Below are 56,351 nucleotides of genomic sequence, written 5' to 3' on the forward strand. Positions count from 1 at the left end.
CAAGCAGCCGAAGAACAAGCCGCAGGAACAGCGGCGCGTGCAGTCGCTCGGGTCCGGCTTCGTGATCGACGCCGAAGGCATCATCATCACCAACAACCACGTGATCGACGGCGCCGACGAGATCACCGCCAACTTCAACGACGGCACCAAGCTCAAGGCCGAGCTGATCGGCAAGGACCAGAAGACCGACCTCGCGGTGCTGCGCGTCAAGCCGGCCAAGCCGCTGAAGGCGGTCAAGTTCGCCGATTCGGACCGGTCGCGCGTGGGCGACTGGGTGATGGCGATCGGCAACCCGTTCGGGCTCGGCGGCACGGTGACGGTCGGGATCATCTCGGCGCGCAACCGCGACATCAATTCCGGGCCCTACGACAACTTTATCCAGACCGACGCGGCGATCAACCGCGGCAATTCGGGCGGGCCGCTGTTCAACATGGACGGCGACGTGGTCGGCATCAACACGGCCATCATCTCGCCGACCGGCGGCTCGATCGGCATCGGCTTCGCGATTCCTGCCAACACGGCCAACGCGGTCGTCGACCAGATCCGCAACTTCGGCGAGACGCGGCGCGGCTGGCTCGGCGTGCGCATCCAGGGGGTGACGGACGACATCGCCGAGAGCCTGGGCCTCAAGGAGCCGAAGGGCGCGCTGGTGGCCGGCGTGACCGAGAAGGGGCCGGCCGACTCGGCCGGCATCCAGGCGGGCGACGTGATCCTGCGCTTCGACGGCAAGGTGGTGCCGGGCGTCCGCGAGTTGCCCCGCATGGTGGCCGACTCGCCGATCACCAAGGAGGTCGACGTCGTCGTGCTCCGGAAGGGCAAGGAGGAGACCATCAAGGTCAAGCTCGGCCGTCTGGAGGAGGGCGAGAAGCTCGCCGAAAAGGAGAAGGCGACGACGCGCGGCAGCCAGCCGCAGGCCCAGCCGGTCATCACCAAGGCGCTCGGCCTCAGCCTCGCCGACCTCGATCCGACCACCAAGGAGAAGTTCAAGCTCGGCGACAAGGTCACCAAGGGCGTGGTCGTCACCGACGTTGAGGCGAACAGCGCGGCGGGCGAGAAGCGGATCGTCGCCGGTGACGTCATCCTGGAGGTCGGCCAGGAGGAGGTGAAGTCCGCCGAGGACGTGGTCAAGCGCATCGAGGCGCTGAAGAAGGACGGCCGCAAGCGGGCCCTGTTCCTGCTCTCCAATCCCGACGGCGAGATGCGCTACGTGGCCGTTTCGGTGGAGTGAGGCGGCCGTTCGAATGTCCGGCACGGGGGCCCCGCCGCCCCCGTTTCGTTTGCGGCATGGGGCGAGCGGCGCACCGGTCGAGAGGGTGGACCCCGTAGTTCGCGCAGGCGGAACTTGCCCTGATGTCCACGACCCGGTCCCCTCGTCACGGAGTCGTCGGTTCCGCGCAGGACCACACCTCCTTCCTGCCCGGACCTTCCCTCAGGTGTCATCCCGGCCATCGCGCCGGGATCCATTGGCCTTCCAGCCAGCAGGCCGATGCGCCTCTCGGGTTGTCCGTGCCGCGGGGGATGGCCAATGGGCCCCGGCGCGATGGCCGGGGTGACACGCGTGGGGAGGCTTTCCCGTTACGGCACGGCGGTGCGTTCGGCGAGTGCGCTCGTGCGGGACGGCGGGGTGCCGCCATCCGGAGGCTCGACCTCTGCGAAGCTCAGGCCGGGAATTCCGGCGAAGACCGGTCTTCGTGCTTCGACGCTCGATCGGGCCCGGAGCATCAGTAACGCGTCCTTTGGGGGCGTCCCGACTTCACGGCCCGGCGAAATCCTCCCTGCGGTAGCCCTGCAGGTACAGCAGCGCCGTGAGGTCGGCGTGCTCGATGCGGGCGGCGGCGCGGGCGGCGACCTTCGGCTTGGCGCGGTAGGCGACGCCGAGGCCGGCGGCCTCGAGCATGGGCAGGTCGTTGGCGCCGTCGCCGACCGCCAGGGTTTCGGCCGGCGGGATCGCGCGGGCGGCGGCGAGTTCGCGCAGCGTGGCGAGCTTGGCGTCGGCGCCGAGGATCGGTTCCTCGACGCGGCCGAGCAGGCGGCCGCCCTCGGCCAGGAGGATGTTGGCGCGGTTCTCGTCGAAGCCGATCATCGCCGCGACGGGGCCGGTGAAGACCGTGAAGCCGCCGGAGACCAGGGCCGTGTAGGCGCCGGCGGCCCGCATGGTCATGACCAGGGTGCGGCCGCCCGGGGTCAGCGTGATGCGCTCGGCGATCAGGCGGTCGATGACGGCGGCGTCGAGGCCCGCGAGGAGGCCGACGCGCTCGCGCAGCGCGGGCTCGAAGGCGATCTCGCCGCGCATCGCCCGCTCCGTGATGGCGGCGATCCGGTCCTTCAGCCCGACCTCGGCGGCGAGCTCGTCGATGCATTCCTGGCCGATCATGGTGGAATCCATGTCGGCGAGGAAAAGCCGCTTGCGGCGGTGGGCGAGCGGCTGGACCACCACGTCAACGGGACGGTCCGCCAACGCGGCGCGCGCCGCCTCGGCGAGGGCGCGCGGGTCGGCCTCCGGGGCGGGGGCGAGCGGCAGGTCGACGGCGACCTCGGGATCGAGGACCACGGGCTCGCCCGGCGCGGCGCCGGCGAGGGCGGCGCGGACGGCCGCCACCGCGTCGGGGGTGACGGCGCGCTGCGCTTCGGTCGAGATCAGGGTTGCAACGTGCGTCATGGTCCGGAAAAAGGGGCGTGAGGGCGGTGGTGCGGCGGTCGACCGGCGCCATGGGCCGGCGAAGCGGGTGGCGATGACGAGGATCGAGGGGCGTCCGCGCGCGGTGCTTATCGCAGGCGCGACCGCGAGCGGCAAGTCGGCGCTGGCGCTGCGGCTCGCCGGAGAGCTCGGCGGGGCGGTCGTCAACGCGGACTCCATGCAAGTCTACCGGGAGCTCGAGATCCTGACGGCCCGGCCGGGGCCGGGCGAGACCGCGCAAATCCCACACCGGCTCTACGGGCACGTCCCGGCGGCGACCGCCTACTCGGTGGCGGCCTGGCGGGCGGACGTCGCGCGGGAACTGGAGGCGCTCGACGCCGCCGGGCTGGTGCCCGTCCTGACGGGCGGGACGGGGCTCTATTTGCGGAGTCTCCTCCAAGGCCTGTCGGCCGTTCCTTCCATTCCGGACGAGGTTCGCAGCGCCTGGCGCGGGCGGCTCGCGGCGGAGGGGGCGCCGGCGCTGCACCGGGTGCTCGCGGAGCGGGACCCGGCCGCGGCCGCCCGGCTGGAGCCCGGCGACGGGCAGCGGATCGTGCGGGCGCTGGAGATCGTCGAGGCGACGGGACGGACGCTCGGGGATTTCGCGCGCGAGCCGGGGCTTCCGCCGCTCCTGTCCGGGCCCGACGTGGAGCGGATCGTGCTCGCTGTGCCCCGGGCGGCGCTGCATGCCCGCATCGACCGGCGGTTCCGGCAGATGGTCGAGGCCGGGGCGCTCGCGGAGGCCGAGCGGTTCGATGCGCTCGGGCTCGACCCCGCGCTCCCCGCGTCGCGGGCGATCGGGCTCCGGCCGCTCGCCGCGGCGGCCCGGGGCGAGATCGACCTCGAGGCGGCGATCCGGCAGGGGCAGGCCGAGACGCGGCAATACGCCAAGCGGCAGGAGACCTGGTTCCGCAACCAGATGGCCGACTGGACGCGTTGGCCGGCCTGAACCTTTCACCCGCCTGACGTGCGTGATTACTCGTACAATTGCCGTTGACCGGATCCGCGGAGCCGGCCACAGTCTGCCGGTCCGGCCGTCGAGCCGGGCCGTCCGGCCGTTGGGAGGCGGTCCGGCGGACAACGTTTCTGGGAGGAAACACCATGAAGTCCATCGTCGGCGCGGCCGCCCTGGTCGCGGGCGTCGCATTCGTCTCGGCTCCGGCCTTCGCCCAGCAGGGCGTGCTCAGCAAGGCCGTCGGCGGCTACACCTTCGAGGAGGCCGCCAAGGAGGGTCCGAACACCAAGAACTTCAACTCGAAGGACGGCAAGCTCACCTTCGCGATCATCACCCACACGGCCGGCAACGGCTTCTTCGACCCGACCTACGTGGGCGCCAAGGTGGCGGCCGACGCGTTCGGGATCAACCTCGTCATGCTCGGCTCCGAGGCGCCGGTCGACGACATTCCGCGCCAGATCCAGATCATCAACCAGATCATCAACGACCCGACCATCGACGGCGTCATCATGACCACGCCGCAGTCGGGCGCCTACGACGACTTCGTCCGCAAGCTCACCGAGAAGGGCATTCCGATCGCGACGACGAACTCGTTCGACGGCAAGATCCTCAACCGCTCGGGCATCTCGCACACCGGCCAGGACGCCTCCGCGGCGGGGATCGGCGGCGAGGCGCTCGCCAACTGCCTGATCAAGAACAACGTCAAGGGCGGCTCGATCGTCTTCCCGAACACCACCACGCTCGGCAACGTGGAGGTCAACAACCGCATCAAGGCCGCCTTCGAGGCGACCGTCAGGACGCTCAACACGGCCGGCAAGCTCAAGGACTTCAAGATCGACGCGGGCCCGCAGAACATCGGCATCGACGTCGACGCCAACAACATCGTCGGCTCCGTCCGTACCCTGATCGAGAGCCGCAAGGACGTGGTCGGCGCCTTCGCGGCGAACGGCTTCGTCACCCCGGCGCTCGGCGATGCGATCAGCCAGATGGGCCAGCAGGGCAAGATCTGCGCCTTCGGCTTCGACCTCGGCCCGAAGCAGCAGGAGCACATCCGCACCGGCGCGCTCACCGGTTCGCTCGGCCAGCAGCCGTTCCTGCAGGGCTTCTGGCCCGTCATGCAGCTCTACCTGACCATCGACCGCGGCATCTCGGCCGCCAACCTCGACACGCGCGCCCAGCTCGTGACGAAAGAGAGCGTCGACAAGGTCGGCAAGCGCTTCGAGAACTGACCGGAACGGGCGGCCGGCCGCCGGCCTCGGGGCGGTCCTCCGCCGCCGGGCGGGCTGCGGGCCGTCCGCTCCTTCCCCGCTTCCCGGCGTCGGGGAGCGGGGAGCCGCGCGCGCCCCACGTCCGCCTCCGAGGTCGGAACCCGCCATGAGCCTCGCCGCCGCCTCCACGCCGACACGGCTCGCCTCTCCGCCCGCGGAGCTCGCGGGGCGGTGGGAACTGGGCCTCCTGGTGTTCATGGGGCTCCTCTACCTGGCGGGCGTGTGGATCAACCCGGCCTTCTTCGGCTCCACGGACGCGCTCGCGGCGACGCTGCGCGACGCGGCCCGGTTCGGCGTCATGGCGGTCGGGATGACCTTCGTGATCGTCAACCGGGAGCTCGACCTGTCGGTCGGCTCGACAGTCGGGCTGGTCGCCACGGTCTTCTCGATCGCCTACGCGCCCTCCCATTTCGACCTCGGGATCGGGTGGGCGGTCGGGGCGGCGGTCGTGGCGGGGCTCGCGGTCGGGCTCGTCAACGGCTTCCTGGTGACGACCCTGAAGGTCCCCGCCTTCATCGCCACGCTGACCATGCTCTTCATCGGGCGCGGGCTGGTGCTCGGACTGACCGGCGGCAAGACGATCGCGTACGAACAGAAGGGCGGCGGCGACCCGGGGTTCTTCGCGCTCGGCGGCACCAACGCCTGGGGCTTCGACAACCAGATCGTCGTCTTCGTGCTGGTCGCGCTCGTCGGCATGGTGCTGCTCGGCAAGACGCGGATCGGCTACGAGACCTATGCGGTCGGCGGCAACGAGCAGGCCGCGCGCTACGCCGGGATCGCCTCGAACGCGGTGCGGCGGCGGGCCTACCTGCTGTCGGCCTTCTGCGCCACGCTCGCCGGCCTGATGAACGTCGCCCAGGACAAGGGCATCACCTCGCAGAACGGGCAGGGGGCGGAGCTCATCGTCATCGCGGCCGTGATCGTCGGCGGCGCGGCGATCGCGGGCGGTCGCGGGCGGGTGCTCGGCGCCTGCCTCGGCGCGGTGCTGGTCGTGCTGATCGACAAGGTGCTGCGGGAGGGGGTGCCGACCACGCGCACGATCGACGTCGGCGGCGTGCCCATGGAGGTGCAGGCGGTGGCGCAATTGCCGCCCGGCGCGGTGCCGGCCTTCCTGGGGCTGCTCCTGCTGATCGCCGTCCTGATCGAGCCCTGGCTCATGCGCAACGGCGGGCCGCAGCGGCTTTGGGCGCGGCTGACCGGCCGGCCCGCCCCGCCGCCGCCGGCCGCGGGCGACGTGGCGATCGCGAGCGTGCAGACGCGCGGCCATGCGGTCGACACCCATGCGGCCGCCAAGGGGGCGCTCGCCCGCTTCCTCGCGCGGCGCGACGCGGCGGCGATCCTGCTCGCCGCGGCGGTCTGGGTCGCCGGGCTAGCGCTCAGGCCGGACTACTGGGCCTCGCTCGACAACACCTTCGCGCTGGCGCTCGCCTTCTCGGAGATCGCCATCCTGGCGGTCGGCCTCGCCTTCGTGATCGGCAACGGGGACATCGACCTGTCGGTCGGCTCGGTGCTGGCGCTCTCCGCCTCGGTCGCCGCCTTCTCGATGAAGGAGCTGGAGCTCGGGCCCGGCGCGGCGGTCGGGCTGGCCATGCTGGCGGGGCTCCTCGCCGGCATGGTCAACGGCTGGCTGACGGTGCGGGCGGGTCTGCCCTCCTTCGTGGCGACGCTCGGCATGTTCTACATGGCACGCGGGCTCGCGGCCTGGTTCACGGCCGGGCGGCAGCTTTCGGGCTTTCCGGAGAGCTTCAACCTGCTCGGCCGCCCCCTGTCCGACCTCCTGGCGGCGGCGGGCGTGACGCTCGAGCGGGGCACGTTCCTGTTCGACTTCTCCCGGGCGATCTCGGTGCAGACGATCTTCGTCGTCGCGGTGGCGATCGTGGCGGGCGTGGTGCTCGGGCGGACGCACTGGGGCCAGATGGTCTACGCGGTCGGCGGCAACGAGCGGGCGGCGCGCTATGCGGGCATCGACACGAGGGCGGTGCGCTTCTGGTCGCTCGTCTTCTCCGCGCTGTGCGCGGCGGCGGCGGGCGTCATCTACGCGGCCTACCTGCGCTCCTTCAACCCGGCGGCGGGGCTCCTGCGCGAGCTCGACGGCATCGCGGCGGTGATCATCGGGGGCGGCTCGATCTTCGGGGGCTACGGCACCATCGTCGGGGCGCTCGCGGGCGCCCTGGTGATCACGCTCATCCGGGCGATCCTGTCGCTGCAGATCCTGCTGCCGGGCGGCGGGTCCTTCGTCATGCCGCAGCACTGGATGAACGTCTTCATAGGCCTGATCCTCATCTCGGCGGTGGTCGCCGACATCTGGATCCGGCAGGAACACATCCTCTCGCGCTTTCGGAAGCCGTCCGGAGACCCGTCATGACAACCCCGATCGTCGAGATGCGCGGCATCGAGAAGTCCTTCGGCGCCGTCCACGCGCTCCGGAACGTGCATTTCCGGCTGGATCCGGGCGAGGTCGTCGGGCTCGTCGGCGACAACTCGGCCGGCAAGTCGACGCTCATGAAGATCATGACAGGGGCCTACCAGCGCGACGCCGGGGACGTCCTGGTGGCGGGCGAGCCGACCCACTTCCGCAGCCCGCAGGACAGCCGCGACCGGGGGATCGAGATGATCTACCAGGACTTCGCGCTGTGCGGGAACATGGACGTCGGGCAGAACATCTTCCTCGGCCGCTGGCCGCGCCGCTTCGGCCTGTTCGTCGACCGCGAGCGCATGTACCGGGAGGCGGACGCGGTCCTGAAGAAGCTGAAGGTCGACGTCAACTCGGTCTACGCCAAGGTCGAGAGCCTGTCGGGGGGGCGCCAGCAGTCGGTGGCGATCGCGCGCGCCATCTCGTTCGAGCCGCGTGTCATCGTCTTCGACGAGCCGACCGCCAACCTCTCGGTGATGGCCACCAACCGGCTCCTCGAAACCATGAGCGAGCTCAAGGCGCACGGCGTCGCGCAGATCATCATCTCGCACCGGCTGACCGACATCTTCGAAGTCGGCGACCGGGTCGTCGTCCTGAAGCGCGGCCAGAACGTCGGCGAGCGCCGGATCCGCGAGACCAGCGAGCGGGAGGTCCTGGAGCTGATCGTGTCGGGCGTGCCGGAGACGGCGGCGGCTTGATGGGCCCACCAAGCACCCGCTTGACCCGGCGCCGCGAGGCGCGTAGGGTCCGCGCCGACGAAATCCATGAGGATCAGGCGCGATGTCGCTCAACTCGATCATCGTACTTAGGCGGCGCGCGAGCGAGGTGGGTGTCTAGCCCGCCGAGAAGCGATCGCGCGCTGACAGGGGCCCCTCGACGGCCCCTTTTTTAATGCCCTCACGACAGCGGAACGGATGGCCGGAGCGGCCGGGACGAAGCGGAGACGACCGATGACACGGGAAATGACCGGGGCGGAAATGGTGGTGCAGGCCCTGATCGACCAGGGCGTCGAGCACATCTTCGGCTATCCGGGCGGCGCGGTCCTTCCGATCTACGACGAGCTGTTCCAGCAGGACAAGGTCCAGCACATCCTGGTCCGGCACGAGCAGGGCGCCGGGCACGCCGCCGAGGGTTACGCGCGCTCGACCGGCAAGGTCGGGGTGGCGCTGGTGACCTCCGGGCCGGGGGCGACCAACATGGTGACGCCGCTGACCGACGCGCTGATGGATTCCATCCCGCTCGTCTGCATCACCGGCCAGGTGCCCACGCATCTCATCGGCAACGATGCTTTCCAGGAGTGCGACACGGTCGGCATCACGCGGCCCTGCACCAAGCACAACTGGCTCGTGAAACGGATCGAGGACCTGCCTCGCATCCTGCATGAGGCGTTCCGGATCGCGCGGACCGGACGGCCGGGGCCGGTGGTCGTCGACATCCCGAAGGACATCCAGTTCAAGTCCGGGATCTACGAGAACTTCAAGGACGCGCGGCAGACCCAGTACCAGCCTCGGGTGGAGGGCGACGACCGGGCGATCCGCGAGGCCGTCCGCCTGATGGCCGGCGCCAAGCGGCCGATCCTCTACACGGGCGGCGGCGTCGTGAACTCCGGACCGGAGGCGACGCGGCTCCTGCGCGAGCTCGTCGCCATGACGGGCTTCCCGATCACCTCGACCCTGATGGGCCTCGGCGCCTATCCGGCCTCGGGGCCGAACTGGCTCGGCATGCTGGGCATGCACGGGACCTACGAGGCGAACCTCGCCATGCACGACTGCGACGTCATGGTCTGCATCGGCGCGCGCTTCGACGACCGCATCACCGGCCGCACGGACGCCTTCTCGCCGGGCTCGAAGAAGATCCACATCGACATCGATCCGTCCTCGATCAACAAGAACATCCGCGTCGACGTGCCGATCATCGGGGACGTGGCGCATGTGTTGCGCCGCATGATCGAGATGTGGAAGGACGCCGCGCCGGTCCAGGATAAGGACGCGCACAAGGTCTGGTGGAAGCAGATCGAGCTGTGGAAGGGCAAGCGCTGCCTGGCCTACCGCAAGAACCGCGACGTGATCATGCCGCAGTTCGCGATCGAGCGGCTGTATGCGCTGACGCGGAACCGCAAGACCTACATCACGACCGAGGTCGGCCAGCACCAGATGTGGGCCGCGCAGTATTACGGCTTCGAGGAGCCGAACCGGTGGCTGACGTCGGGCGGCCTCGGCACCATGGGCTACGGCCTGCCGGCGGCGCTCGGGGTGCAGATCGCGCATCCGGACGCGCTCGTCATCGACATCGCGGGCGATGCCTCGGTGCAGATGACGATCCAGGAGATGTCGTCGGCGGTGCAGTACGAGGCGCCGATCAAGATCTTCATCCTCAACAACCAGTACATGGGCATGGTCCGGCAGTGGCAGCAGCTGCTGCACGGCAACCGGCTGTCGCATTCCTACACGGAGGCGATGCCGGACTTCGTCAAGCTCGCCCAGGCCTACGGGTGCGTCGGCATCCGGGCGGAGCGGCCGGAGGAGCTGGACGACAAGATCGAGGAGATGATCGCGGTCCGTAAGCCGGTGCTGTTCGACTGCCGCGTCGCCAACCTCGCCAACTGCTTCCCGATGATCCCCTCGGGCAAGGCGCACAACGAGATGCTGCTCGGCGAGGACGTCTCCGACGAGGAGATCGGCTCGGCGATCGGCGCCGAGGGCAAGATGCTGGTCTGAAGTCCCGGCGGGGGGCTGCCCTCGGGGCGGCCCATCGGCTACAAAGACAGGGAAGAGCGACGGACATGAACGCCATGACGATGCCGGGACAGGCCCAGTCGGCCTATTTTCTCGAGGAAGCCCCGAACACCATCGAGCGCCACACCCTGTCGGTGCTGGTCGACAACGAGCCGGGCGTGCTCGCCCGGGTGATCGGCCTCTTCTCGGGGCGGGGCTACAACATCGACAGCCTCACGGTCTCCGAGACCGAGCACGAAAAGCACCTCAGCCGCATCACGATCGTGACCACCGGCACGCCGATGGTCATCACCCAGATCCGGCACCAGCTCGCCCGCATGGTGCCGGTGCACAAGGTCGTCGACCTGACCGTCGAGGGCCCCGCGCTGGAGCGCGAGCTGGCGCTCATCAAGGTGCGCGGCACGGGCGACCACCGGGTCGAGGCGCTCCGGCTCGCGGAGGCGTTCAACGCGCGGGTGATGGACGCCACGACCGAGAGCTTCATCTTCGAGATCACCGGCAAGGGCGACAAGATCGACCAGTTCATCTCGATCATGGTCCCGCTCGGCCTCGTCGAGGTCAGCCGCACCGGCGTGGCGGCGATCCGGCGCGGGCAGGAGGGGATGTAGGCCAGCCTCCGCCCCACCCCCTCGGGTGCGGGTCCCGCCGCGCCGCGATGGCCGTGCCGCCCCGGGCCGATCAGTCGTCGCCCGGTCGCGGCTGATGTTGGGGCCGACCGGGCTCGCTATCCCGCGCGAAGACCTGGATCCGACCAGCTGAAACGCTGCCTTGCACGCGGCGATGGACTGGGCTGCGCCTCACGCAGAGGTATCACGTTTCGGCCACAGGCCGGTCAGATCGCCGTCAGGTGAACTTCTGTATAGATGAGTGCGAATCGAGAGTTCCTCTCGATTGCTCCAAGACAGGTTCATCCAGGTCAATGTCCATCGCGCTGGCCGCTCGCATCGAGCGGCTCGTGTTCGGGGTGCGGCGCGCGGGCGTCAACCTCGGCATCGTCTTCGCCTGCCTCTGTGCGGTCTCGGTCGTCCCGGTCTTCCTGGTCCGGGTGGCGCCGCTGTCCGACACGGTCAACCATCTGGCCCGGATGTACCGGATCGCGGTGGGGGACGGCGACCAGTATCTCTCCGCCTTCTACGCGATCGAGTGGCAGATCCTGCCCAACCTCGCGATGGACCTGATCATGCCGCCGCTGGCGCGTCTCTTCGACGTGTACCGGGCCGGGCAGATCTTCATGGCCGGGACGCTGATCCTGCTCGCCAGCGGACCGATGGCGATCCAGTACGCGCTGCGACGGCGCCTGGGCGTGTGGCCGCTCACCGTCTTCCTCATCCTGTACAACCAAGTCTTCCTGGTCGGGCTCGCCAACTACTTCGTCGGCGTCGGGGTGGCGATGTGGGGGCTCGCGGCCTGGATCATGCTCGCCGAGCGCAACGCCCTCTTGCGCCTGGCGGTCTCGGCCGTCTTCGTGGCGGCGATTTTCCTCTGCCATCTCTCGGCGCTCGGCCTCTACGGGCTCGCTATCGGCAGCTTCTCCCTGCAGCGCTGGCATGCGGAGGGCCGGCGGCTCGACTGGCGCATCCTGCGCGAGGTCGCGATCCTGGCCGTGCCGACGCTGCCGGTGGTGCCGCTTCTCCTCGGCACGTCCACCTGGGGGCTGGCGCAGGAGCTCGAGTGGAGCCCGCAGGGCAAGCTCGACGCCCTCCTGATGATCTTCCGCACCTACGCGGACGGGCCGGATCTGGCCATCCTGGTGCTCTCCGGCGCGGCGCTCGCATGGGCGGTCCGCCGCGGCCTCGTCTCCTTCCATCCGGCGGCCCTGGTGCTCGCCGTCGTGGGCGGGCTCGCCTTCATGGCCATGCCGACCATCCTGTTCGGCTCCTACATGGCGGACCAGCGGATCCCGGTAGCCCTCCTGATGATGCTGATCGGCTTCGGCAGCCTCGACGAACGCGATCCGGCCATCCGGTACGGATTCCTGGCGCTCGTGCTCGGCTTCTCGGCGATCCGGGTCGGCGGCGTCTCGGTGCACTGGATGCACCTCGCGCGATCTCACGAGGAGATCCGGGCGGCCGTGCAGCATGTCGAGCGCGGCGCCAAGATCCTGGTCGCCTACGCGGACGAGCCGATCGGCGACACGGTCGAGCAGGACTCGCTCGCCCACGCGCCCTGCGTCGCCGTGATCGAGCGTTCGGCGCTGGTGTCGACGCTCTTCTCCGTGCCCGGCAAGCAGATCCTTCGGGTCCGCGAAGCCTATCGCGACCGGGTCGACACCGAGGACGGCACGCCGCCCAACGTCAGCGCCCTGGTCGCCGAGGCGACCGTGGACGGCCTGCGCACCGGCCACTACTGGGACGGCTGGGAGGACAAGCACGACTACGTCATGGTCCTGCATGCCGCAGCCGACGCTCCGAACCCGGATCCGGAACTGCTTTCGCTGGTCGCCGAGGGGCAGGGCTTCCAGCTCTATGCGATCCAGCGCTGAGCGGAGCCTGGGTCCGTCCTGCGCATGCTTTCGCGGCATGGCAGGTCCACGCAGCATCCTTTCGGCCGGGCGGCTCCCGTCTTTGCGAAAATGATCGGCCCGCCCCCGTTGCCCTTCCGCGCGGGGGCGGCTAAACCGCTCCCCGATTTCCGTGCCTGCCGGCCCCGGCCGGGCGGGCCGGAGCCGCTTCATCGACCAACAACACTCGAGCCGGGGAAACTCCCATGCGCGTCTATTACGATCGTGATGCCGACATCAACCTGATCAAGGGCAAGAAGGTGGCCATCGTCGGCTACGGCAGCCAGGGCCGTGCCCACGCGCTCAACCTCAAGGACACCGGCGTCAAGGACGTGGCGATCGCGCTGAAGCCGACCTCGGCGACGGCCAAGAAGGTCGAGGCCGACGGGCTGACGGTCATGTCGGTGGCGGATGCGGCAAAGTGGGCCGACCTCATCATGATGTGTGCGCCCGACGAGTTGCAGGCCGACATCTACAACGGCGAGATCGCCGGCAACATCCGCGACGGCGCCGCCATTGCCTTCGCGCACGGCCTCAACGTGCACTTCAACCTGATCGAGGCGAAGAAGACGGTCGACGTCATCATGATCGCCCCGAAGGGCCCGGGCCACACCGTGCGCGGCGAATACGAGAAGGGCGGCGGCGTGCCCTGTCTGATCGCGATCCATCAGGACGCCTCCGGGAACGCCCACGACATCGCGCTCTCCTACGCCTGCGGCGTCGGCGGCGGCCGCTCGGGCGTCATCGAGACGACCTTCAAGGAGGAGTGCGAGACCGACCTCTTCGGCGAGCAGGTCGTGCTCTGCGGCGGCCTCGTGGAGCTGATCCGCGCCGGCTTCGAGACGCTCGTGGAGGCCGGCTATGCCCCCGAGATGGCCTATTTCGAGTGCCTGCACGAGGTGAAACTGATCGTCGACCTCATCTACGAGGGCGGCATCGCCAACATGAACTACTCGATCTCGAACACGGCCGAGTTCGGCGAGTACGTCACCGGCCCGCGCATCATCACGGACGAGACCCGCGCCGAGATGCGGAAGGTGCTCAAGGACATCCAGTCCGGCGCCTTCACGTCGGAGTGGATCCGGGAGTGCAAGGCCGGCCAGCCGAAGTTCAAGGCGACCCGCCGCATGAACGACGCCCATCCGATCGAGGAGGTCGGCCTCAAGCTCCGCGGCATGATGCCCTGGATCAAGCAGAAGGCGCTGGTCGACAAGTCGCGCAACTGAGCGGCCCGACGCCGTCCGCAGCCGATCCGAGGCCGGTCCGCGAGGGCCGGCCTCGTCCGTCTCACGGGACCCCGTGAGCGAGATCAAGGCCGGCCGTCGCCGGTCGGCGCAGGGTGCGGGCTCCGATCGAGGATGGCGCCGCCCCATGTCCGAACCGAACGCCCACCGCGACGACGATCATTTCTGGCGCGACGGACCCGAGGCGGCGCTGGCCGCGATCGGGTCGACCCGGGACGGCCTGACCTCGGCCGAGGCGGAGGCGCGGCTCGCCCGCGTCGGGCCGAACGAGGTCGCGGCCGAGGTGCGGGCCTCGCTCGCAACCAAGGTCCTGAGGCGGCTGGCGGAGCCGCTGGTCGCGATCCTGCTCGTCGCGGCAGCCGTGTCCGGGGCGACCGGCGAGTGGCCGAGCTTCGTGATCATTCTCGGGATCGTGGCGATCTCGGTGGCGCTCGACGTGTTCCAGGAGCACCGGGCGGAGACGGCGGCCGAGGCGCTGCGCCGGTCCGTGGCGGTGAAGGCCGACGTGTTGCGCGACGGCGCGCTGGTGCGCCTGCCGGTCGACCGGATCGTGCCCGGCGACGTCGTCCGGCTAGAGGTCGGCGACCTCGTGCCCGCCGACGGGATCGTGCTCGCCGCCAAGGGGGCGCGGGCCGACGAGGCGCTCCTGACGGGCGAGCCGCTGCCGGTCGACAAGCGGCCGGGCCCGAGCGGGGCGACCGACCCGGCGGACGCGACGGACGCGCTCTTCGGCGGCACCGGTATCGTCAGCGGTTCGGCGACCCTCCTCGTCCTGCGCACAGGCGCGGCGACGCGGTTCGGCGGCATCGCGGCGGCGCTCTCGGGGGCCGAGGCGCCGACCGCCTTCGAGATCGGGCTGCACCGCCTGGGCGTCCTGATCGTCAGGCTCACGGTCCTCCTGGTGCTGACCGTGCTGCTCGCGCATCTCGCCTCGCACCGGCCGGTGATCGAATCCTTCCTCTTCGCGATCGCGCTCGCGGTCGGGCTGACGCCCGAGCTGCTGCCGATGATCGTCACCGTGTCGCTGTCGCGCGGCGCGCTGCGCATGGCCGAGCGCAAGGTCGTGGTGAAGCGGCTCGCCGCCATCCACGACCTCGGCTCCATGGACATCCTGGCGACCGACAAGACCGGGACGCTGACGGAGGCCCGGATCGCATTGACGGCGGCCGCGGGCGCCGATGGGAACGTCTCGGCGCGGGTCCTCGCGCTCGCGGCCGCCAATGCGAGCCTGACCACCGGGATCCGGAGCCCGCTCGACCAGGCGATCCTGGCCGCGGCCCCCGCGGAGGCGGCCACCGCCTTTCGGCCCGTCGCCGACCTGCCGTTCGACTTCGAGCGCCGGCGCGTCTCGGTGCTGGCGGACGGGACGGAGGGCCGGCGGCTCATCGTCAAGGGCGCGCCCGAAGAGGTCCGGGCGCTTTGCGGGCACCTCGAACTGGCGGACGGGCGCGTGGTCCCGATGGACGAGGCCGCGGCCGCCGGCCTGGCGGCCTACGAAGCCGCGCGGGCCGAGGAGGGCCTGCGCCTTCTCGGCGTCGGCTGGCGGGAGGCGGAGGGCCTGGAGGCCGTCTCCGAGGCGGACGAAAGCGGGCTCGTGTTCGTCGGCTGGTGTGTCTTCGTCGACCCGCCGAAGCCCTCGGCGGCGGCGGCGGTGCACCGGCTCAAGGCGCAGGGCGTCCATGTCAAGGTCATCTCGGGGGACGCGGCGCCGGTCGTCCGGCATCTGGTGGCCACCCTCGGCCTGCCGCACCGCGGCCTCCTCACCGGGCACGAGATCGAGGCCATGACCGACCAGGCGCTCGCCCACAAGGTCGGCTCGGTCGATCTCTTCGCGCGGGTGTCGCCGGACCAGAAGCTCCGGATCATCCGGGCGCTCCGCACGCGCGGCCACACGGTCGGCTTCATCGGCGACGGCATCAACGACGCCCCGGCCATCAAGGCGGCGGACGTCGGGATCTCGGTCGAGGGGGCGACCGACGTGGCGCGCGGGGCCGCCGACATGATCCTGCTCGCGGCCGACCTCGGCGTCCTGGCGGACGGCATCGACGAGGGGCGGCGGACCTACGCGAACATCATGAAATACGTCCGCATGGGGACGGCCTCCAACTTCGGCAACATGCTCTCCATGGCGATCGCATCGCTGGCGATCCCCTTCCTGCCGCTCCTCCCCATCCAGGTCCTGCTCAACAACCTGCTCTACGACCTGAGCGAGGTCGGCATCCCGTTCGACCGGGCCGACGCGGAGGACCTGCGGCGGCCGCACGGGTGGGACATGGGTGAGATCCTGCGCTTCACGCTCGTCTTCGGGCCGCTCTCCTCGGTCTTCGATCTCGCCACCTTCGCGATCCTGGTCTACGGCTTCGAGGCGGCGCCGGAGCTCTTCCGCTCGGCGTGGTTCCTGGAATCGATGACGACCCAGATCCTGGTCATCTTCGTCATCCGCACGGCCGCGCCGGCCTGGAAGAGCCCGCCGCACCGCATCCTCGCGGCCACCTCGCTCGGCGCCCTGGCGGTGGCCATCGCGCTCGCGCTGACGCCGGCTGGCCGGACGTTCGGCTTCGTCGGTCTTCCGGCGCCGCTGCTCGCCGCACTCGCGGGCCTCGTGGTCGTCTATCTGGCGCTGGCCGAGGCGCTCAAGCGGCGGGCGATGGCGCGCCCGACCCGACCGCGGAGCGGGGCCTGAGCCTTCACGGGCTTCCGCTGCCGCAGCGCTGCCCGTAAACAGGAGGGAGCAACGGACGAGAGCCATGCCGATCCGCGTCGGGACCTTCAACGTCGAGAACCTCATGCGCCGGACCGTGGCGGAGCGGGACCGCAACACCGGGGCCTGGATCCCGGACCCGGCGGTCGGGCTCTACGAGCACCCGAACGAGCAGGAGGGGCGGCTCATCGAGCGGGCCGTCCAGATCGCCATCTCGGACGACCAGCGGCAGATGACCGCCCAGGCGATCCGCGACGCGGACGCCGACATCCTGTGCCTGCAGGAGGTCGACGACTTGCGGTCGCTCCGCTACTTCCACGACCGCTACCTGCGCCGCGCGGTCGACGAGCCCTATGACGAGTTCGCGCTCCTGCAGGGCAACGACGGGCGGGGCATCGACGTCGCCGTCATGGCCCGGCGCGGCTATCCGATCAAGGTGAAGAGCCACGCGGCGCTGACCTACCGGGACCTCGGCCTCTACAACGACGACCTGAGGCGGTGGGGCGCGCTCGAGGACGACCGCTGCTTCAAGCGCGACTGCCTGGAGGTCGAGGTGGAGGTCGGGGACCGGGTGCTCGACATCTTCATCTGCCATCTGAAGTCCATGTCGGACGACCGCGACCGGACCATGCCGGTCCGGCGGGCGGAGGCGCGGGCGGTGCGACGCATCATCGAGCGCCGCTACGGGCCGAAGGCGCCGCACGCCAACTGGCTGATCTGTGGCGACATGAACGACTACCGGGACAAGATCCTGGTCCGGCGCGGGCCGGACGGCGAGCCGGAGTGGCGGCAGGAGCGGGCGGAGGCGAGCGGCATCGACCCGTTCTTCGCCGACCGCTTCGCCGTCAACCTGGTCGAGCGGCTGCCGTGGGAGGAGCGCTGGACGCACTGGTACGGCGAGGCGAAGGAGCTCAGCCAGCTCGACTACATCTTCGCCTCGCCCGGCCTCGCCGCCGCCAATCCGCGGGCGAAGCCGGAGATCGTCCGGCGCGGGCTGCCCTACCGGGTGCCCTGCCGGCCGCGCAACCCCGACGGGACCCCGTTCGAGCGCTACCCCCGGGTCGGCTTCGACCGCCCCAAGGCCTCGGACCACTGTCCCCTCGTCATCGAACTGGACATCCCGGACGACGGGCGGAGGCCGACTTGAGAGACCTGACGGGGACCGCGGTCCCGTTCGCCGACGTGGACCTGGTGATCCGCCCGGAACGCCTCGACTTCGGCCCCGGCGCGGCGGAGCGCATCGCGGCGCGCTGGGCCGAGAAGGCAGCCGAGAATCCGCATATCTGGAACGGGCCCTTCTTCCTGTTCGACCGGGTCGGCCTCGACCGCGAGGCGGCGGGCGGTACGGTCTTCCGGGCGGAGGGCGGCGAGACGGACTTCGCGAGCTTCCTCGCCTGGCGCGAGGCCTCGCCGCCGCCCGACCCGTTCCGCCACCTCTTCCCCGTGGGCGCCGTGGTCAGCGCCGACGACCGCCTGATGGTCGGCCGCATGGGGCCGCGGACGGCCAATCCGGGGCGTCTCTATCCGCCGTCCGGCTCCTTCGATCCGGACGATCTCGTGAAGGGCTCGGACGGGCTCAGCCGGCTCGACCCCGAGGCCAACATCCTGCGCGAGATCGGGGAGGAGACGGGGCTCGACGGTCGCCGCTTCGCTCCCGAGCCGGGCTGGATCGCGATCGGGTCGGGGCCCTCGCGCTTCGCCCTCGTCAAGGTCTACCGGGCCGTCGAGACCGCGGCCGCGCTCGAGGCCGAGATCGCGGACCACATGGCGCGGGACGCCGACCCGGAGCTCGACGGCGTCCTCTTTGCGCCGGTGGGGCGGCCGCTCGATCCGGTGCTGTCGGTGCCATACGTCAACGTTCTGCTGGCCGAGCTCGCGGCCCGCGGCTGATCATCGCGAAAGTGCTCGCCTCCCCGGGCCGGGATGCCTTAGAGAGGGAGCGCAACCGCAACCGGTTCACGGGAGTCCCGGATGGCTCAGCGCCGCTACGTGGTCCTCGACGTCTTCACGACCCGGCCCCTGGAGGGGAACCCGCTCGCCGTGGTGCTTGATTCCGAGGGCCTGGACACGGCCGCCATGCAGCGGATCGCGGGCGAGTTCAACCTGTCCGAGACGGTGTTCGTGACCCCGGCCGAGAACCCGGCGCACAGCGCAGCGGTGCGGATCTTCACGCCCGGCCGGGAGCTGCCCTTCGCGGGCCACCCGACCGTCGGCACGGCCTGCTGCCTCGCCGCCCGCCGCTTCCCCGACCTCGAGACCGAGATGGACGCCGTCGTCGCCCTCGAGGAGCAGATCGGGCTCGTCCGCTGCGCCGTGAGGCTGGTGCCGGGGGCGGCGGCCTATGCGGAGTTCGACGTGCCGCGCCTGTCCGAGATGGGGGAGGCGAGCTTCGGGCCGAAGTCGGCCATCGCCGACGCGCTCGGCCTGAAGCCGCACGAGATCGGCTTCGAAAACCACGTCTCGACCGTGTGGAGCGCCGGCAACCCCTTCGCCTTCGTGCCCGTCGCCGGGCTCGCCGCCATGCGGCGGATCAAGGTCGCTCCGCAGCACTGGACCGAGGCCTTCGGACCGGCCACGCCCGGCATCTACGTCTACTGCCGGGAGACGCTGTTCCACGATTCGAGCTTCCACGGCCGCATGTTCGCGCCGGGCCTCGGCGTCGGCGAGGATCCGGCCACCGGCTCGGCCATCGCGGCCTTCGCGGGCCTCGTCAACGACTTCGACGACCTTCCCAACGGCACCTTCACGTACCGCATCGAACAGGGCTTCGAAATGGGGCGGCCGAGCCTGATCGACCTCGAGATCGAGGTCGAGGCCGGCGAACTGACCGCGGCCCGGATCGGCGGGCATGCGGTCAAGGTCGCCGAGGGGGTGCTCGAGGTCTGACGCCCACCGTCCGGCAGGCGGCCGACCTTCCGTCTTCGCCCGTCCGCGCCGGCGGCGGACGGGCGCCCTCGGGATCCTCCAGCCATGCTCGTGTCGACCCGCCGCGTCGTCCTCGCGACCCTGATCGCCGCCGCCGCGGCCCTGACCGGTCCCGCCGCCCTGGCGCAGTCCATGAAGGGGATGGGCGTCGTCCTGATCCACGGCAAGGCGGGCGGGCAGGGGCCCCTGCAGCCGCTCGCCGCCGCCTTGCGGGCGGACGGGGCGCTGGTGGCCCTGCCGAACATGTCCTGGACGAGCGGCTACCGGACCTATGACGAGACTCTCGACGAGATCGCCCGGTCGGTCGAGGGCCTGCGCCGGCAGGGGGTGACGCGGATCGTGCTCGCCGGCCACAGCCTCGGGGCGAACGTGGCGCTCGGCTACGCGGCCAGGCGCCGCGGGGTGGCGGCGGTGGTCGCCATGGCGCCGGGCCATCGCCCGCAGAACTTCCTGACCCGCATCGGCGCCGACATCGGGCGGGCGCGGGCCATGGTGGCGGCGGGCCAGGGGCAGCAGACGGCGATCTTCACCGACTTCAACCAGGGCAAGGCCCTGACGGTCCGGACGACGGCGGTCGCCTACCTGAGCTTCTTCGACCCGGCCGGGCCGGGCAACATGGCCAATACGGCCGGCAAGGCCGGCGTGCCGATCCTGTGGGTGATCGGCACCGGCGACGAGGCGGCCCTGCGCGACCCGGTCCCGACCGGCACCGGCACCCGCATCCTCGTCGGCGCGAACCACGGCGACACGCCTTCGGTCGCCGTGGCGGAGATCATGGGATGGCTGCGGGGGCGGTGAGGGGCCCCGCAGCCGCCCCGCCGGCGGATCAGTTCGTCGCCTTGGGCGCCTCGTTGATCGGCTGGAAGGCGAAGGGCATCTCGGCGTTGTCCGGGTCGACCACGACCCGAACCGCGCCGACGATCGTCTCGCCCATGACCTGCAGGCGCGTGACGTTCGGGACGGGCTTCATGTCGGTCGCCCAGAAGGGGGTGACGGTGAAGACGTGGTTGTCGCCGTTGATGACCAGCACCGGCTTGCCGAAGGCCTTGGCGCCCTTCTCGACCGCCTTGATGGTGTCGGTGAATCCCGAGGCGACCGGCACCTCCGGGAAGCTCTGCTTGATGTCCCAGACGTCCGCCTGCCAGGAGAGCACGAGCGCGCTCATGTTCTCCGCCTTGGCCTTGGAGAAGGCGGCCTCGATCCAGGCGACGTTGGCCTTGTTGCGGGCGAAGTACTCGGCGACGGTGTCCATGTCGCGCGGCTCGAAGTTGTTGTTGGAGCCGGGGACGTGGACCTGGGCGAAGAGGACGCCGTTCTTGACGAAGCGGGTGTTCTCGACGAAGGGCTTGCCGTCGGTCGCCTTCAGGTCCGGCATCAGCTCGGCCTGGCGCTCCAGCGGCATGGCGGTCTTGCCGAGGGACTTCGGCTCGGCGAAGAACCACTCGCGCAGCCGCGACAGGCGCTCGGTCGGCTTGAACCTGCCGGCGCGTTCGCGGTGGCAGTCGGTCCACTCGTTGTCGCCGATGGTGTAGACGAGCGGTCCGGCGAAGGAGTTCAGCTGGTCGCGGACCTTCAGGATGTTCTCGTCTGTGCAGGGGGTCGAGCCGGCCTTGATATCGCCGATATGGAGGGTGAACTCCGGCTTCAGGCCGTTCACCCTGGCGATCAGGGCGTCGAAGCGGGCATAGTCGTCGGGCAGCTTGTAGGGCATGTCGCCGAGCGCCACGAAGGCGAAGGCGCGGGGGCCCCCGATCTCGGCGGCTGCGGCGGGCAGGAGGGAGAGGCCGAGAAGGGCGGCGGTCAGGGCGAGGCGCATGGATCCGTCTCCAGTGTCCGGGGATGGCGCGGCGGACGTTACGTCGGGCCATGCGACAGTCCTGTGACGGCAGCGGCAGCGGGCCCCGGCGCGTCTCCGGGGCCGATCGGCTCTTGCAATCCGGCCGGCGCGAGGGTATCGCTCGCAAGAGTGTGCGTCCGACGCACCGCCACGAGGCCCCTCGCCCCATGATCGCGCGCGATCACATCCTGCCGGCGACAGACGCGACCGAACGGTCCGCGGGTGCCGGCGCGCGTTTCGGCCGCGGCCTCCTCCTCTCCTCGCTTCTTCTCCTTACCGGCCCCTGAGCGCCGGCTGGCCCCTCGCGGGCCGGGCACTCAGGGGATCGTCGACACGAGGCACCGAACCCCTTCGGCGCCGGCGGCTTCCGCATCCCACGCGCGACCCGCCCCGAGCGCCCGGAAAGAGCAGAAGGACGAGCATTCCATGACCGCCGACACCGCCTCTCCGATCCAGGCCGTCTCCTCCAAGGACCGCGTCTTCATCTTCGACACGACCCTGCGCGACGGCGAGCAGTCCGCCGGCGCCTCCATGACCTTCGAGGAGAAGCTGCAGGTCGCCGAACTCCTCGACGCCATGGGGGTGGACATCATCGAGGCCGGCTTCCCGATCGCCTCGGTGGGCGACTTCGAGGCCGTCAGCGAGATCGCGCGCAACACCAAGACCGCGGTCGTGGCCGGGCTCGCCCGGGCGATCACCGCCGACATCGCGCGCTGCGGCGAGGCCGTGCGGCACGCCCGGCGACCGCGGATCCACACGTTCGTGTCGACCTCGCCGATCCATCTGAAGTTCCAGATGAACAAGAGCCTCGACCAGGTGATCGAGATCATCCACACGACCGTCACGCAGGCGCGCGGGCTGGTCGAGGACGTGGAATGGTCGGCGATGGACGCGACCCGCACGCCGATCGACGACCTGTGCCGCTGCATCGAGGCGGCGATCCGCTGCGGGGCGACGACCATCAACCTGCCCGACACGGTCGGCTACGCCACGCCGGACGAGTACGAGGCGATGTTCCGGCAGGTCATCGAGCGGGTGCCGGGGGCCGACAGGGTGATCTTCTCGGCGCATTGCCACGACGACCTGGGCCTCGCCACGGCGAACTCGCTGGCGGCCCTGCGCGGGGGCGCGCGGCAGGTGGAGTGCACCGTCAACGGGCTCGGCGAGCGGGCCGGCAACGCGGCGCTCGAGGAGATCGTGATGGCGATCCGGACGCGGGGCGACCGGCTGCCCTACGTGACGGGGGTGAAGACGCCCATGTTGGTGCAGGCCTCACGCCTGGTGTCGTCGGTCTCCGGCTTCGCGGTGCAGTACAACAAGGCGATCGTCGGCAAGAACGCCTTCGCGCACGAGAGCGGCATCCACCAGGACGGCATGCTGAAGAACACCGAGACCTACGAGATCATGCGGCCCGAGGACGTCGGCGTGCGCGCGACGAGCCTGGTCATGGGCAAGCATTCCGGGCGCCACGCCTTCAAGGAGAAGCTGAAGGAACTGGGCTTCGACCTCGGCGACAACGCCATGGAGGACGCGTTCCGGCGCTTCAAGGACTTGGCGGACCGCAAGAAGCACGTCTACGACGAGGACATCGAGGCGCTGGTCGAGGACGAGATGACGTCGGCGGGCGAGAGCGTGAAGGTGGTTGCGCTGACCGTCATCGCCGGCACGGGCGGGCCCCAGAAGGCGATCATCACGATGGACGTCAACGGCACGCACGTGACGAAGGAGGCGAACGGCACGGGCCCGGTGGACGCCACCTTCAACGCCATCAAGCAGATCTGGCCGCACGAGGCGAAGCTGTCGCTCTACCAGGTCCACGCCGTGACGGAGGGCACCGACGCGCAGGCGGAGGTTTCCGTGCGGCTCGAGGAGAACGGGAAGATCGCGAGCGGGCGCGGTTCGGACGTCGACACGCTGGTCGCCTCCGCCAAGGCCTACGTGTCGGCGCTGAACAAGCTCAGCGTCCGCCGCGCGAAGTCCGCGCCCGCCCCGGCCGATGCCGAGCCGGTTCGGGTCGGCGAGCGGATCTGACGGCCCGCCGGGCGCCGCCACCGTACCGATCGCGTGCGGCCGGCCCCGTGGCGACGGGCCGTTAACCCTTCCGAGGCCAAGATCCTCCTCGTCGACAAGGCGAGGGGGGCCCCGATGGACGAGCCGCAGACCATGAGCGTCGAGGACTGGGAAGCGATCTTCCGCACCGTTCCCCGGGACGACCTGCTCCGGCTCAAGGTCATCGTCGACAAGCTCGACCGCGGCGGCACCATCACCCCGGAAGACCGCGGCCACATCATCGCGATGTTCGGCCGGCCCGCGGAGGCGGCGGACGTAGCGTGAGGGGCGCGGGCTAACGTTCGTTTGCGCACTCTTGGGCTCCGATGTTCTGGCCACGTCTCCGCCAACGAGCGGGAGAGTTCGGATTATCGAGCGCCAAGATTGCTCCGCCGCGTGGGCCCGAGCGGACGTCGCTACGTACCCCGCGTCAGCGGCAAGCAATTGCCTGACCGCTCGATGGCCGTGAAGAACGCAGGGGCGCCTGAGACGAGGCCGCAGACGAGGACATGAGGGTACCGGGTACGTCACGAGGCGCAGCGCTCGAAGATCAGGACGCCGCGCTGGCGCTCGGGATAGTACACAGAGTCGGTGTTCGAGAGATCCTCTGCTTGGATCCGGAGGCCTTTAGCATCTTTCAGTCGAGCGGCGACTAAGCTGAACTCCGTGAAGGCCCGATCCGCGTACTTCGGTCGCACCTCGATTGCCAAGTCGATGTCGAGTCGCTCCGGCTTCGGCTTTTCCCGCCTGACGCCCGTTTGCCGCGATCCGTAGACAACAGCGCGAACGATCGACGGCTCTCGACCTATCGCATCGAGCAGCATCCGTACCTCGCAATCTGTAACGAACAACCCGAAAGCGTTCGGGTTCGGATGCTTCGGGAGTTCGTCGAGGGGCTCGGGCGCAGCGGACATGCTGAAAGAGTGTCGCAAGAGGCCGGAGTGCACGATCCGGATCCGGATCAATCCACAGCCGAGTGCGGCTTCATCTTGGCCGCGAGGGGGGGCCGAGAAGCGGTCCTTCGGTACTTATCCGGTACTCGCCGAAACACGAGCACGCCCCGGCCGCGCCCTAGCGGCCTAAGCGCCTGATCTGTAAGGAAAATTTGGTGGGCGCGACAGGGATCGAACCTGTGACCCGCTGATTAAGAGTCAGCTGCTCTACCGACTGAGCTACGCGCCCCGCGGGCCGGCCGGGTGGGGCCGGGCGCGAAGTGGGGTCCGTATAGCGGGAGTGGATCGGGCTTGCAACAGGTTTCGAGCGGGGGCGTGTTGCGGGTTGGCGGAGCGGCCGGAGGGCGCGCGGGATCGGATCGGGAGGGGGAAGGGCTGGATTGTTGGGGGGTTAGGGGTTAGGCAGTAGGGATCAGGGCTTGGGCAGTCGGGCTTGGGGCGTGGGGCTCGGGGCCTCGCTTCGGGCTCGGGGGTCGGGCGGTCCCGCGAGGGGCCCAGAGGGCCGGACGGGGTCGCGCGGCTCGGCGCCGGCCGTGCCGGGGCGAGGCGGGGCGGGGGGCTCCCGATCCGGGGACGTGAGCGGGAGGGGTCATGAATCCGGTCGTCGTCGCCGTCGCCATCACGGGGTCCGTGCCGCGCAAGAAGGACAATCCGGCCGTCCCGGTGCAGCCCGCCGAGCAGGTCGAGAGCACGCACCAGGCCTACGAGGCGGGGGCGACGCTCGTCCACATCCACGTGCGCAACGACGACGAGACGCCCTCGTCGGACCCCGCGCGCTTCGCGGCCGTGCAGGAGGGCGTGCGCCGGCACTGCCCGGGCATGATCGTGCAGTTCTCCACCGGCGGGCGCGGGCGCGACCCGTCGCAGCGCGGCAGCTCGCTCGGGCTGAAGCCCGACATGGCCTCGCTCTCCACCGGGTCGGTCAACTTCCCCACCATCGTCTACGAGAATTCCGCGGCGCTCGTGACCGAGCTCGCCGGCGCCATGAAGGCGAACGGGGTCCGGCCCGAGATCGAGATCTTCGACCTCTCGCACCTGCACGGCGCCAGGCGGCTCGTCGACGAGGGGCTCATGGACGCCCATCCGCACGTGCAGTTCGTCATGGGCGTCAAGAACGCCATGCCGGCGGAGGAGCGGCTGCTCGACGTGATGCTCGCGGAGATGCGGATCGTGCTGCCCGGCGCCACCTGGACGGCCGCGGGCATCGGCCGCTTCCAGCCGATCGTCATGGACTGGGCGCTCGCGCGCGGCGCCGACGGGGTGCGCACCGGGCTCGAGGACAATGTCCGGATCTCGCGCGACCGGCTCGCGGCGTCGAATGCCGAACTGGTCTCGCTCGCGGTCGACCAGATCAGACGGCGCGGCCGGCGGCCCGCCACGCCCGCCGAGGCGCGCGCCCTGCTGCGCCTCGCCCCGGCCTGAGCCGGCCCGTCCGCCGCCCCGCGCAGCGTCCACGCTTTTCTCCGGAGTGAACCGTCCATGTCCCGCGCCCTCTTCGACCTCACCGGCCGCACCGCCCTCGTCACCGGCTCCTCGCGCGGCCTCGGCCGGGCGATCGTGCGCGGCCTCGCGGAGGCGGGGGCGCGCATCGTGGTCAACGGCACGGATCCCGCGCGCACGGAAGCCGCGGCGGCGGAGCTCGCCGGGGAGGGGTTCGAGGCGAGGGCGGCCGCCTTCGACGTGACCGACGAGGCGGCCGTCGCGGCGGCCTTCGCGCGGCTCGACGGGCAGGGCGTGGAGGTCGACGTCCTGGTCAACAACGCGGGCATCCAGTACCGCAAGCCGATGGTCGAGCTCGCGGCGGCGGACTGGCGGCGGGTCCTCGAGACCAACCTCACCTCGGCCTTCCTGGTCGGCCGGGAGGCGGCGCGGCGCATGATCCCGCGCGGGCGGGGCAAGATCATCAACATCACCTCGCTGACGAGCGAGGTGGCGCGGGCGACCATCTCGCCCTACACGGCCGCCAAGGGCGGGCTGAAGATGCTGACCCGCTCCATGACGGCCGAATGGGCCGCGCACGGCATCCAGGCCAATGGGATCGGCCCGGGCTACATGGCGACCGACATGAACGAGGCCCTCCTGAACGACGCCAAGTTCGACGCCTGGGTGAAGGCGCGCACGCCCGCCGGGCGCTGGGGGCGGCCGGAGGAGCTGATCGGGGCGGCGGTGTTCCTGGCCTCGCCGGCCTCGGATTTCGTCAACGGGCAGGTCATCTACGTGGACGGCGGACTGCTGGCGGTCATCTGAGGCGCGGCCGCCGGAACGCGCGGGGCGGGATGGAGGTTTCTCCGACTCGGGCCGGGCTTCCGCGGGGAGCCCGGCGTCCGAGCCAAAGGGAGAGCCGCATGCGCGTTTCCGAAGTGATGACCCGAGACCCCGTCGTGATCCGGCCGTCGGAGACGATCCGCCGGGCCGCTCAGATGATGGACGAGTACAATATCGGGGCGATCCCGGTCTGCGACGGCCAGCGGCTCGTCGGGATGGTCACCGACCGCGACATCACCATCAGGGCGACGGCGGCGGGGCGGAACCCGGACGAGACGCCGGTCAGCGAGGCGATGAGCGGCGACCTGCGCACCTGCTGGCTCGACGACGACGTCGAGGAGGCCGCGCGGGTCATGAGCGAGGTGCAGATCCGGCGCCTGCCGGTCATCGACGGCGATCGCCGGCTCGTCGGCGTCGTGGCGCTCGGCGATCTCGCCACCGACCGGGCGGGCGACGTCGCCGGCGCGCTCGGCGCGATCTCGGAGCCCTCGGCCCCGGATCGGTGATCTTGGCGGCGGCGGCACGAGCCGCGCCGATCCTCGACCCCTCGGGCCCGGAACATGCGGCCGGGCCCGCCGTTTCCCGACCACACCCCCTCGCGGGGGGCCGGCAACGAGGAGACGGACCATGACCGAGGCGACGATGGGCACCGGCGCAGGCCGGGAAGGGGCGCGGTCGATCGTCGCCACCGGGTTGCGCAACGCGCATGCGCTGGAGAAGCAGGCGATCCAGCTGATCGAGCGGCAGCTTCCGCGGCTCGACGACTATCCGGAGGTGCAGGCGCGCATGCGGCAGCACCTGCAGGAGACCCGCGCCCAGGAGGAGCGGCTCGACCGGATGCTCGACCGGCTCGGCAACGACCGCTCGGTCGTCAAAGATATGGCGCTCGAGTTCATGGGGAACATGGCCGCCATGGCGCACATGCCGGCCGACGACGAGATCCTCAAGAATTCCTTCGCCAACCTCGCCTTCGAGTCCTACGAGATCGCCGCCTACACGTCGCTCCTCGCCATGGCGGAGGAGGCGGGGATGGGCGAGTTCCGGCCAATGCTGGAGGCGACCCTCCAAGAAGAGCACGCCATGGCGGACTGGATCGAGACCGGCCTCCCGGCGGTCACCAAGCGCTTCCTGTCGCTCGCCGGCCGGGCCTGAGGAGGCCACGATGACGGGCAAGCGCCAGGATCTCGGCGGCGAGGTGGTCGCCAATTCGTCCGGACGGCCGGGCGACGACGACAGCGTGCGCGGCGCCCCGCCGCGGCCGGAGGAGATCGAGGCGGATCCGGGCGGCGACGGGCTGGGACTCACGCCCGACCGGCCGGATTCCGGCTTCGGGCGGCGCAGCGGGGAGGCCCGGCCGGGCAGCTTCGGGCGGCACGGGCCGGGCAGCGGTACCGAGGACGCGAGCGTCCGCGACCCCGATCCGCGGCGTTCGGCGACCGACGGACCCGATCCTCCCAAGACGCGGGGCTGAGCGGAGGCGCGGCTCTTTTCTGAGGCGCCGCGCGCCGCCATATTGCGGCGGGGCGCCCAGGGACGGAGGGCCGCCGGTGTCGCTCGGCGCCGCATGGCAGGCAGCAGGACGAATGAGGACCATCGTGGCCATGGCCGCAGTGGTCCTGTCGCTATGGGCGAGCGGGCGGGCGATCCTGCCGGCGGCGCTCGAGGCGCGGGCCTGGTGGGCCGCGGCGGACGATCCGGTCGCGCTCGCCCGGCGCGAACTCGCCGAGGCGGCGACGCCGGAGCGCCTGTCCGAGGGGGCGCGGGCGGCGCTCGCGGCGGGCGACCTCGACCTGGCGCGCAGCTTCTCGGCGCTCGCCGCCCAGACGGGCGTGCGGCTCGACCCGGCGGTCGCCTCGGCCCTCGCCGCCTCGGAGGCGAACGAGAGCTGGGACAGCGCGAAGGCCTTCGCGCGCGGGGCGGTGGTCGGGGACGGGGAGGGGCTGGCCGGCCTCGCCGGCGCCTTCGCGGCCGACCTCGTGGGCATCGGCGACTTGCGCGATCTCGGGCGCGAGGGCTGGCGGGCGGCCCGGGGCGAGGCGGTGGACGAGATCGTGGTCGGGCTTTCGGCGGCGGGCCTCGCGGTGACGGGGGCGACCTGGGCCCTGGCGGGATCGCCGGCGCCGGTGCGCGCCGGGCTGACCCTGGTCAAAGGCGCGCGGAAGGCCGGGCGGCTCTCCGCGCCGCTCGCGGCGTCGCTCGGCCGCTCGCTCGGCGAGGCGGTCGACGGTGCTGCGCTGCGCCGTGTCCTGGCTGCGGCGGGATCGCTCGACGTGGCCGCGGCCCGGCGCGCGGCCGCCGAAGCGGTGCGGGCGGACCGGCTCGGGCCCCTGGTGACGCTCGGCGAGGATACGGCGTGGCTCTACCGGCGGGCCGGGGCCGGCGCGGTGCAGGATGCCCTGGTGCTCGTCCGCTCCGCCGACGAGATGGGGCGCGTGGCGCGCCTCGGCGAGGCCTTCGGGGCCGGGACGCGGGCGGTCCTGAAGCTCGTCGGGCGCAGAGCGCTGGTGCTGGCGCGCAGCCTCGCCGTGCTGGCGGGGTGGATGCTGGCGGCGATCGGCTGGGCCTGGTCGGCGGCGGCCGCGGCGGCAGCCTTCGGGCGCTGGCTGGCGCGCGCGACGCCGCCCCGGCCACGGCGCGTCCGGGCAGGGCGCGACATCCGGCTCGAGGCGGTGGCGGGTCCCGCATGACGGCCCGGCTCGTCGTCTGCGTCAGTTGCGACCGCTATGCCGATCCGCCGGCCGTCCCGACCCGTGGCGAGCGGCTCGCCCGCGCGGTGGAGGCGCGCGCGGCGGAGCGGGGCGTGGCCCTGTCGGTGCTGCGGGTCGACTGCCTCGACGGGTGCCGCACGCCCTGCAATGCGGCCCTGCGGGCGCGGGGGCGGCCCTTCCACGCCTTCACGGCCCTCGGCCCGGCGGATGCGGAGGCGCTGATCGACGCCGCACTTCGCTATGCGGCCGGCGAGCCGCCGACGGCGGCCCTGGCCGGGCGGACACGGATGATCCCCGCGCGCCGCGGCTCGTGAGCGGCTCGTCCCCGAGGCGAAGTGACCTGCCTAAAATTTCATCATAGAGAATCGAACGCAATTCCGCGCCGGTCCCGTATTGTCCTTGCGTCCTGCCGTCCTGCGCACATGCATACAGTGCGGAGCCATGGCATACGGCTTGCTAACCGGGGGAGAACCAGGGAGGGGATCCGCGATGGCGGCCGGCGTACCAGCAAGTCTCGACCTCGGCAGTCTCGCGGCGGCCTATGCGGGCGGCCTCGATCCGCGCGATCTCGTCGCCGACCTGGAGGCGCGCATCGCGCGCCACGACGACCCCGCCTTGTTCATCGCACGCCCGTCCGCCGAGGCGATCCGGGACCGGGCGGCTGCGCTGGCGCGGCTCTGTCCGGCGGAGCGCGCCAACTTGCCTCTCTTCGGCGTGCCCTTCGTGGCCAAGGACAACATCGACGTGGCCGGGCTGCCGACCACGGCGGCCTGCCCGGACTTCGCCCGGGTACCGGCGGCGAGCGCGACCGTCGTGGCCCGGCTGGAGGAGGCCGGGGCGATCCTGATCGGCAAGGCCAACCTGGACCAGTTCGCGACCGGGTTGGTCGGCGTCCGGTCACCCTATGGGGTGCCGCGCAATCCTTTCGACCCCGCGCTCATCCCGGGCGGCTCCTCCTCCGGGTCGGCCACCTCGGTGGCGGCGGGCCTGGCGAGCTTCTCGCTCGGGACCGACACGGCGGGGTCGGGGCGGGTGCCGGCCGGGCTCAACAACCTGGTCGGGCTGAAGCCGACCCCCGGGCTGGTCTCGACCGCCGGCGTGCTGCCCGCCTGCCGGACGCTCGACTGCGTCTCCGTCTTCGCGCTGACGATCGACGACGCCTGGAGCGTGCTGGAGGTACTGGCGGGCTTCGACCCCGCCGATCCCTTCTCGCGGCCGATCTCGGCGGGCACGCCCGGGCCACTGCCGGGGGTGGTGCGGCTCGGGGTGCCGGGCGCGAAGGATCGTCACTTTTTCGGGGATACGGCGGGTGAGGCGGCCTTCGCGGCGGCGCTCGACCGGCTCGCCGGCCTCGGCTTCTCCCTGGTGGAGGTCGACTTCGAGCCGTTCCTGGCGGCGGCACGGCTTCTCTATGAAGGGCCGTGGGTGGCGGAGCGCTACGCCGCCATCGCTGGCTTCCTCGAAGCCGGGCCGGAGCGGCTGCACCCGGTGACGCGGGCGATCATCGAGCCGGCGCGCGGGCGGACCGCCGTGGAGGCCTTCGAGGCGACCTACAGGCTGGCGGCGCTGAAGCGGGCGGCGGAGCCGGTCTGGGGCCGCGTCGACGCGCTGGTGGTCCCGACCGTCACCCGGGCCTGGACGGTCGCGGAGGTGCTGGCCGACCCGGTCGCGACCAACTCCGCGCTCGGCACCTACACGAACTTCGTCAACCTCTTCGGGCTGTCGGCTCTCGCGGTGCCCGAGCGGTTCCGCGCCGACGGGCGTCCGTCCGGCGTGACGCTGATCGGCCCGGGCGGCGAGGATGCGCGGCTCGCCTCCATGGCGCTCCGGATCGAGGCGGACGCGGCGCTGCCGCTCGGCGCCACCGGCCTGCCGCGGCCTTGCGCCCGGACGCGCGGCGTGCCGCCGGGCATGGTCCCGATCGCGGTGGTCGGAGCGCATCTCTCTGGCATGCCGCTCAATTGTGACCTGGTGAACCGCGACGCGGTCTTCATACGTCGGAGCAGGACCGAGAACTCCTACCGCTTCTACGCGCTCGCGGGCGGGCCGCCGTTGCGCCCGGGGCTCGTGCGCGTGGGCGAGGGCGCCGGCTATGCCATCGAGGTCGAGATCTGGGCACTGCCGCCGGAGGGCTTCGGCACCTTCGTGGCGGGGATTCCGGCGCCGCTCGGCATCGGCACGGTGCGGCTCGAGGACGGCAGCGCGATCAAGGGCTTCATGTGCGAGCGCGCGGGCCTGGAGGGCGCGCGCGACATCTCCGAGTTCGGCGGCTGGCGCGCCTACATGGCCTCCCGCTGAGCGGGGCGTCAGAGGCCGTCGTGGAACACCATGAAGGACTGGCGGACGGAGTCCAGATGGTTGCGCATGTCGCGGCTCGCCCCGTCTCTGTCGCCGCGCAGGATCGCCTGGACGACGCGGTCGTGCTCCTGGTGGCTGAGCTGGAGACGGCCGAGGGTGCGGAACTGGGCGCGGCGGAAGGCGGAGACGCGGCGGCGGACCGACAGGGCGGTCTCGGCCAGGAACTCGTTGTGGCTGGCGATGTACAGGAATGCGTGGAAGCGGTCGTTGGCGTCCGTGTAGCCGGCGAGGTCGCCGGCGCGCACCAAGGCCTCCGCCTCTTCCTGGATGCCCATCAGTTCGCGGCGCTCGGCAGGGGTCATGACGATGGCGCAGAAGCCCGCCGCCAGGGCCTCAAGCTCGGCCATGACCACGAACATCTCCGTCAGCCGGTCCTCGGTGAGGGCCGTCACCACGGCGCCGCGGTGGGCGCGGTGAACCACGAGGCCGGAGGCGGCGAGTTCCCGCAAGGCCTCGCGGACCGGGGTCCGGGAGACCCCGAAGCGCGCCGCGAGCGTGGTCTCGTCGAGCGCGGTGCCGGGCTGGAGCCGGCCGCAGACGATGTCGTCGGCGAGTTCGGCCCTCAGACGCTCCGCATGGGTGAGTCCCGACTGGCCGGGCTGCCGGACAACATGGCGCGGCGCGGCCGGGGCCGGCCGCCTGTCTTCGGGTCTTTCCAAACTTCTCGTCCTCGCCATGTGAACGCGCTCGCGCTTCCGTTCAGTGTGCCCTTACGGCACCTTACGCAAATCGAGGGCCAACCCGCGAATCCCGGGCGACAGGCTATTCCCGCGGGCACATTGATCAAGCCCGAGGCACCGCTGGTCAAGCATTGGGCGTCCTGCGCGGTTCCGAGCCACCCACCCTCAGGAGTTCTACCATGGGAGACAATCTTCCCGTCATCGACCTGTCCGGCCTGGCCGAAGGGGACGGCCGAGCCCTCCGGCGGGTCGCCGAGGCGGTGGGGGCCGCCTGCCGGAGCATCGGCTTCTTCTACGTGACCGGGCACGGCGTTCCCGGCCGGCTGATCGCGGACACGTTCGCCCAGGCCCACGCCTTCTTCGCGCTCCCCGAGCCGGAGAAGCGCCGGATCGCCATCGATCGCATCGGCAACAACCGCGGCTATGTGCCGTTCAAGGGCGAGTCGCTCGACCCGACGCGCGGGGCGGACCTGAAGGAGGCCTTCAACATCGGCCTCGAGCTTCCGCCGGACCATCCGGACATCCTGGCGGGCAGGCCCTTCCGTGGGCTCAACGGCTGGCCGGCGGATCCGGCCTTCCGGACGACCCTGCTCGCCTACTTCGAGGCCTGCCAGTCCCTCGGGGCGCGGCTGCACCGGGCCTTCGCGACGGACCTCGGCCTCGCGCCCGACTTCTTCGACGCGCGGATCGACCGTCCGCTGTCGACCTTGCGTCTGCTCCACTACCCGCCGCAGCCGGCGTCGGCGGGGCCGGGCGAGATCGGGGCCGGCGAGCACACCGACTACGGCAACATCACGCTCCTCATGACGGACGCGGTGGGCGGCCTGCAGGTGAAGCGGCGCGACGGCGGCTGGATCGATGCGCCGCCCGTTCCCGGTGCCTTCGTGGTCAACATCGGCGACTGCCTGATGCGCTGGACCAACGACGTCTACGTGTCGACCCCGCACCGGGTGGTCAACGCCAGCGGGCGGGAGCGCTACTCGATCGCCTATTTCCTCGACCCCAACCCGGACGCCCTCGTCGCCGCGCTGCCCGGCACGGTCCCGGAGGGCAGCCCGCCGCGCTACGCGCCCGTGACCGCGGCGGCCTATCTGACCGAGCGTCTCGACGCCACCTACGCCTTCCGGCGCGCGGGCGACGGGTCGTGATCGGCGGCCAAAGCACGGGCATATGCCCATTTCGTGAGCGTTTCCTCGAAAGCTGGGCAACCTTGCATACACCTTGCGCGGGCGCCCGCCCGCCCGGTTTTCCAGCCATCCGTCGTGGCGGTATCGCCGCGCGCCCGGGAACCCAATGATTACGCGGGCTTCGCTGGCGACAGCGTGGCGAGGCTGCGACCACCCGGCGTGTGCGGGCCGGCTTGGCACGGGCATTGCGTCTTCCCCTCGCGGAACGGCGCGGGGTTGCATGCAATCCGGAGCGCAGACACCACGAAGGGGAGCATCCATGTCCGATCTCATGATTACCCGCCGCCGCCTCCTGCAGACCGCCGGCGCCGCCGGCACCCTGGCGGGCCTCGGCGTCAACCCGGCCGCCGCGGCCGGCCTGACGATGGGCATCATCTATGTCGGCCCGCGCGACGACTTCGGCTGGAATCAGGCCCACGCGGTCGCCGCCAAGGCGCTGAAGGCGGTGCCGGGCGTCACGGTCGTCGAGGAGGAGAACGTCCCCGAGACGATCGCGGTCCAGAAGACCATGGAGTCGATGATCAAGCTCGATGGGGCGAAGCTGATCTTCGCCACCTCCTTCGGCTATTTCGATCCGCACATGCTGGAGATGGCCAAGAAGTACCCGGACGTGGAGTTCCGGCACGCCATCGGCCTGTGGCAGGCCGACAAGCACCCGAAGAACGCCGGGTCCTACTACGCCTACCTGCACCAGGCGCACTACATCGACGGCATCGCGGCGGGCCTGTCGACCAAGTCGAACAAGCTCGGCTTCATCGCCGCCAAGCCGATCAGCTCCGTGCTGACCAACATCAACGCCTTCGCGATGGGCGCCCGCAAGGTGAACCCGAACGCGACCGTGCAGCTCATCTTCACGGGCGACTGGGCGCTGCCGGTGCGCGAGGCCGAGGCCGCCAACGCGCTCGCGGACGCGGGCTGCGACGTGCTGACCTGCCATGTGGACAGCCCGAAGGTCGTCATCGAGACCGCCGAGAAGCGCGGCATCAAGTGCTGCGGCCACAACGCCTCCCAGGCCTCGCTGGCGCCGAAGGGCTTTATCACGGGCGCCGAGTACAAGTGGGAGACGATCTACAAGAACTTCGCGGACCTGCTCGCCAAGGGCAGCAAGCTGCCGAACTTCGAGCGCGGCGGCTACGACAAGGACTACGTGCAGAACACCGCCTTCGGCGCGGGCGCGACCGAGGAGGCCAAGAAGGCCGCCGCCGCCGCGATCGCCGACCTCAAGGCGAACAAGCCCTACGTGACCGGCGCGCTCAAGGACAACAAGGGCAAGGAGGTCGTTCCGGCTGGCAAGTCGATCGACAACTACGACGGCTTCCTGGAGACGACCAACTACCTCGTGGAAGGCATCATCGGGTCGATCACCTGACGTCGAGATCCCTCACGGGTGCGGCCGGCCCGGCCGCGCCCGTGCTGCCCCCATCCGCCCGGCGGGCCCCTGCCGCATTCCCGGCCGAGGAGACGACGTGACAGAGACCGCCCGATCCCCTTCGCTCTCCGCGCCCTCGGGCCTCGCCGAGTGGCTGGCCGGCGTCCGCCGGTCGGCCGAATACGTCGTCATCCCGCTGTTCGCGCTCGTCGTCTCGGCGGTGCTCTTCTCGCTCTTCCTGCTGGCGCTCGGCAAGTCGCCGCAGACCTTCTTCGAGCTCCTCTGGCGCGGCGGCTTCGGGACGGAGTTCTCCTGGCAGAACACGCTGGTCCGGACCGCCCCACTGATCCTGACGGCGCTCTGCGTGGCGATCCCGGCCCGGCTCGGCCTCGTGGTCATCGGCGGGGAGGGGGCGCTCGTCCTCTCCGGCTTCATGGCGGCGGTCGTGGCGCTGCCGCTGCTCTCCTGGGCGCCGGCCTTCGTGGTCATGCCGGTGATGTTCCTGACCGCCGCGGTCACGGGCGCGCTGTGGATCGGAGCGGTCGGCGCGCTTCGGCACTACCGGGGCATCAACGAGACGATCGCCTCGCTGCTCATGTTCTACATCGCGGTGTCGATCCTGAACTTCTTCGTCGAGGGCGCGCTGCGCGACCCCTCCGACCCGAACAAGCCGTCCACGGCCCCGATCGGGGCGGACAACATGGTCGGCCAGATCCCCGGGCTCGGCGTGCATTGGGGCCTCGTCTTCGGCGTGGCGATCGCGATCGGCCTGCATGTCCTCATGACGCGCACCACCTTCGGCTTCGCGGCGCGGGTCACCGGCGGCAACGTGCGGGCGGCGCGGGCGCAGGGGCTGCCGGTCGGGCGGCTGATGGTGGTCTCGGCCATGATCGCGGGGGCCTGCGCGGGCGTCGCGGGCTATTTCGAGGTGGCCGCGATCCTGGGCAAGGCCAACGGATCGCTGATCGCCGGCTACGGCTTCACCGGCATCCTGGTCTCCTTCCTGGCGCGCCACAATCCGCTCGCCATCCCGCCGGTCGCCGTGCTGTTCGGCGGCCTCGCGGCAGCGGGCGGGCTGATCCAGCGGCGCATGGGCCTGCCGGACGCCACCGTGCTGGTCCTTCAAGGGCTGATCTTCGTGGTGCTGCTCGTCTCCGAGACGCTCTACGGCCGGTTCAGGATCTTCGACCCGGAGGCCCGCGGATGAACGACGCGCTCTTCACCGTCCTCCTGGCGATCGTCGCCGGCGCCATCCGGGTCTCCACCCCGTTCCTGTTCGTCTCGCTCGGCGAATGCCTGACCGAGAAGTCGGGGCGCATCAACCTGGGCCTGGAAGGCACGCTGGTCTTCGGCGCGATGACCGCCTACGCGATCTCGTATCATTCGGGCAGCCCCTGGGTCGGCGTGCTCGCCGCCGGGGTCGCGGGTTCGCTGTTCGGGGCCTTCCACGGCTTCGTCTGCAAGCTGCCGCGGGTCAACGACGTGGCGATCGGCATCGCCATGATGCTGTTCGGCACCGGCCTCGCCTTCTTCTTCGGCAAGCCCTACATCCAGCCGACCGCGCCGCGGCTGCCCTCGGTCGACCTCGGATTCTGGTCGGACGTGCCGCAGGTGAAGGTGGCGCTGCAGATCAACCCCCTGTTCTTTGTCGGCCTCGTCATCGCGATCCTGCTCTGGTGGGCGTTCCGCAACACGCGCTGGGGGCTGATCGTGCGGATGACCGGCGACAGCTCCGCCACCGCGCGGGCGATGGGCTATTCGGTCGACCTCGTGCGCTTCCTGGCGACGACGGCGGGCGGCTTCCTGGCCGGCGTCGGCGGAGCGTTCCTGTCGCTCTACTACCCGGGCTCGTGGAACGAGGGCCTGTCGTCGGGCCAGGGTCTCATGGCGGTGGCGCTGGTCATCTTCGCGCGCTGGAACCCGCTCGCCTGCTTCGCGGCGGCGGTGCTGTTCGGCGGGGCGGGGGCGATCGGGCCGGCGCTGCAGTCGGTCGGCATCAGCCAGGGCTACCACTTCTTCAACGCCGCCCCCTACATCCTGACGCTCCTCATCATGATCGCGTCGATCTCGCCGAAGCGCTCCCTCCGGGGCGCGCCGGGCGAGCTGTCCTTGATGAAGTGACGGGGCCGGGCGGGCGATCTTCGACCTAGGGAGCGGACGGGAGATGGGCATGAACGGTCTCGGCGGTCTCAACAAGTCGCCCAACGGCGTGGTGATCGGGCTCGTGCAGCTCCAGTTGCCCGTGGTGGCGACCCGGGTCGACCTCGCCCGGCAGACGGACCGGATCGTCGCCATGGTGGCGAAGGCGCGGGCGAACCTGCCCGGCATGGACCTGGTGGTGTTCCCCGAATACGCGCTGCACGGGCTGTCGATGGACACGAACCCGGAGATCATGTGTCGCCTGGACGGGCCGGAGGTGGCGGCCTTCAAGGCGGCCTGCGTGGCGCACCGGATCTGGGGCTGCTTCTCCATCATGGAGTACAACCCGAACGGCAACCCGTACAATTCAGGGCTCATCATCGACGACCAGGGCGAGATCCGGCTCTATTACCGCAAGCTCCATCCCTGGATCCCGGTGGAGCCCTGGGAGCCGGGCGACCTCGGGATTCCGGTCATCGAGGGGCCGAAGGGCGCCAGGATCGCGCTCATCATTTGCCACGACGGGATGTTCCCCGAGATGGCGCGGGAATGCGCCTACAAGGGCGCGGAGATCATGATCCGGACGGCCGGCTACACGGCCCCGATCCGGGAGGCCTGGCGCTTCACCAACCAGGCGAACAGCTTCCAGAACCTGATGGTCACCGCCAACGTGTGCATGTGCGGCTCCGACGGCATGTTCGATTCCATGGGGGAGGGCATGATCGTCAACTTCGACGGGACCATCCTGGCGCACGGGACGACGGGCCGGCCGAACGAAATCATCACCGCGGAGGTGAGGCCCGATCTCGTCCGCGAGGCGCGCATCCACTGGGGGGTGGAGAACAACATCTACCAGCTCGGCCATCGCGGCTACGTGGCCGTGAAGGGCGGGGCGCAGGACTGTCCCTACACCTTCATGACCGACATGGTGGCGGGCCGCTATCGCCTGCCCTGGGAGGACCAGGTCGTCCACAAGGACGGCACGAGCTGCGGCTTCCCGGCGCCGACGCGGCTCTACGGGGACAGGCGCGCCGAGGCGGCGGAGTGAAGCCATGACCACGCTCGACGAACGCGTCGCCGCCGCCTTCGTGCCGGACGGCCGGACGATCGCCTCCGACCCCTATCCCTGGCCCTTCGACGGCGACCTCCGTCCGCAGAACACGGCGCTCGTCGTCATCGACATGCAGACCGACTTCTGCGGCGTCGGCGGCTACGTCGATTCCATGGGCTACGACATCACGCTGACGCGGGCGCCGATCGAGCCGATCGCCAACGTGCTCGAGGCCATGCGGGCGGCGGGCTACTGGATCATCCACACGCGCGAGGGACACCGGCCGGACCTCTCGGACCTGCCGGCCAACAAGCGCTGGCGGTCGCAGCGGATCGGGGCGGGGATCGGCGACCAGGGGCCGGCCGGCAGGATCCTGATCCGCGGCGAGCCAGGCTGGGAGATCATCCCGGAGCTGGCGCCGCTGCCGGGCGAGACGATCATCGACAAGCCGGGCAAGGGGTCCTTCTGCGCCACCGACCTGGAGCTCGTGCTGAGAATCCGCGGCATCCGAAACATCGTGCTGACGGGGATCACCACGGACGTCTGCGTGCACACGACCATGCGGGAGGCGAACGACCGCGGCTTCGAGTGCCTGCTGCTGACCGACTGCTGCGGCGCCACCAGGCTCGAGAACCACCTCGCCGCCATCGAGATGATCAAGATGCAGGGCGGCGTCTTCGGGTCGGTGGCGGACAGCCGCAGCTTCCTGGAGGGGCTCCGGTGACCCTTCGCCAGGCCTTCGTGCACCGCCTGTCCGCGGCGGGTCCGGACGACGTGTCGGGCCTCCTCGCCGCGATCGGGGCGGGGCGGATCGACCCGGCCGGGATCGTGGCGGTGATCGGCAAGACCGAAGGCAACGGTTGTGTCAACGACTTCACCCGCGCCTTCGCGGTCAGGGCCTACACGGACGCGCTCGCGCGCTTCCTGCCGCCCGAGGCCCTGTCGAAGCTCTCGCTGGTGATGTCCGGCGGGACGGAGGGCGCGCTGGCGCCGCACGTGCTGGTCCTGGAGCGGCGGCCGGCCGGAGCGGGGGCCGCGTCCGGGCCGGCGCTGGCGATCGGCTCGGCCCACACGGCGCCACTGGCGAGCGAGGACCTCGGTCGCAGGGGGCAGGTCCGCATGGTCGCGGCGGCGGTACGGGCCGCCATGGCGGACGCCGGGCTCGACGGGCCGGAGGACGTCCATTTCGTGCAGGTCAAGTGCCCGCTCCTGACGGCGGACCGGATCGCGGCGGCGGAAGCGCGCGGCGCCACGGTGGCGACGCGCGACACGTTGAAGTCCATGGGACTGTCGCGCGGGGCCGCGGCGCTCGGAGTGGCGGTCGCGCTCCAGGAGGTCGACATTGACAGCGTGTCGGATGCGGGGATTGGGCGGGACGTCCGCCTGTGGTCCGGGCGGGCGAGCACGTCGGGCGGGGTCGAGCTCCTGAACCACGAGATCGTGGTGCTCGGGATGGGGCGCGGCTGGGCGGGGCCGCTCGCCATCGACCACGCCGTCATGGCCGACCAGATCGACGTGGAGCCCGTGCGCGAGGCCATGCTGCGGCTGGGACTGCCGGCGGAGCGCCAGCTCGCCGGAGCGGGGCGGGACCGGCTCGTCGCGCTCCTCGCCAAGGCCGAGGCCGGCAGCGCGAACCGGCTGCGCGGCTACCGGCACACCATGCTCGACGACAGCGACATCTCGTCGACCCGGCACGCCCGCGCCTTCGTGGCCGGCGCGCTCGCGGCGCTCACGGGACATGCGGAGATCTTCGTCTCCGGCGGCGCCGAGCACCAGGGACCCGACGGAGGCTGCCCGGTGGCCGTCATCGCGCAGAGGACGGGAGGTCCGCCATGACCGAGGTGAAGCCGGCCCACGCGGTCGGGGTCGAGACGATCGGCATGACCAAGGTGTTCGGCTCGCTGGTGGCGCTCGAGGACGTGTCGCTGACCGTCCGGCCGGGCACGCTGCACGCCCTTCTCGGCGAGAACGGCGCCGGCAAGTCGACGCTCGTCAAGTGCATGATGGGCTTCTACCAGCCGACCAAGGGCTCGATGATCGTGGACGGTCACGAGGTCACGGTCCGCAACCCGCGCGATGCCATGCAGCTCAAGCTCGGCATGGTCTACCAGCACTTCACCCTCGTGCCGTCCCTGACGGCGGCCGAGAACCTGATCGTCTCGCGTCCCGACTGCCCGGCGGTGATCGACTGGGACCGGGAGATCGACGCGCTCGAGGCGTTCCTGGAGCGGATGCCGTTCAAGGTCCCGCTGCGAACGCCGGCGGCCTCGCTGGCGGCCGGCGAGAAGCAGAAGCTGGAGATCCTGAAGCAGCTCTATCTCGACCGCCGCTTCCTCATCCTCGACGAGCCGACATCGGTGCTGACCCCCGGCGAGGCCGACGAGATGCTGGGTCTGCTGCGCGGGATGGTGGAGGCCGGCGACCTCACCATCCTGATGATCTCCCACAAGTTCCGCGAGGTGACGGCCTATGCGGACGAGGTGACCGTGCTCCGGCGCGGCCGGCGGGTCGGCGGCGGCCGGGTGAGGGACCTGACGCGCGACGACATGGCCCGCATGATGATCGGCGACACGCAGATCCGGGAACGGGCCGAGCGGACCACGACCGCGTCGGCGCCGACGGTGCTGGAACTCGCCGCGCTCTTCGCCTCCGACGACGACGGGCTTCCGGCGATCGAGTCGATCGACCTCAAGGTCAAGTCCGGCGAGATCGTCGGCATCGCCGGGGTGTCGGGCAACGGCCAGTCGGAGCTGGTCGAGGTCCTGTCCGGCCAGCGGGGGCTCGACGACGGGCGGATCCTGATCCACGGCCAGCCCTTCGAGCCGGTCCGGGACTCGATGGCGAAGCTCAAGGTCTTCTCGCTGCAGGAGGAACCGCTGCGGAACGCCGCCGTGCCGCGCATGTCGGTGGCCGAGAACATGGCGCTGCGCTCCTTCGACAAGGCGCCGATCTCGAAGGCCGGCTGGTGGCTTTCGCCGAAGCCCATGAAGGCGATGGCGCGCGAGCTGATCGCGCGCTACCGGGTGAAGACGCCCTCGACCGAGACGCCGATCGAGAACCTTTCGGGCGGCAACGTCCAGCGGGCGGTGCTGGCGCGCGAATTGTCCGGCGACGTGGAGGTGCTGATCGTCGCCAACCCGTGCTTCGGCCTCGATTTCGCGTCCGTGGCGGAGATCCGATCGCAGATCATGGACCAGCGCAACCGCGGGGCGGCGGTGCTGCTCGTCTCCGAGGACCTCGACGAGATCCTCGAACTCGCCGACCGGGTGGCCGTCATGTCGGAGGGCCGGATCACCTATGTGGCGCCGATCGGGGAGACCGACCGGCAGACCATCGGGCACGCCATGGCGGGACATCACTGATGGCCGAGGGTCCCGGCTTTCCCCGGCCTGAAGGAGGGCTTCCCGTGTTCGTCGTGCCGGCCGAGCCGTTCCCGTACGAGCTCCCGCCCGGGCGCACGGCGCTCGTGGTGATCGACATGCAGCGCGACTTCGTCGAGCCCGGCGGCTTCGGGGAGACGCTCGGCAACGACGTCTCGCTGCTCGCCGCGATCGTGCCGACGGTGCGGGCGCTCCTCGATCTCTTCCGCGCCAAGGGCTGGCCGATCATCCATACCCGCGAATCGCATTCCGCCGACCTCGCCGACTGCCCGCCGGCCAAGCGCAACCGCGGTGCGCCGGCGCTCCGGATCGGGGACGAGGGGCCGATGGGGCGCATCCTGGTGCGCGGCGAGCCGGGCAACGACATCCTGGCCGCGCTGGCGCCACTGCCGGGGGAGATCGTGCTCGACAAGCCGGGCAAGGGCGCCTTCTACGCAACCGCGCTCGGCGAGATCCTGCGCCTGAAGGGCATCACGCATCTCGTCTTCGCCGGCGTGACCACCGAGGTCTGCGTGCAGACCACCATGCGCGAGGCGAACGACAGGGGCTACGAGTGCCTGCTGGTCGAGGACGCGACGGAGAGCTACTTTCCGGAGTTCAAGGCGGCCACGCTGGCGATGATCCGGGCGCAGGGGGCGATCGTCGGCTGGACGACCGATTTCAACAGCCTGAAGCAAGCGATCGGGTGAACCCATGAAGGATGCGGCTTTCGACCCCACGGCGCATGTCGCCCACATGGAGACCATGATGGGTCTCACCATCGAGGAGGCGTGGCGGCCGGTCGTCATCGGCCACATGACCGCGATCGCGAAGGCGGCCGAGATGGTCATGGGCTTCGACCTGCCGGACGACATCGAGCCGGCGGGAGTGTTCGAGGCATGAGCCTGCTGTTCGATCCCTCCCTGGGAACCGCAACCGAGATCGCCGACGCCGTCCGCTCCGGCACCGCCAGTGCCTCGGACATCGCCAGGACGGCCCTCGACCGCATCGCGGCCATGAATCCGGTCCTCAACGCCTTCACGGACGTGACCGCCGAACGCGCCCTCGCCAAGGCGGAAGCCGTCGACGCGGCCCGGGCGCGGGGCGAGGCCCTGCCGCCGCTTGCAGGCGTGCCGTTCGCCGTCAAGAATCTCTTCGACATCGAGGGGCTTCCGACGCGTGCCGGCTCGAAGATCAACCGGGAGCGGACGCCGGCCGTTCACGACGCGACCCTGGTCGCCCGGCTCGACGCCGCGGGGGCGGTGTTGCTCGGCGGCTTGAACATGGGCGAATATGCCTATGACTTCACGGGGCAAAATGCTCACGACGGCAATGCCCGCAATCCGCACGACACGCGCCGGATGACGGGCGGGTCGTCGGGCGGATCGGGCGGGGCGGTCGCGTCCGGCATGGTCCCTCTGGCGCTCGGGTCCGACACGAACGGCTCGATCCGAGTGCCTTCGAGCTTCTGCGGCCTTTTCGGCCTGAAGCCGACCTACGGGCGCCTCAGCCGTGCCGGGACCTTCCCGTTCGTGGCGAGCTTCGACCATCTCGGGCCCATGGCGCGGTCCACGGCCGATCTGGCGCTCGCCTTCGACATCTGCCAAGGGCCGGATCCGCTCGATCCGCATCTGGCCCGCCGGCCGGTCACGCCCACGATGCCCGAGCTCGGCAAGGCGCTCGACGGGCTGCGGTTCGGCATCCTGGGCGACCACTTCAAGCGCAACGGACACCCGGAGGCCTTCGCGGCCGTCGACGTTGTCGCCCGTGCGCTCGGCGCCACGCGCGAGGTCGTCCTGCCCGAAGCCGCGCGGGCCCGGGCGGCGGCCTTCGTGATCGCGGCGGCAGAGGGGGCGGCGCTGCATCTCGACCGCGTCCGCTCGCGGCCGCAGGACTTCGATCCCGACACGCGCGACCGCTTCATCGCCGGCGCCATGATCCCGGCCGCCTGGGTCATCAAGGCGCAGAAGGTCCGACGCTGGTTCAAGGACCGGGCCGCCGAGGTCTTCGCCGACCACGACATCCTGATCGCGCCGGCGACGCCCTGTTTCGCCCCGACCCAGGACCAGAAGACCCTCGTGCTCGACGGGGTCGAGATGATGCTCCGGCCCAACATGGGCATCTTCACGCAGCCGCTCTCCTGCATCGGCCTGCCGGTCGCGACCGTGCCGATCTGGCTCGACGGAGCCGCTCTGCCGATCGGGGTGCAGATCGTCGCGGCGCCCTGGCGGGAGGACCTGGCGCTTCGGGTCAGCGCGGCGCTGGAGGGCATGGGCGTGGCGAAGAGCATCGTTGCGGAGGTGATGGCCTGATGGAGGTGAACGATCCCGACGTGATGGCGGAGGTCCAGGCCGCCTTCGACGCCTACGAGACGGCCTTGGTCACCAACGACGTCGAGACCCTCGGGGCTCTGTTCTGGGACGCCCCGCAGACGATCCGCTATGGGGGCGGCGAGAACCTCTACGGGTTCGCCGAGATCGCGGCCTTCCGGGCCGGGCGGTCGCCGGCGGGGCTCGCGCGGACCCTGGAGCGGACGGTCATCACCACCTACGGGCGGGACTTCGCCACCGCGTCGACGCTCTTCCGGCGGGACAGCGCGCCCGGCAAGGTCGGCCGACAGATGCAGACCTGGGTGCGCTTCCCGGAAGGCTGGCGCGTGGTCGCCGCCCATGTCAGCGTCATCGCGGAGTGACCGCCGTGGCGGAGGGTGTCGAGCGCTGGCAGGGGCGCAACGGGGAGAAGGACGCGCTCCGGCGGGAGATCTGGTCGGCGCTGGAGACGATCGGCGCGGGGGTCGGGCCGGTGTGGAGCCGGATCCCGGACTTCGTCGGCGCGGAGGCGGCGGCCGCGCGGCTGGCGGCGACGGCCGAATGGCGGGCGGCGCGGATCGTCAAGTGCAACCCGGATCCGCCGCAGATTCCGGTGCGCCGGCGGGCGCTGGAAGAGGGCAAGCTCCTTTACGCGCCCGTGCCGGAGCTGGTGAAGCCGTTCCCCTTCGTGCTGCTCGACCCGGAGGCGCTGGCCAGGCGCCGCATCCCCTTCGCCGACGCGGCGCGCTCGGAGGTCTTCGTCGAGGAGGGCGAGCCGGTCCGCTTCCAGGACATGCGGCCGATGGACTTCGTGGTGGTCGGCTCCGTGGCGGTCACGCGCGAGGGCGGGCGGACGGGCAAGGGCGGCGGCTTCGCCGACCTGGAACTCGGGATCTTCCGCGAACTCGGCCTGGTCAGGCCATCCACGCCGATCGCCACCACGGTCCATGGGCTGCAGGTGGTGGATCGCGAGCGGCTGATCATGCAGGCGCACGACAGCGCGCTCCACTACGTCGCCACGCCCGACGCGCTGATCGAGACGCGCACGACCCACCGCCAGCCGCTCGGCGTCGACTGGGATCGCGTGCAGCCGGACCAGTATGCCGGCATCCCCTTTCTCCGCGAGCTGCGGGCGGAGATCGAGGGGCGGAGGGCTTAACGTATTCAGATTAATCATGTCAATCGTTCTACTAGTATAATAGAGAGCATGTGCTCGTCTCCGGGTGCAACTCTGATAATATTAAGCAGATTTTGATAACGGAGTCTGGGCATGTCTTACGCTGATCTGGATGGTCATCTACAGGACGAGCGACGCGACGGGTTTCGCCGGCGAACGCTCCTGCGCGCGTTGGCGGTCCTCAACAATGGATATTCGACCTTCGACGCGACGATCCGAAACCTCTCGGTGACGGGCGCCAAGCTGGAGCTGGCCCGTCCGACATTGCTGCCGATCCGGTTCGAACTCCGTTACGACAACATCAAGCGCTGGGTTCGCGTGGTCTGGCGCGACGAAAACCGGTTGGGCGTGGCGTTCGACTGAGTTGCCGCGGGCGCCCGGGGCGGGGCAGAGCGCGGCGCCGCCGTCCGGCTTAACGTTACGGACAGATCGTCCATCTCGATTGGCTGCAGTCACGGGGCGGACGGGGTAAACTGTTCCCTAATGCCAGTCAGTAAAGCCGAGCCTGTCATGGACACCACGTCTCCCGTCACCGCCTCCGACCGCCGCCGGGACCTTCGCCACCGCACTCTCCTCAAGGCGAAGGCCGTGTTCAACAGCGGGCATTCGAGCTTCGAAGGTGTCCTGCGCAATCTTTCGACCTCCGGGGCGCGGATCGAGTTCGGCGGGTTCACGCCGCTGCCGTCGGTGTTCGAGCTGCGCTGCGACGGGACGGTCCAGCGCGCGCGGGTGACATGGCGCAAGCAGGGGTCGGTCGGTGTCGCGTTTCTCTGACGGCCGCGCGCGTTCGCGGGGATTGCGAAGGGGCGCGATCACGAGCCCGTGAGCGCCCGGCGCTCTATACAATTTTAGGGAAATCGTTCGGTCGCGTTTAGCGGATCTGACGCAGCGTCATGTCCGGTACCAGGACGGTGCCTTGGAGACGACGATGACCGAGGTCCAAGAAATGGGCCCGTCGAACAGACGGACCAGTCCCCGCCGCAAGACCTATATTGCCGCCCGCGCCGTCATGAACGGCGGCTTTTCCACCATAGACCTGACCATCCGCAACCTGTCGGAGGGCGGCGCCCTGCTGCAGCTCGACAGGCTGATGCTGATGCCGAGGACCTTCGAGCTGACCTGCAAGCTGTTCAGGCGTCCGGTCCAGGTCGTCTGGCACAGGGAGACCCAGCTCGGCGTGGCCTTCGCGGGGTAGGACCGCGGGGCTGCGCAGCAATGGCCCGCCCGGGGCGGTGGCCCTCACACCGCAATCTTGCGCCTCACCGCCTCGGGGTCGACTTCGGCCTTGGTGCCGGCGATGACGACCTCGCCGCGGTCGAGGACGGCGTAGCGGTCGGCGAGTTCCTTGGCGAAGTCGAAGTACTGTTCGACGAGCAGGATCGCCATCGAGCCCTTGGAGCGGAGATATTCCAGGGCCTTGCCGATGTCCTTGATGATCGAGGGCTGGATGCCCTCGGTCGGTTCGTCGAGGACGAGCAGGCGGGGGCGGGTGACCAGGGCCCGGCCGATGGCGAGCTGCTGCTGCTGGCCGCCGGAGAGGTCGCCGCCGCGGCGGCCGAGCATGTCCTTGAGGACGGGGAAGAGGTCGTAGATCTCGTCCGGGACGTAACGCTCTGATCGGGGCAGGCAGGCGAAGCCGGTCTCGAGATTCTCCCTCACGGTCAGGAGCGGGAAGATCTCGCGGCCCTGGGGCACGAAGGCGATGCCGCGGCGGGCGCGGTCGTAGGGGGCGCTGCGGCCGAGATCCTGGCCCTCCCAGGTGATCGAGCCCCGGGCGATGGGGCGGTGGCCCGTGATGGCGCGAAGCAGGGAGGTCTTGCCGACCCCGTTGCGGCCGAGCACGCAGGTGATCTCGCCTCGGTGGGCTTCGACGGAGACGGAGCGGAGCGCCTGGGCGGCGCCGTAAAAGAGGTCGATGTTGGCGACGGACAGCATGCGGCTCAGCGTCCCAGATAGACTTCGATGACGCGCGGATCCTCGGCGACGTGGTCGATCGACCCTTCCGAGAGCACCGCGCCCTCGTGCAGGACCGTGACCTTGACCCCGAGTTCGCGGACGAAGTGCATGTCGTGCTCGACGACGACGACCGACTTGGTCTCGTTGATTTTCCGCAGCAGGTGCGCGGTCTCCATGGTCTCGGCGTCGGTCATGCCGGCGACCGGCTCGTCGACGAGCAGGAGCTTCGGTTCCTGGGCGAGCAGCATGCCGATCTCGAGCCACTGCTTCTGGCCGTGCGAGAGATTGCGGGCGAGGTCGTGCTGGCGATCCTGGAGCTTGATGGTCTCCAGGAGCTCGTCGAGCCGCGCCGCCTCCTCGCCGCTGGTGCGGTGGAGCAGGGTGCGCCAGGTGCGCCGGTCGCCCTTGAGGGCGAGGACGAGGTTGTCGCGCACGGTCTGGCTCTCGAAGACGGTCGGCTTCTGGAACTTCCGGCCGATGCCGAGCTCGGCGATGGTGGCCTCGTCGAGGAGGGTCAGGTCGGTCGAGCCGCCGAACAGGACCTCGCCCTCGTCGGGGCGGGTCTTGCCGGTGATGACGTCCATCATGGTCGTCTTGCCGGCGCCGTTGGGGCCGATGATGGCGCGCATCTCGCCCGGCGCGATCACGAAGGACAGGCCGCGCAGCGCCTTGTAGCCGTCGAAGGAGACCTTCACGCCGTCGAGGTAGAGGAGGGAGTTGCGGGCGACGTCCATGAGGTCACTCGGCTGGCTTGGGGGCGAGGGCGGCGGGGGTGCTGTCCCGCGGCCTGCGGGCCATGAGATCGGAGAGGGTGCCCACGATGCCCTTGGGCAGGAACAGCGTGACGAGCACGAACAGGAGGCCGAGGGCGAAGAGCCAGTATTCCGGGAAGGCGCCGGTGAACCAGGTCTTGCCCCAGTTGACCGCGACCGCCCCGACGACGGCGCCGACGAGCGTGCCCCGGCCGCCGACCGCGACCCAGATGACCGCCTCGATGGAGTTGGCGGGCGAGAATTCGGACGGGTTGATGATGCCCACCTGGGGGACGTAGAGGGCACCCGCGAGGCCGGCCATGCAGGCGGAGACCACGAAGACGAAGAGCTTGTAGGTCTCGACCCGGTAGCCGATGAAGCGCGTCCGGCTCTCGGCGTCGCGGATGGCGATGAGCACCTTGCCGAGCTTGGAATTGACGATCGCGGAGGAGACCAGCAGGCCGAGGATGACGGCGAGCACGGTGAGGAAGAAGAGCGTGGCCCGGGTCGTGTCGGCCTGGACGTTGAAGCCGAGGATGTCCTTGAAGTCGGTCAGGCCGTTGTTGCCGCCGAAGCCCATGTCGTTGCGGAAGAAGGCGAGCAGCAGGGCGTAGGTCATCGCCTGGGTGATGATCGACAGGTACACGCCGGTGACGCGGGAGCGGAAGGCGAACCAGCCGAACACGAAGGCGAGGAGCCCCGGCACGAGCAGGACCATCAGCATCGCGTAGGGGAAGGACGAGAAGCCGTACCAGGTGACCGGCAGGTCCTTCCAGTTCAGGAAGACCATGAAGTCCGGCAGGATCGGGTGGGCGTAGACGCCGCGGGTGCCGATCTGGCGCATCAGGTACATGCCCATGGCGTAGCCGCCGAGGGCGAAGAAGGCGCCGTGGCCGAGCGAAAGAATGCCGCAGTAGCCCCAGACCAGGTCGAGCGCGATGGCGAGGAGCGCGTAGGCGGCGTACTTGCCCCAGAGCGTGACGAGGTAGGTCGGCACGTGCAGGGGGTGGTCGGCGGGGAGGTAGAGGTTGAAGCAGGGCACCGCGACCGCGATCGCGGCGAGGACCAGGACCGCCAGCGTGACGCGGCGGTCGAAGCCCTTGAGCAGGAACGAGGTGATCATGCTTCCACCGCCCGGCCCTTGAGGGCGAAGAGACCCCGGGGACGCTTCTGGATGAAGAGGATGATGAAGACGAGGACCAGGATCTTGCCGAGCACCGCGCCGGCGTAGGGCTCCAGGAACTTGTTGACGACGCCGAGGGTCAAGGCGCCGACGAGCGTGCCCCAGAGATTGCCGACGCCGCCGAAGACCACGACCATGAAGCTGTCGATGATGTAGCTCTGGCCGAGGTTCGGGCTGACGTTGTCGATCTGGCTCAGCGCCACGCCCGCCATGCCGGCGATGCCGCAGCCGAGGCCGAAGGTCAGGGCGTCGACGAAGGGGGTGCGGATGCCCATGGCGCTCGCCATGGACCGGTTCTGTGTGACAGCGCGCATCTGCAGGCCGAGCGGCGTGCGCTTCAGGACCAGGATCAGCGCGACGAAGACGGCGAGCGCGAAGACGATGATCCAGAGCCGGCCCCAGGTGACCGCCAGGTGGCCGATCTCGAAGGAGCCCGACATCCAGGACGGGGCGCCGACCTCGCGGTTGTTCGCGCCGAAGAGGGTGCGGACGGCCTGGATCAGGATCAGCGAGATGCCCCAGGTGGCGAGCAGGGTCTCGAGCGGGCGGCCGTAGAGCCAGCGGATGACCGTGCGCTCGAGGATGACGCCGACCAGGCCGGAGGTCAGGAAGGCGAGCGGGATCGCGATGGCGAGCGACCAATCGAAGAGGCCGGGGGCCTTGGTGCGGATGATTTCCTGCACCACGAAGGTCACGTAGGCGCCGATCATCACCATCTCGCCGTGGGCCATGTTGATGATGCCCATGACGCCGAAGGTGATGGCGAGGCCGATGGCGGCGAGGAGCAGGACGGAGCCGAGCGAGAGGCCGTACCAGACGTTCTGGGCGCCGGACCACAGGGCGAGCTCGGTCTCGATGGCGCCCGCCGAGGCCTCCGCGGCGTCCTTGACCGCCTTCGGGGTGTCGGCGGGGAGCGACCGGAGCAGGGCCACAGCGTCCTGGCCGCCGCGCGCCTTGATGGTCTCGGCCGCCGCGATGCGCTCGGCCTCGGGCCGGTCGGCCGCGGTCAGCACGATCGCGGCGCGGGCGGCCGCGAAGGCGATCTTGACCTTGGCGTCGGACTCCTTGGCGATGGCGGCGTCCAGCAGGCCGAGCGCGGCGGGGTCGCGCGACTTGAAGACCGCCTCGGCGGCTTCGCGGCGCCTGGCGGGGTCCGGATTGAGCAGCGTCAGGGCGCCCAGGGCGGCGTTGATGGCCCCGCGGACGCGGTTGTTGACGCGGACCGCCGAGACGTCGACGGGCGGGGCCGCCACGGGTGCGCCGGTGGCGGCGTCGACCAGGGCCGACCCGTCGCGGACGAAGACCTTCTTGGCCTCGGCGGAGAATTCTAGCCGGCCCTCCTGCAGCGCGCCGACGATGGCGGCGGCGCGGGGGTGGCCGGAGGTCGCCAACTCGGCGACGGCCTCGCCGGTGTCGGCATAGCTGTCGGTGGTGAGCTTCTGGAGCGCGCCGTCGATCGCCTGTGCGGATGCGGGGCCGGCGAGAGCCGCGCCGAGGAGCAGGGCGGCGAGAAGGCCGAGGAGGCGGCCGATCAGGATGGGCATGGCGGGGTCCGATGCGGGCTCGAGCCGTGAAGGTCGGGAGCGGTGGTCCGGCCGGAGACGGGCCGGGGAGGCAGGATCACCGCCTCCCCGGGAGCTACAGGTTCCGTTGCGTCACGGGAAGGTGCCGATCAGCCGCACTTCTTGGTGACGGTGTTGTAGTTGCCGCACTTGAGGGTGACCCAGTCGGCCTCGAGGTCCTTGGAGCCGGGGAGGAAGTCGGTCCAGGCGTCGCCGGGAACGAGGTCCTTGGTCTTCCAGACCACGTCGAACTGGCCGTCGCCCTTGATCTCGCCGATCAGGACCGGCTTGGTGATGTGGTGGTTCGGGAGCATCTTGGAGATGCCGCCGGTCAGGTTCGGGGCCTCGATGCCCGGGAGCGCGTCGATGACCTTGTCGGGATCGGCGGAGCCGACCTTCTCCACGGCCTTGACCCACATGGCGAAGCCGATGACGTGGGCCTCCATCGGGTCGTTGGTGACGCGCTTCGGGTTCTTGGTGAACTCCTTCCACTTGGCGATGAACGCGTCGTTGGCCGGGTTCTTGACCGACTGGAAGTAGTTCCAGGCGGCGAGGTGGCCGACGAGCGGCTTGGTGTCGATGCCGGCGAGTTCCTCCTCGCCGACCGAGAAGGCCACGACCGGGATGTCGGTCGCCTTGAGGCCCTGGTTGCCGAGTTCCTTGTAGAACGGAACGTTGGCGTCGCCGTTGATGGTCGAGACGACGGCCGTCTTCTTGCCCGCCGAGCCGAACTTCTTGATGTCCGACACGATCGTCTGCCAGTCGGAATGCCCGAACGGCGTGTAGTTGATCATGATATCGGCATCGGCGACGCCCTTGGCCTTGAGGTAGGCCTCGAGGATCTTGTTGGTGGTGCGCGGGTAGACGTAGTCGGTGCCCGCGAGCACCCAGCGCTTCACCTCGCCGCCGTCCTTCGACATCAGGTAGTCGACGGCCGGGATGGCCTGCTGGTTCGGAGCGGCGCCGGTGTAGAAGACGTTGCGCTCGGATTCCTCACCCTCGTACTGGACGGGGTAGAAGAGGATCGAGTTCAGCTCCTTGAAGACCGGCAGGACGGACTTGCGGCTGACCGAGGTCCAGCAGCCGAACACCACCGAGACCTTGTCCTTGGTGATGAGTTCGCGCGCCTTCTCGGCGAAGAGCGGCCAGTTGGAAGCCGGATCGACGACGACCGCCTCGAGCTTTTTGCCGTTGACGCCGCCCTTCTTGTTCTGCTCGTCGATGAGGAAGAGCATCGTGTCCTTCAGGGTCGTCTCGGAGATCGCCATGGTGCCCGAGAGCGAGTGCAGGATGCCGACCTTGATGGTCTCCTGGGCCGAGGCCGCCGAGGCGAACGTGCCGAACGCCAGCGTGCCGGCGACCGAGAGGCTGGCCGCATAGGACTTGAAATTCATGGGTTGAGGTCCCCCAAGACTCTGCTTTCTGACTTGATCCTCAGGACCCCTCCAGGAGCCTTCGGACGGACGGTTGCCGACGGCATGGCCGAGCGGCGCCCCTTTATTCGCAAGACCGATGCCAAGCCGGCCTGTTGCAGATTCGGTAGACATTCAAATGGCTTACTTGGACCCGGTGAAAACATGGGCAGTGACTGTCCCTACGCGCCGCAAAACTTTTCATCATTTCCACAGAGTTGGCGCATAAATAGGCAATTTGCCACTGAGCTCCGGGGATGTGGGCTCGGCCTGGGCACGATTGGTGAAATTGTACACAATGTGCCCCGTCCGTCATCGCCCGCGCTGGGCAGTCCGGCCGGGGACGGCTAGAATGCCAGGCGCAGGGGCGGGGGGCCCGATGCGACGCCGTCATGCGACCGGGGCGGGGCACGGCGCGGCGTCAGGGGAGCCGATCGATGACATTCCTGAACCGCAGGGACGCCGGCCTCGAACTCGCGGCGGCGCTGGAGCACCACCGCGCCGACCGCCCCCTCGTCTACGCGTTGCCGCGGGGCGGCGTCCCGGTCGCCGCCGAGGTGGCGCGGAGCCTCGGCGCGCCGCTCGACCTTCTGATCGTCCGCAAGGTCGGCGCGCCGGCCGACCCCGAACTCGCCATCGGCGCCATCGCCGAGGGCCCGGAGCCCGTGGTCGTCCGCAACGAGGAGATGCTGGCCGGCCTGGGGCTGGGAGAGGCCGATTTCGCGGCCGCCGCGGAGGCGGAACGGGCGGAGCTGACCCGGCGACGGTGGCGCTACCTCGGCGGTCGGCATGCCTGCGATCCGAAGGGCCGCCTGGTGATCCTGGTCGACGACGGCATCGCCACGGGGGCGACGGTGACGGCGGCCGTCCGGGCGCTCCGTCTGGCCGGGGCAAGGCGGCTCGTCCTGGCGGTGCCGGTGGCGCCGCCGGACGCCTTGGCCCGGCTGCGGCCGGAGGTGGACGAGATCGTCTGCCTGGAAAGCCACGACCCGTTCGGCTCCGTCGGCGGCTTCTATCGGGATTTCGCGCAGGTCGGCGACCGCGAGGTGATCGACACGCTCCAGGCGCTCGGCCCGGGCGTTGCGACAGATCCACAGGCGGGGGAGACCGGACCGGCCGGCCCGTGACTTCGCTGCGCGGCGACCTAGAACAGCCGGGGGCCGCGGGACCTCGCGGCCGGTCCCAGACTGCCACGGAGCCTCGCCTTGAAAGACCGGGCCGCCGCCCTCCTTGCCGACCGGCGCACGGAGCGCCTCGTCACCGCCCTCATCGTCGTCAACGCCGTCACGCTCGGCCTGGAGACGAGCCCGAACGTCATGGCGGCCGCCGGGCCGCTGCTCGTGGCGATCGACCAGGCGATCCTCGCCGCCTTCGTGGTGGAACTGACGGTGCGGCTCTGGGTGCAGGGCCTGCGCTTCTTCCGCGACCCGTGGAACGTGTTCGATTTCGTCGTCGTGGCGATCGCGCTCGTGCCCGCCTCGGGACCGCTCGCGATCCTGCGCGCGCTCAGGATCCTGCGCATCCTCAGGCTGATCACCGTCGTGCCGTCGCTGAAGCGCGTCGTCGGGGCGCTGCTCGGCGCATTGCCCGGGATGGGGTCGATCATCCTCCTGCTCGGGATCATCTTCTACGTCGGCGCCGTGATGGCGACGAAGCTGTTCGGCGCGGGCCGTCCCGACGAGTTCGGGACCATCGGGGCGTCGATCTACACCCTCTTCCAGGTGATGACGCTGGACGGCTGGTCGAGCGAGGTGGTGCGTCCCGTGATGGAGAACCATCCCTACGCCTGGCTGTTCTTCATCCCCTTCATCCTGGCGAGCTCGTTCATCGCGCTCAACCTCTTCATCGGCGTCGTCGTCAACGCCATGCAGAGCGAGCACGACGCCGTTCGCGAGGAGGCCGAGGCGGCAGCGCGGGCCCGGCGCGACGACCCGATCCTGGCGGAACTCAGGGCTCTGCGCGGGGAGGTGGCGGAGCTGAGGGCGCGGCTGGCGGAGCCGGTCCGCTGAAGGCCCGGGGGGCTTTCGCCGGGCGCGACCGTCAGAACTCGAAGCCGGCGTGCGGCCGGGCGACGTAGTCGGCGTTCAGGCGCCGGTTCTCCTCGGCGAAGAGGCCGGCGAGCGTCTCGCGAAGCTCGTCCATGGGCGGCGAGAAGCGACCGAACTCGCCCGGTGGGATGAGGAGGCGGATGTCCTTGATCAGGGACTTCAGCCGATGGCCGGGCAGCTCCTCGTTGAGGTGCCGGTTGACGATCTGGGCGATGTCGATGGCGAGGGGCGACATGGCGAGGTTGAGTTCGCTCACCGCCGGCTCGACGTCGGCAAGGCGTTCGGCGGGGATGCCGCAGGCCTGCTCCAGGAAGAGGCGCATGTAGGTGGGGAAGTCGTCGCGGATGTGCTCGTAGGGGAGCACCACCAGGCGGTCGGCCCCGTATTCCTTGCGGAACGCCTCGATGAAGGCCAGCCACGACATGGTCTCGAGATTCCAGCTTTCGCGCCAGAACTTCTCGAAGGGGACGAAGACGCGGCCGTGGCGGACGAGGTGGGCGTAACAGGACAGGACGTAGCTGTCCTGCCGCCGGATCGTCAGCACCACCCGGAAGTCGTAGTCCCGGAAGTGCTTGAGGATGCGGAAGGTCCGGGGCGCCTGGCGCGCCCATTGGCCGCGCTTGCGGGGATGGATCAGGTAGTTGGTCCAGCCCTCCTCGCTGATCAGGACCTGGCTGGCGCCCTTCTCGATCCAGGGTTCGAGGAACTTGCGCACCTCCCGCCGGCTGACGTGGCCGAAGAGGGTCGGCGTCTCGTCGCGCAGCGCCTCGCCGAAGTCGGAGTTGCGCACGCGATTGGTCGGAATGTAGCTGACCCCTTCGCGCAGGAGCTGCTTGCGCGCGTCCTTGAAGGCGTGCTGGAGCGAGGTCGTGGCTGTCTTCGGCGCCCCGACGTGGAATACGATCTTCAAGGACGGCTCTCCTCGGCGCAGGCGGGAACCGCCGGTCGTCAGCGCAGGGCGACAGGCTCGGGCCGCCCTGGCTCCGGCGCAGCGTCCGGCGCCGGGGCGGGAATCACGAGATCCTCGATCGCGCAGGCCTTCCCGGACTTCGGGTCGAAGTAGCGGCTCATCTCGATCCAGGCAACGTGAAAGAGCTGTTCGAGGTCGAGCCTGCGGCTGCGGTCGGGGACGGGCGCGTGGTCCGTCGTCAGGCCCCAGCCGGCGTAGAAGGGGGCGGCGTGGCAGTGCACGGGCACGCCGGCGAGGAGCGCGATCGCGCCCGCGTCCGAGGTGGCGACGTGGACGGCGTCGTAGCGCGCGTAGGCATGGAGGCCATCCCGGTCGGGTGCCTCGAAGCCAATCTCGCGCGTGCCGGCGATGCGGCGCACGGCGGCGGGAGCCAGGACTCCCGCGCCCAGGTCGGCCGGGACGGACCCGACGACGATCTCGGCCTCGGGAGCGGTTCGGATCAGGTCCCGCAGCATGCGGCCGAACAGCTTCTCGGCCTCCTCGCCGGGGGGCACGGAGCGGTCCTCGACGCTCTGGTCGACGACCAGGATGCGAGGCCGCGAGCCCTTCGGACCCGTGGCGGCGAGGCGTGCCCCCAGGGTGGCAATCAGCGCGCCGGCGCGGGCGCGCTCGGGGCCGGAGAGGTTTCCGCACTCGCTCAATCGGCGAATCAGCCGCGGGAGCCGGCTGGTCTCGTAGTAGGGCGCTACGTCGTCGACGACCACCGACACGCGGGCGCCCCCGGCGGCGCGGGCGAGCCCCGGGCCGAGGAAGCCGGGCTCGGCATAGAGTTCCGGCCGCCCCAGCGTGCGGCGGTGGCGATGGTAGAGGGGATCCGGGTCGCTGTAGCGCTGGTCGAAGTGCAGGAGGTAGTCGGCTCCGGCCGCATCCTGGGCGTCGACCTCGGCGACGAGCCGCTTGGCGCCGAACACCGCCTTCAGGAGGGGCGTCCAGGGCTCGAGGCTGCCGCGGTTGGAAACGAGGGCGATCGACCCCTGGCCGCCGGTGCCGGCGAAGACCTCGCTCGCGCGGTTCGGGCGCATGATGTCCGGGCGCGGCTTGCGGGCTTGCCCGGCGAGGAAGTCGGAGACCCGGCCGGCGGCGAGGCCGTCGAAGCGGCCGGCTGCGAGCTCTCGGTTCGCCCATTCCAGGCCGGCCTCCGACACCATCGGGCGCCCCTTTTCGATCGCCTCGCCGAGGAGGCGGGCGAGCTCGTCACGGTTGGGGGCGCGGGCGATGTCGAGGTTGGTCCAGATCTGCTCGAAGTCGAAATAGGGCATGGAGATCGAGGGGCGTCCCATCAGGACGGCCTCGAAGAGCATCGTGGAGTTCACCGAGAGGATCGCGGCGGCGTGGTAGATCGCCTCCTCGGGCGGCAGCGAGAACTTCACCGGCCCGTCGATGGCGAAGTCCGTCGAGTCCTCGATGCGGCTGCGCTGCTCGTTGGACAGGATCACCTTCTTGGCCGGCGGCTGGCGGATGACGACCTGGATGCCCTTGTCCTCGGCGACGTCGAGGAGGTCCTCGATCGCCTCGGTCTGACGCGACAGGGCGTAGCGCTGGCTGTCGACCTGGCTGTCGAGCGGCTGGCCGGCGAAGAGCACGATCGGGCGCGCCGGATCGAGGCCGT

The 56,351-nt window shown here is 70.4% G+C and carries 53 protein-coding genes and 1 tRNA gene (2 of these 54 running past the window's edge); 42 read left to right on the plus strand and 12 right to left on the minus strand.

Annotated elements, in window-relative coordinates; all coding sequences use genetic code 11:
- Positions 1–1,228 carry the 3' portion of a DegQ family serine endoprotease gene (locus tag WBG79_RS25235; protein ID WP_337360008.1) on the plus strand. It extends 269 nt beyond the left edge of the window, so 1,228 of the gene's 1,497 nt are visible here — the last part of the coding sequence; the start codon falls outside the window, past its left edge; the stop codon is at positions 1,226–1,228.
- Between the two features lie 525 nt (positions 1,229–1,753).
- Here the strand turns inward: WBG79_RS25235 and serB are convergent.
- On the minus strand, positions 1,754–2,659 hold the full coding sequence (gene serB, locus WBG79_RS25240; protein WP_337360009.1) for a phosphoserine phosphatase SerB: 906 nt from the start codon (positions 2,657–2,659) through the stop codon (positions 1,754–1,756).
- Positions 2,660–2,732: 73 nt separating this feature from the next.
- Here serB and miaA point away from each other — a divergent pair, with 73 nt between their 5' ends.
- The 13 genes from miaA (at position 2,733) to WBG79_RS25305 (ending at position 20,216) form a co-directional block, all read left to right on the plus strand.
- Positions 2,733–3,626 carry a tRNA (adenosine(37)-N6)-dimethylallyltransferase MiaA gene (gene miaA / locus WBG79_RS25245; RefSeq protein ID WP_337360010.1) on the plus strand — a complete coding sequence of 298 codons (894 nt, stop codon included), beginning with the start codon at positions 2,733–2,735 and terminating at the stop codon, positions 3,624–3,626.
- Positions 3,627–3,778: 152 nt separating this feature from the next.
- Entirely contained in the window at positions 3,779–4,861 is a 1,083-nt protein-coding gene (locus WBG79_RS25250) for a substrate-binding domain-containing protein (RefSeq protein WP_337360011.1), read from the plus strand.
- 145 nt (positions 4,862–5,006) lie between these two features.
- On the plus strand, positions 5,007–7,265 hold the full coding sequence (locus WBG79_RS25255) for an ABC transporter permease (protein WP_337360012.1): 2,259 nt from the start codon (positions 5,007–5,009) through the stop codon (positions 7,263–7,265).
- The gene (locus WBG79_RS25260) at positions 7,262–8,011 is read left to right on the plus strand and encodes an ATP-binding cassette domain-containing protein (protein ID WP_337360013.1); all 750 of its coding nucleotides are present in this window, start codon (positions 7,262–7,264) and stop codon (positions 8,009–8,011) included. Before WBG79_RS25255 ends, WBG79_RS25260 begins: the two co-directional genes overlap by 4 nt.
- A 216-nt stretch (positions 8,012–8,227) precedes the next feature.
- On the plus strand, positions 8,228–10,030 hold the full coding sequence (locus WBG79_RS25265; protein WP_443147511.1) for an acetolactate synthase 3 large subunit: 1,803 nt from the start codon (positions 8,228–8,230) through the stop codon (positions 10,028–10,030).
- 65 nt (positions 10,031–10,095) lie between these two features.
- Positions 10,096–10,656, plus strand: coding sequence for an acetolactate synthase small subunit (gene ilvN, locus WBG79_RS25270; RefSeq protein WP_443147512.1), 561 nt, complete (start codon positions 10,096–10,098; stop codon positions 10,654–10,656).
- Between the two features lie 311 nt (positions 10,657–10,967).
- Positions 10,968–12,530, plus strand: coding sequence for a hypothetical protein (locus WBG79_RS25275; protein WP_337360015.1), 1,563 nt, complete (start codon positions 10,968–10,970; stop codon positions 12,528–12,530).
- 224 nt (positions 12,531–12,754) lie between these two features.
- Positions 12,755–13,774 carry a ketol-acid reductoisomerase gene (ilvC, locus tag WBG79_RS25280; RefSeq protein ID WP_337360016.1) on the plus strand — a complete coding sequence of 340 codons (1,020 nt, stop codon included), beginning with the start codon at positions 12,755–12,757 and terminating at the stop codon, positions 13,772–13,774.
- 145 nt (positions 13,775–13,919) lie between these two features.
- Positions 13,920–16,475, plus strand: coding sequence for a magnesium-translocating P-type ATPase (mgtA, locus tag WBG79_RS25285; protein ID WP_337360017.1), 2,556 nt, complete (start codon positions 13,920–13,922; stop codon positions 16,473–16,475).
- A gap of 64 nt (positions 16,476–16,539) precedes the next feature.
- A complete protein-coding gene (locus WBG79_RS25290; RefSeq protein ID WP_337360018.1) occupies positions 16,540–17,640 on the plus strand; it encodes an endonuclease/exonuclease/phosphatase family protein in 1,101 nt (366 codons plus the stop codon).
- A complete protein-coding gene (locus WBG79_RS25295; protein WP_337360019.1) occupies positions 17,637–18,383 on the plus strand; it encodes an NUDIX hydrolase in 747 nt (248 codons plus the stop codon). Before WBG79_RS25290 ends, WBG79_RS25295 begins: the two co-directional genes overlap by 4 nt.
- Positions 18,384–18,464: 81 nt before the next feature.
- Positions 18,465–19,379: a PhzF family phenazine biosynthesis protein gene (locus WBG79_RS25300; protein ID WP_337360020.1), complete on the plus strand. Its 915-nt coding sequence runs from the start codon at positions 18,465–18,467 to the stop codon at positions 19,377–19,379.
- Positions 19,380–19,463: 84 nt separating this feature from the next.
- Positions 19,464–20,216 (plus strand): alpha/beta hydrolase, encoded by a 753-nt coding sequence (locus WBG79_RS25305; protein WP_337360021.1) that lies wholly within the window; start codon positions 19,464–19,466, stop codon positions 20,214–20,216.
- Positions 20,217–20,244: 28 nt separating this feature from the next.
- On the opposite strand, the gene WBG79_RS25310 is transcribed toward WBG79_RS25305, so the two are convergent.
- Entirely contained in the window at positions 20,245–21,234 is a 990-nt protein-coding gene (locus WBG79_RS25310) for a hypothetical protein (protein ID WP_337360022.1), read from the minus strand.
- Between the two features lie 447 nt (positions 21,235–21,681).
- Between WBG79_RS25310 and WBG79_RS25315 the strand changes: the two genes are divergently transcribed.
- Both WBG79_RS25315 and WBG79_RS25320 read left to right on the plus strand, forming a co-directional pair.
- Complete coding sequence (locus tag WBG79_RS25315; protein ID WP_337360023.1) at positions 21,682–23,286, plus strand: 2-isopropylmalate synthase; 1,605 nt, start codon at positions 21,682–21,684, stop codon at positions 23,284–23,286.
- A 114-nt stretch (positions 23,287–23,400) separates the two neighbouring features.
- A complete protein-coding gene (locus tag WBG79_RS25320) occupies positions 23,401–23,589 on the plus strand; it encodes a hypothetical protein (RefSeq protein WP_337360024.1) in 189 nt (62 codons plus the stop codon).
- A gap of 242 nt (positions 23,590–23,831) precedes the next feature.
- On the opposite strand, the gene WBG79_RS25325 is transcribed toward WBG79_RS25320, so the two are convergent.
- A complete protein-coding gene (locus WBG79_RS25325) occupies positions 23,832–24,128 on the minus strand; it encodes a hypothetical protein (RefSeq protein WP_337360025.1) in 297 nt (98 codons plus the stop codon).
- A 282-nt stretch (positions 24,129–24,410) separates the two neighbouring features.
- Positions 24,411–24,486, minus strand: a tRNA-Lys gene (locus tag WBG79_RS25330).
- 362 nt (positions 24,487–24,848) lie between these two features.
- On the opposite strand from WBG79_RS25330, the gene WBG79_RS25335 reads away from it, so the two are divergent.
- From WBG79_RS25335 to atzF, 8 genes are all read left to right on the plus strand, one after another.
- The gene (locus tag WBG79_RS25335) at positions 24,849–25,679 is read left to right on the plus strand and encodes a 3-keto-5-aminohexanoate cleavage protein (protein WP_337360026.1); all 831 of its coding nucleotides are present in this window, start codon (positions 24,849–24,851) and stop codon (positions 25,677–25,679) included.
- Between the two features lie 57 nt (positions 25,680–25,736).
- The gene (locus WBG79_RS25340) at positions 25,737–26,504 is read left to right on the plus strand and encodes an SDR family oxidoreductase (protein ID WP_337360027.1); all 768 of its coding nucleotides are present in this window, start codon (positions 25,737–25,739) and stop codon (positions 26,502–26,504) included.
- 98 nt (positions 26,505–26,602) lie between these two features.
- Positions 26,603–27,028, plus strand: coding sequence for a CBS domain-containing protein (locus WBG79_RS25345; protein WP_337360028.1), 426 nt, complete (start codon positions 26,603–26,605; stop codon positions 27,026–27,028).
- Between the two features lie 121 nt (positions 27,029–27,149).
- Complete coding sequence (locus WBG79_RS25350; RefSeq protein WP_337360029.1) at positions 27,150–27,674, plus strand: ferritin-like domain-containing protein; 525 nt, start codon at positions 27,150–27,152, stop codon at positions 27,672–27,674.
- A gap of 10 nt (positions 27,675–27,684) precedes the next feature.
- Positions 27,685–27,993, plus strand: a complete 309-nt coding sequence (locus WBG79_RS25355; RefSeq protein WP_337360030.1) for a hypothetical protein — start codon at positions 27,685–27,687, stop codon at positions 27,991–27,993.
- A 112-nt stretch (positions 27,994–28,105) separates the two neighbouring features.
- The gene (locus WBG79_RS25360) at positions 28,106–29,209 is read left to right on the plus strand and encodes a hypothetical protein (RefSeq protein WP_337360031.1); all 1,104 of its coding nucleotides are present in this window, start codon (positions 28,106–28,108) and stop codon (positions 29,207–29,209) included.
- Complete coding sequence (locus WBG79_RS25365) at positions 29,206–29,544, plus strand: DUF1636 family protein (RefSeq protein WP_337360032.1); 339 nt, start codon at positions 29,206–29,208, stop codon at positions 29,542–29,544. The genes WBG79_RS25360 and WBG79_RS25365 overlap by 4 nt, the downstream gene beginning before the upstream one ends.
- 175 nt (positions 29,545–29,719) lie before the next feature.
- The gene (gene atzF / locus WBG79_RS25370; RefSeq protein WP_337360033.1) at positions 29,720–31,528 is read left to right on the plus strand and encodes an allophanate hydrolase; all 1,809 of its coding nucleotides are present in this window, start codon (positions 29,720–29,722) and stop codon (positions 31,526–31,528) included.
- An 8-nt stretch (positions 31,529–31,536) separates the two neighbouring features.
- On the opposite strand, the gene WBG79_RS25375 is transcribed toward atzF, so the two are convergent.
- Positions 31,537–32,265, minus strand: a complete 729-nt coding sequence (locus WBG79_RS25375; protein WP_443147513.1) for a GntR family transcriptional regulator — start codon at positions 32,263–32,265, stop codon at positions 31,537–31,539.
- 182 nt (positions 32,266–32,447) lie between these two features.
- On the opposite strand from WBG79_RS25375, the gene WBG79_RS25380 reads away from it, so the two are divergent.
- From WBG79_RS25380 to WBG79_RS25455, 16 genes are all read left to right on the plus strand, one after another.
- On the plus strand, positions 32,448–33,416 hold the full coding sequence (locus WBG79_RS25380; RefSeq protein ID WP_337360035.1) for an isopenicillin N synthase family dioxygenase: 969 nt from the start codon (positions 32,448–32,450) through the stop codon (positions 33,414–33,416).
- 298 nt (positions 33,417–33,714) lie between these two features.
- Positions 33,715–34,824, plus strand: a complete 1,110-nt coding sequence (locus tag WBG79_RS25385) for a BMP family ABC transporter substrate-binding protein (protein ID WP_337360036.1) — start codon at positions 33,715–33,717, stop codon at positions 34,822–34,824.
- 97 nt (positions 34,825–34,921) lie between these two features.
- Positions 34,922–36,031, plus strand: coding sequence for an ABC transporter permease (locus tag WBG79_RS25390; RefSeq protein ID WP_443147514.1), 1,110 nt, complete (start codon positions 34,922–34,924; stop codon positions 36,029–36,031).
- Positions 36,028–36,945, plus strand: coding sequence for an ABC transporter permease (locus tag WBG79_RS25395; RefSeq protein WP_337360037.1), 918 nt, complete (start codon positions 36,028–36,030; stop codon positions 36,943–36,945). Before WBG79_RS25390 ends, WBG79_RS25395 begins: the two co-directional genes overlap by 4 nt.
- Before the next feature lie 49 nt (positions 36,946–36,994).
- Positions 36,995–38,011, plus strand: a complete 1,017-nt coding sequence (locus WBG79_RS25400; RefSeq protein WP_337360038.1) for a formamidase — start codon at positions 36,995–36,997, stop codon at positions 38,009–38,011.
- Between the two features lie 40 nt (positions 38,012–38,051).
- A complete protein-coding gene (gene biuH / locus WBG79_RS25405; protein ID WP_337360107.1) occupies positions 38,052–38,738 on the plus strand; it encodes a biuret amidohydrolase in 687 nt (228 codons plus the stop codon).
- Entirely contained in the window at positions 38,735–39,850 is a 1,116-nt protein-coding gene (locus WBG79_RS25410; protein ID WP_337360039.1) for a ring-opening amidohydrolase, read from the plus strand. The genes biuH and WBG79_RS25410 overlap by 4 nt, the downstream gene beginning before the upstream one ends.
- Positions 39,847–41,376 carry an ABC transporter ATP-binding protein gene (locus tag WBG79_RS25415; RefSeq protein ID WP_337360040.1) on the plus strand — a complete coding sequence of 510 codons (1,530 nt, stop codon included), beginning with the start codon at positions 39,847–39,849 and terminating at the stop codon, positions 41,374–41,376. Before WBG79_RS25410 ends, WBG79_RS25415 begins: the two co-directional genes overlap by 4 nt.
- Positions 41,377–41,420: 44 nt before the next feature.
- Positions 41,421–42,083 (plus strand): cysteine hydrolase family protein, encoded by a 663-nt coding sequence (locus WBG79_RS25420; RefSeq protein WP_337360041.1) that lies wholly within the window; start codon positions 41,421–41,423, stop codon positions 42,081–42,083.
- Positions 42,084–42,087: 4 nt separating this feature from the next.
- Positions 42,088–42,276 carry a DUF4089 domain-containing protein gene (locus WBG79_RS25425; protein ID WP_337360042.1) on the plus strand — a complete coding sequence of 63 codons (189 nt, stop codon included), beginning with the start codon at positions 42,088–42,090 and terminating at the stop codon, positions 42,274–42,276.
- The gene (locus WBG79_RS25430; protein ID WP_337360043.1) at positions 42,273–43,685 is read left to right on the plus strand and encodes an AtzE family amidohydrolase; all 1,413 of its coding nucleotides are present in this window, start codon (positions 42,273–42,275) and stop codon (positions 43,683–43,685) included. The genes WBG79_RS25425 and WBG79_RS25430 overlap by 4 nt, the downstream gene beginning before the upstream one ends.
- Positions 43,685–44,065: an oxalurate catabolism protein HpxZ gene (gene hpxZ, locus WBG79_RS25435; protein WP_337360044.1), complete on the plus strand. Its 381-nt coding sequence runs from the start codon at positions 43,685–43,687 to the stop codon at positions 44,063–44,065. Before WBG79_RS25430 ends, hpxZ begins: the two co-directional genes overlap by 1 nt.
- Positions 44,066–44,070: 5 nt before the next feature.
- A complete protein-coding gene (locus WBG79_RS25440; protein ID WP_337360045.1) occupies positions 44,071–44,841 on the plus strand; it encodes a 5-formyltetrahydrofolate cyclo-ligase in 771 nt (256 codons plus the stop codon).
- A gap of 111 nt (positions 44,842–44,952) precedes the next feature.
- Positions 44,953–45,222 carry a PilZ domain-containing protein gene (locus WBG79_RS25445; protein ID WP_337360046.1) on the plus strand — a complete coding sequence of 90 codons (270 nt, stop codon included), beginning with the start codon at positions 44,953–44,955 and terminating at the stop codon, positions 45,220–45,222.
- 147 nt (positions 45,223–45,369) lie between these two features.
- Positions 45,370–45,633, plus strand: a complete 264-nt coding sequence (locus WBG79_RS25450; RefSeq protein WP_337360047.1) for a PilZ domain-containing protein — start codon at positions 45,370–45,372, stop codon at positions 45,631–45,633.
- Between the two features lie 154 nt (positions 45,634–45,787).
- Positions 45,788–46,054: a PilZ domain-containing protein gene (locus WBG79_RS25455; RefSeq protein WP_337360048.1), complete on the plus strand. Its 267-nt coding sequence runs from the start codon at positions 45,788–45,790 to the stop codon at positions 46,052–46,054.
- Between the two features lie 44 nt (positions 46,055–46,098).
- Here the strand turns inward: WBG79_RS25455 and urtE are convergent, their stop codons facing one another.
- From urtE to urtA, 5 genes are all read right to left on the minus strand, one after another.
- Positions 46,099–46,794: an urea ABC transporter ATP-binding subunit UrtE gene (gene urtE / locus WBG79_RS25460; protein WP_337360049.1), complete on the minus strand. Its 696-nt coding sequence runs from the start codon at positions 46,792–46,794 to the stop codon at positions 46,099–46,101.
- 5 nt (positions 46,795–46,799) lie between these two features.
- Positions 46,800–47,549: an urea ABC transporter ATP-binding protein UrtD gene (gene urtD / locus WBG79_RS25465; RefSeq protein ID WP_337360050.1), complete on the minus strand. Its 750-nt coding sequence runs from the start codon at positions 47,547–47,549 to the stop codon at positions 46,800–46,802.
- A 4-nt stretch (positions 47,550–47,553) separates the two neighbouring features.
- Complete coding sequence (urtC, locus tag WBG79_RS25470; RefSeq protein ID WP_337360051.1) at positions 47,554–48,690, minus strand: urea ABC transporter permease subunit UrtC; 1,137 nt, start codon at positions 48,688–48,690, stop codon at positions 47,554–47,556.
- Entirely contained in the window at positions 48,687–50,294 is a 1,608-nt protein-coding gene (gene urtB, locus WBG79_RS25475) for an urea ABC transporter permease subunit UrtB (protein WP_337360052.1), read from the minus strand. Before urtB ends, urtC begins: the two co-directional genes overlap by 4 nt.
- Before the next feature lie 128 nt (positions 50,295–50,422).
- Entirely contained in the window at positions 50,423–51,706 is a 1,284-nt protein-coding gene (gene urtA, locus WBG79_RS25480) for an urea ABC transporter substrate-binding protein (RefSeq protein ID WP_337360053.1), read from the minus strand.
- 455 nt (positions 51,707–52,161) lie between these two features.
- On the opposite strand from urtA, the gene WBG79_RS25485 reads away from it, so the two are divergent.
- The gene (locus tag WBG79_RS25485; RefSeq protein WP_337360054.1) at positions 52,162–52,851 is read left to right on the plus strand and encodes a phosphoribosyltransferase; all 690 of its coding nucleotides are present in this window, start codon (positions 52,162–52,164) and stop codon (positions 52,849–52,851) included.
- A gap of 78 nt (positions 52,852–52,929) precedes the next feature.
- Complete coding sequence (locus WBG79_RS25490; protein WP_337360055.1) at positions 52,930–53,733, plus strand: ion transporter; 804 nt, start codon at positions 52,930–52,932, stop codon at positions 53,731–53,733.
- Between the two features lie 31 nt (positions 53,734–53,764).
- Here WBG79_RS25490 and WBG79_RS25495 read toward each other — a convergent pair whose 3' ends face one another.
- Together WBG79_RS25495 and WBG79_RS25500 are read right to left on the minus strand one after the other, a co-directional pair.
- Positions 53,765–54,682 carry a hypothetical protein gene (locus WBG79_RS25495; protein ID WP_337360056.1) on the minus strand — a complete coding sequence of 306 codons (918 nt, stop codon included), beginning with the start codon at positions 54,680–54,682 and terminating at the stop codon, positions 53,765–53,767.
- Positions 54,683–54,720: 38 nt separating this feature from the next.
- Positions 54,721–56,351, minus strand: the 3' portion of a protein-coding gene (locus WBG79_RS25500; RefSeq protein WP_337360057.1) for a capsular polysaccharide export protein, LipB/KpsS family. The gene runs 640 nt beyond the window's last position; the window shows 1,631 of its 2,271 coding nt (coding positions 641–2,271); its start codon lies off the right edge, out of view; the stop codon is at positions 54,721–54,723.

The organism is Prosthecomicrobium sp. N25, assembly GCF_037203705.1.
Taxonomy (GTDB): domain Bacteria; phylum Pseudomonadota; class Alphaproteobacteria; order Rhizobiales; family Ancalomicrobiaceae; genus Prosthecodimorpha.

What these genes read in the sequence shown, in the direction of transcription:
- serB (WP_337360009.1), bottom strand. Translation starts at nt 2,659, where the DNA reads ATGACGCACGTTGCAACCCTGATCTCGACCGAAGCGCAGCGCGCCGTC.
- WBG79_RS25350 (WP_337360029.1), top strand. Translation starts at nt 27,150, where the DNA reads ATGACCGAGGCGACGATGGGCACCGGCGCAGGCCGGGAAGGGGCGCGG.
- urtD (WP_337360050.1), bottom strand. Translation starts at nt 47,549, where the DNA reads ATGGACGTCGCCCGCAACTCCCTCCTCTACCTCGACGGCGTGAAGGTC.
- WBG79_RS25365 (WP_337360032.1), top strand. Translation starts at nt 29,206, where the DNA reads ATGACGGCCCGGCTCGTCGTCTGCGTCAGTTGCGACCGCTATGCCGAT.
- WBG79_RS25400 (WP_337360038.1), top strand. Translation starts at nt 36,995, where the DNA reads ATGAACGGTCTCGGCGGTCTCAACAAGTCGCCCAACGGCGTGGTGATC.
- WBG79_RS25380 (WP_337360035.1), top strand. Translation starts at nt 32,448, where the DNA reads ATGGGAGACAATCTTCCCGTCATCGACCTGTCCGGCCTGGCCGAAGGG.
- WBG79_RS25395 (WP_337360037.1), top strand. Translation starts at nt 36,028, where the DNA reads ATGAACGACGCGCTCTTCACCGTCCTCCTGGCGATCGTCGCCGGCGCC.
- WBG79_RS25300 (WP_337360020.1), top strand. Translation starts at nt 18,465, where the DNA reads ATGGCTCAGCGCCGCTACGTGGTCCTCGACGTCTTCACGACCCGGCCC.
- WBG79_RS25445 (WP_337360046.1), top strand. Translation starts at nt 44,953, where the DNA reads ATGTCTTACGCTGATCTGGATGGTCATCTACAGGACGAGCGACGCGAC.
- WBG79_RS25325 (WP_337360025.1), bottom strand. Translation starts at nt 24,128, where the DNA reads ATGCTGCTCGATGCGATAGGTCGAGAGCCGTCGATCGTTCGCGCTGTT.
- ilvC (WP_337360016.1), top strand. Translation starts at nt 12,755, where the DNA reads ATGCGCGTCTATTACGATCGTGATGCCGACATCAACCTGATCAAGGGC.
- hpxZ (WP_337360044.1), top strand. Translation starts at nt 43,685, where the DNA reads ATGGAGGTGAACGATCCCGACGTGATGGCGGAGGTCCAGGCCGCCTTC.
- urtE (WP_337360049.1), bottom strand. Translation starts at nt 46,794, where the DNA reads ATGCTGTCCGTCGCCAACATCGACCTCTTTTACGGCGCCGCCCAGGCG.
- WBG79_RS25415 (WP_337360040.1), top strand. Translation starts at nt 39,847, where the DNA reads ATGACCGAGGTGAAGCCGGCCCACGCGGTCGGGGTCGAGACGATCGGC.
- WBG79_RS25305 (WP_337360021.1), top strand. Translation starts at nt 19,464, where the DNA reads ATGCTCGTGTCGACCCGCCGCGTCGTCCTCGCGACCCTGATCGCCGCC.
- WBG79_RS25275 (WP_337360015.1), top strand. Translation starts at nt 10,968, where the DNA reads ATGTCCATCGCGCTGGCCGCTCGCATCGAGCGGCTCGTGTTCGGGGTG.
- atzF (WP_337360033.1), top strand. Translation starts at nt 29,720, where the DNA reads ATGGCGGCCGGCGTACCAGCAAGTCTCGACCTCGGCAGTCTCGCGGCG.
- WBG79_RS25485 (WP_337360054.1), top strand. Translation starts at nt 52,162, where the DNA reads ATGACATTCCTGAACCGCAGGGACGCCGGCCTCGAACTCGCGGCGGCG.
- WBG79_RS25355 (WP_337360030.1), top strand. Translation starts at nt 27,685, where the DNA reads ATGACGGGCAAGCGCCAGGATCTCGGCGGCGAGGTGGTCGCCAATTCG.
- miaA (WP_337360010.1), top strand. Translation starts at nt 2,733, where the DNA reads ATGACGAGGATCGAGGGGCGTCCGCGCGCGGTGCTTATCGCAGGCGCG.
- WBG79_RS25345 (WP_337360028.1), top strand. Translation starts at nt 26,603, where the DNA reads ATGCGCGTTTCCGAAGTGATGACCCGAGACCCCGTCGTGATCCGGCCG.
- WBG79_RS25265 (WP_443147511.1), top strand. Translation starts at nt 8,228, where the DNA reads ATGGCCGGAGCGGCCGGGACGAAGCGGAGACGACCGATGACACGGGAA.
- WBG79_RS25250 (WP_337360011.1), top strand. Translation starts at nt 3,779, where the DNA reads ATGAAGTCCATCGTCGGCGCGGCCGCCCTGGTCGCGGGCGTCGCATTC.
- mgtA (WP_337360017.1), top strand. Translation starts at nt 13,920, where the DNA reads ATGTCCGAACCGAACGCCCACCGCGACGACGATCATTTCTGGCGCGAC.
- WBG79_RS25260 (WP_337360013.1), top strand. Translation starts at nt 7,262, where the DNA reads ATGACAACCCCGATCGTCGAGATGCGCGGCATCGAGAAGTCCTTCGGC.
- WBG79_RS25455 (WP_337360048.1), top strand. Translation starts at nt 45,788, where the DNA reads ATGACCGAGGTCCAAGAAATGGGCCCGTCGAACAGACGGACCAGTCCC.
- WBG79_RS25375 (WP_443147513.1), bottom strand. Translation starts at nt 32,265, where the DNA reads ATGGCGAGGACGAGAAGTTTGGAAAGACCCGAAGACAGGCGGCCGGCC.
- WBG79_RS25335 (WP_337360026.1), top strand. Translation starts at nt 24,849, where the DNA reads ATGAATCCGGTCGTCGTCGCCGTCGCCATCACGGGGTCCGTGCCGCGC.
- WBG79_RS25310 (WP_337360022.1), bottom strand. Translation starts at nt 21,234, where the DNA reads ATGCGCCTCGCCCTGACCGCCGCCCTTCTCGGCCTCTCCCTCCTGCCC.
- WBG79_RS25430 (WP_337360043.1), top strand. Translation starts at nt 42,273, where the DNA reads ATGAGCCTGCTGTTCGATCCCTCCCTGGGAACCGCAACCGAGATCGCC.
- WBG79_RS25360 (WP_337360031.1), top strand. Translation starts at nt 28,106, where the DNA reads ATGAGGACCATCGTGGCCATGGCCGCAGTGGTCCTGTCGCTATGGGCG.
- WBG79_RS25290 (WP_337360018.1), top strand. Translation starts at nt 16,540, where the DNA reads ATGCCGATCCGCGTCGGGACCTTCAACGTCGAGAACCTCATGCGCCGG.
- WBG79_RS25340 (WP_337360027.1), top strand. Translation starts at nt 25,737, where the DNA reads ATGTCCCGCGCCCTCTTCGACCTCACCGGCCGCACCGCCCTCGTCACC.
- urtA (WP_337360053.1), bottom strand. Translation starts at nt 51,706, where the DNA reads ATGAATTTCAAGTCCTATGCGGCCAGCCTCTCGGTCGCCGGCACGCTG.
- urtB (WP_337360052.1), bottom strand. Translation starts at nt 50,294, where the DNA reads ATGCCCATCCTGATCGGCCGCCTCCTCGGCCTTCTCGCCGCCCTGCTC.
- WBG79_RS25320 (WP_337360024.1), top strand. Translation starts at nt 23,401, where the DNA reads ATGGACGAGCCGCAGACCATGAGCGTCGAGGACTGGGAAGCGATCTTC.
- WBG79_RS25255 (WP_337360012.1), top strand. Translation starts at nt 5,007, where the DNA reads ATGAGCCTCGCCGCCGCCTCCACGCCGACACGGCTCGCCTCTCCGCCC.
- WBG79_RS25450 (WP_337360047.1), top strand. Translation starts at nt 45,370, where the DNA reads ATGGACACCACGTCTCCCGTCACCGCCTCCGACCGCCGCCGGGACCTT.
- WBG79_RS25385 (WP_337360036.1), top strand. Translation starts at nt 33,715, where the DNA reads ATGTCCGATCTCATGATTACCCGCCGCCGCCTCCTGCAGACCGCCGGC.
- urtC (WP_337360051.1), bottom strand. Translation starts at nt 48,690, where the DNA reads ATGATCACCTCGTTCCTGCTCAAGGGCTTCGACCGCCGCGTCACGCTG.
- WBG79_RS25315 (WP_337360023.1), top strand. Translation starts at nt 21,682, where the DNA reads ATGACCGCCGACACCGCCTCTCCGATCCAGGCCGTCTCCTCCAAGGAC.
- WBG79_RS25425 (WP_337360042.1), top strand. Translation starts at nt 42,088, where the DNA reads ATGAAGGATGCGGCTTTCGACCCCACGGCGCATGTCGCCCACATGGAG.
- ilvN (WP_443147512.1), top strand. Translation starts at nt 10,096, where the DNA reads ATGAACGCCATGACGATGCCGGGACAGGCCCAGTCGGCCTATTTTCTC.